Origin of the sequence: Vibrio sp. TRT 2004, assembly GCF_050113735.1 — a bacterium.
Classification (GTDB): Bacteria; Pseudomonadota; Gammaproteobacteria; order Enterobacterales; family Vibrionaceae; genus Vibrio.
The window spans coordinates 57672-109907 of the sequence record NZ_JBNJOH010000009.1 but is presented as its reverse complement, the minus strand read 5'-3'; the positions used below and the strand labels follow the sequence as shown (position 1 = coordinate 109907).

The 52236-nt window shown below is 45.5% G+C and carries 54 protein-coding genes (1 of these 54 cut by a window edge); 26 read left to right on the top strand and 28 right to left on the bottom strand.

Translation table 11 applies throughout. From position 1 onward, the window contains the following. The first annotated feature begins 439 nt into the window (after positions 1-439). Positions 440-1483 carry an IS110 family transposase gene (locus ACQEXR_RS06160; protein WP_427019960.1) on the top strand — a complete coding sequence of 348 codons (1044 nt, stop codon included), beginning with the start codon at positions 440-442 and terminating at the stop codon, positions 1481-1483. 479 nt (positions 1484-1962) lie between these two features. Here the strand turns inward: ACQEXR_RS06160 and ACQEXR_RS06155 are convergent, their stop codons facing one another. The 5 genes from ACQEXR_RS06155 to ACQEXR_RS06135 all read right to left on the bottom strand — a co-directional run bounded on the left by ACQEXR_RS06155 (position 1963) and on the right by ACQEXR_RS06135 (position 4454). Next, positions 1963-2436, bottom strand: coding sequence for an HAD family hydrolase (locus ACQEXR_RS06155; protein WP_427019959.1), 474 nt, complete (start codon positions 2434-2436; stop codon positions 1963-1965). 131 nt (positions 2437-2567) lie between these two features. Continuing rightward, entirely contained in the window at positions 2568-3077 is a 510-nt protein-coding gene (locus tag ACQEXR_RS06150; protein WP_427019958.1) for a ClbS/DfsB family four-helix bundle protein, read from the bottom strand. A 134-nt stretch (positions 3078-3211) separates the two neighbouring features. Next, positions 3212-3565 (bottom strand): hypothetical protein, encoded by a 354-nt coding sequence (locus ACQEXR_RS06145; RefSeq protein WP_427019957.1) that lies wholly within the window; start codon positions 3563-3565, stop codon positions 3212-3214. A 129-nt stretch (positions 3566-3694) separates the two neighbouring features. After that, positions 3695-4099, bottom strand: coding sequence for a hypothetical protein (locus tag ACQEXR_RS06140; RefSeq protein ID WP_114780100.1), 405 nt, complete (start codon positions 4097-4099; stop codon positions 3695-3697). After that, on the bottom strand, positions 4077-4454 hold the full coding sequence (locus tag ACQEXR_RS06135) for a polymorphic toxin type 44 domain-containing protein (protein WP_053037639.1): 378 nt from the start codon (positions 4452-4454) through the stop codon (positions 4077-4079). Before ACQEXR_RS06135 ends, ACQEXR_RS06140 begins: the two co-directional genes overlap by 23 nt. A 250-nt stretch (positions 4455-4704) precedes the next feature. Between ACQEXR_RS06135 and ACQEXR_RS06130 the strand changes: the two genes are divergently transcribed. Further along, the gene (locus ACQEXR_RS06130; RefSeq protein WP_427019956.1) at positions 4705-5529 is read left to right on the top strand and encodes an integron integrase; all 825 of its coding nucleotides are present in this window, start codon (positions 4705-4707) and stop codon (positions 5527-5529) included. Positions 5530-5535: 6 nt separating this feature from the next. Here ACQEXR_RS06130 and rplT read toward each other — a convergent pair whose 3' ends face one another. The 8 genes from rplT to ACQEXR_RS06090 form a co-directional block, all read right to left on the bottom strand. Next, a complete protein-coding gene (gene rplT, locus ACQEXR_RS06125) occupies positions 5536-5889 on the bottom strand; it encodes a 50S ribosomal protein L20 (RefSeq protein ID WP_004401084.1) in 354 nt (117 codons plus the stop codon). 41 nt (positions 5890-5930) lie between these two features. Then, a complete protein-coding gene (gene rpmI / locus ACQEXR_RS06120; RefSeq protein WP_005377932.1) occupies positions 5931-6125 on the bottom strand; it encodes a 50S ribosomal protein L35 in 195 nt (64 codons plus the stop codon). Between the two features lie 104 nt (positions 6126-6229). Next, a complete protein-coding gene (gene infC, locus ACQEXR_RS06115) occupies positions 6230-6781 on the bottom strand; it encodes a translation initiation factor IF-3 (RefSeq protein WP_269375890.1) in 552 nt (183 codons plus the stop codon). A 3-nt stretch (positions 6782-6784) separates the two neighbouring features. Continuing rightward, positions 6785-8713, bottom strand: coding sequence for a threonine--tRNA ligase (thrS, locus tag ACQEXR_RS06110; RefSeq protein WP_426952621.1), 1929 nt, complete (start codon positions 8711-8713; stop codon positions 6785-6787). Positions 8714-8921: 208 nt separating this feature from the next. Next, entirely contained in the window at positions 8922-10424 is a 1503-nt protein-coding gene (locus ACQEXR_RS06105; RefSeq protein ID WP_427019955.1) for an NAD(P)H-hydrate dehydratase, read from the bottom strand. A gap of 75 nt (positions 10425-10499) precedes the next feature. Continuing rightward, complete coding sequence (locus ACQEXR_RS06100) at positions 10500-10937, bottom strand: PAS domain-containing protein (protein WP_138973241.1); 438 nt, start codon at positions 10935-10937, stop codon at positions 10500-10502. Then, positions 10937-11941 carry a response regulator gene (locus ACQEXR_RS06095; protein WP_138973240.1) on the bottom strand — a complete coding sequence of 335 codons (1005 nt, stop codon included), beginning with the start codon at positions 11939-11941 and terminating at the stop codon, positions 10937-10939. Before ACQEXR_RS06095 ends, ACQEXR_RS06100 begins: the two co-directional genes overlap by 1 nt. Positions 11942-12257: 316 nt before the next feature. Continuing rightward, on the bottom strand, positions 12258-12719 hold the full coding sequence (locus ACQEXR_RS06090; RefSeq protein ID WP_138973239.1) for a TetR family transcriptional regulator: 462 nt from the start codon (positions 12717-12719) through the stop codon (positions 12258-12260). 501 nt (positions 12720-13220) lie between these two features. Here ACQEXR_RS06090 and ACQEXR_RS06085 point away from each other — a divergent pair. Next, on the top strand, positions 13221-13514 hold the full coding sequence (locus ACQEXR_RS06085; RefSeq protein WP_138973238.1) for a YfcZ/YiiS family protein: 294 nt from the start codon (positions 13221-13223) through the stop codon (positions 13512-13514). Positions 13515-13636: 122 nt separating this feature from the next. Next, positions 13637-14242 (top strand): hypothetical protein, encoded by a 606-nt coding sequence (locus ACQEXR_RS06080; protein ID WP_427019954.1) that lies wholly within the window; start codon positions 13637-13639, stop codon positions 14240-14242. Between the two features lie 61 nt (positions 14243-14303). Here ACQEXR_RS06080 and ACQEXR_RS06075 read toward each other — a convergent pair whose 3' ends face one another. Beyond that, the gene (locus ACQEXR_RS06075; protein ID WP_427019953.1) at positions 14304-15404 is read right to left on the bottom strand and encodes a 1-acyl-sn-glycerol-3-phosphate acyltransferase; all 1101 of its coding nucleotides are present in this window, start codon (positions 15402-15404) and stop codon (positions 14304-14306) included. Between the two features lie 220 nt (positions 15405-15624). Here ACQEXR_RS06075 and ACQEXR_RS06070 point away from each other — a divergent pair, with 220 nt between their 5' ends. Beyond that, positions 15625-16227, top strand: a complete 603-nt coding sequence (locus ACQEXR_RS06070) for an AraC family transcriptional regulator (protein ID WP_427019952.1) — start codon at positions 15625-15627, stop codon at positions 16225-16227. Between the two features lie 96 nt (positions 16228-16323). After that, complete coding sequence (locus ACQEXR_RS06065) at positions 16324-18192, top strand: methyl-accepting chemotaxis protein (protein WP_426952616.1); 1869 nt, start codon at positions 16324-16326, stop codon at positions 18190-18192. Positions 18193-18241: 49 nt separating this feature from the next. Here the strand turns inward: ACQEXR_RS06065 and ACQEXR_RS06060 are convergent, their stop codons facing one another. Next, complete coding sequence (locus ACQEXR_RS06060) at positions 18242-19594, bottom strand: alpha-amylase family protein (RefSeq protein WP_427019951.1); 1353 nt, start codon at positions 19592-19594, stop codon at positions 18242-18244. A gap of 212 nt (positions 19595-19806) precedes the next feature. Here ACQEXR_RS06060 and ACQEXR_RS06055 point away from each other — a divergent pair, with 212 nt between their 5' ends. Beyond that, positions 19807-20478, top strand: a complete 672-nt coding sequence (locus tag ACQEXR_RS06055; protein ID WP_427019950.1) for a DsbA family oxidoreductase — start codon at positions 19807-19809, stop codon at positions 20476-20478. Between the two features lie 33 nt (positions 20479-20511). On the opposite strand, the gene ACQEXR_RS06050 is transcribed toward ACQEXR_RS06055, so the two are convergent. Continuing rightward, positions 20512-21408, bottom strand: coding sequence for a DUF808 domain-containing protein (locus tag ACQEXR_RS06050; protein ID WP_138973233.1), 897 nt, complete (start codon positions 21406-21408; stop codon positions 20512-20514). Between the two features lie 181 nt (positions 21409-21589). Here ACQEXR_RS06050 and ACQEXR_RS06045 point away from each other — a divergent pair, with 181 nt between their 5' ends. Beyond that, a complete protein-coding gene (locus ACQEXR_RS06045; RefSeq protein WP_426952610.1) occupies positions 21590-22519 on the top strand; it encodes a M14 family metallopeptidase in 930 nt (309 codons plus the stop codon). A 91-nt stretch (positions 22520-22610) separates the two neighbouring features. Here the strand turns inward: ACQEXR_RS06045 and ACQEXR_RS06040 are convergent, their stop codons facing one another. Further along, positions 22611-24398, bottom strand: coding sequence for a M28 family metallopeptidase (locus ACQEXR_RS06040; RefSeq protein WP_427019949.1), 1788 nt, complete (start codon positions 24396-24398; stop codon positions 22611-22613). A gap of 447 nt (positions 24399-24845) precedes the next feature. On the opposite strand from ACQEXR_RS06040, the gene ACQEXR_RS06035 reads away from it, so the two are divergent. The 7 genes from ACQEXR_RS06035 to ACQEXR_RS06005 are packed head-to-tail and all read left to right on the top strand — an operon-like array spanning position 24846 to position 30225. Then, positions 24846-25448 (top strand): DedA family protein, encoded by a 603-nt coding sequence (locus tag ACQEXR_RS06035; RefSeq protein WP_427019948.1) that lies wholly within the window; start codon positions 24846-24848, stop codon positions 25446-25448. Next, the gene (locus ACQEXR_RS06030) at positions 25432-26562 is read left to right on the top strand and encodes a D-alanine--D-alanine ligase (RefSeq protein WP_427019947.1); all 1131 of its coding nucleotides are present in this window, start codon (positions 25432-25434) and stop codon (positions 26560-26562) included. Before ACQEXR_RS06035 ends, ACQEXR_RS06030 begins: the two co-directional genes overlap by 17 nt. Positions 26563-26588: 26 nt before the next feature. After that, positions 26589-27137: a hypothetical protein gene (locus ACQEXR_RS06025; RefSeq protein ID WP_331418210.1), complete on the top strand. Its 549-nt coding sequence runs from the start codon at positions 26589-26591 to the stop codon at positions 27135-27137. A gap of 2 nt (positions 27138-27139) precedes the next feature. Continuing rightward, the gene (locus ACQEXR_RS06020) at positions 27140-27886 is read left to right on the top strand and encodes an NRDE family protein (RefSeq protein WP_427019946.1); all 747 of its coding nucleotides are present in this window, start codon (positions 27140-27142) and stop codon (positions 27884-27886) included. Next, on the top strand, positions 27883-28323 hold the full coding sequence (locus ACQEXR_RS06015; protein WP_138973228.1) for a YHS domain-containing (seleno)protein: 441 nt from the start codon (positions 27883-27885) through the stop codon (positions 28321-28323). The genes ACQEXR_RS06020 and ACQEXR_RS06015 overlap by 4 nt, the downstream gene beginning before the upstream one ends. Before the next feature lie 11 nt (positions 28324-28334). Beyond that, positions 28335-28478 (top strand): hypothetical protein, encoded by a 144-nt coding sequence (locus ACQEXR_RS06010; RefSeq protein ID WP_427019945.1) that lies wholly within the window; start codon positions 28335-28337, stop codon positions 28476-28478. Beyond that, positions 28471-30225: a lysophospholipid acyltransferase family protein gene (locus ACQEXR_RS06005; protein WP_427019944.1), complete on the top strand. Its 1755-nt coding sequence runs from the start codon at positions 28471-28473 to the stop codon at positions 30223-30225. Before ACQEXR_RS06010 ends, ACQEXR_RS06005 begins: the two co-directional genes overlap by 8 nt. Positions 30226-30232: 7 nt before the next feature. Here ACQEXR_RS06005 and ACQEXR_RS06000 read toward each other — a convergent pair whose 3' ends face one another. From ACQEXR_RS06000 to ACQEXR_RS05990, 3 genes are all read right to left on the bottom strand, one after another. Next, a complete protein-coding gene (locus ACQEXR_RS06000) occupies positions 30233-31240 on the bottom strand; it encodes a DUF2955 domain-containing protein (RefSeq protein WP_427019943.1) in 1008 nt (335 codons plus the stop codon). After that, positions 31230-32294: an HlyD family secretion protein gene (locus ACQEXR_RS05995; protein ID WP_426952597.1), complete on the bottom strand. Its 1065-nt coding sequence runs from the start codon at positions 32292-32294 to the stop codon at positions 31230-31232. Before ACQEXR_RS05995 ends, ACQEXR_RS06000 begins: the two co-directional genes overlap by 11 nt. Before the next feature lie 152 nt (positions 32295-32446). Next, positions 32447-33235, bottom strand: a complete 789-nt coding sequence (locus ACQEXR_RS05990; protein WP_331418205.1) for a helix-turn-helix transcriptional regulator — start codon at positions 33233-33235, stop codon at positions 32447-32449. A 98-nt stretch (positions 33236-33333) separates the two neighbouring features. Between ACQEXR_RS05990 and ACQEXR_RS05985 the strand changes: the two genes are divergently transcribed. Together ACQEXR_RS05985 and ACQEXR_RS05980 are read left to right on the top strand one after the other, a co-directional pair. After that, positions 33334-34224, top strand: a complete 891-nt coding sequence (locus ACQEXR_RS05985) for a DMT family transporter (RefSeq protein ID WP_331428052.1) — start codon at positions 33334-33336, stop codon at positions 34222-34224. A 145-nt stretch (positions 34225-34369) separates the two neighbouring features. Beyond that, positions 34370-35281: a diguanylate cyclase gene (locus tag ACQEXR_RS05980; RefSeq protein WP_427019942.1), complete on the top strand. Its 912-nt coding sequence runs from the start codon at positions 34370-34372 to the stop codon at positions 35279-35281. 51 nt (positions 35282-35332) lie between these two features. Here the strand turns inward: ACQEXR_RS05980 and ACQEXR_RS05975 are convergent, their stop codons facing one another. Further along, the gene (locus ACQEXR_RS05975) at positions 35333-37150 is read right to left on the bottom strand and encodes an MOSC N-terminal beta barrel domain-containing protein (protein ID WP_426952592.1); all 1818 of its coding nucleotides are present in this window, start codon (positions 37148-37150) and stop codon (positions 35333-35335) included. Between the two features lie 246 nt (positions 37151-37396). On the opposite strand from ACQEXR_RS05975, the gene ACQEXR_RS05970 reads away from it, so the two are divergent. After that, positions 37397-37555, top strand: a complete 159-nt coding sequence (locus tag ACQEXR_RS05970; RefSeq protein ID WP_331428048.1) for a YqaE/Pmp3 family membrane protein — start codon at positions 37397-37399, stop codon at positions 37553-37555. 172 nt (positions 37556-37727) lie between these two features. Continuing rightward, positions 37728-38756 carry a dihydroorotase gene (gene pyrC / locus ACQEXR_RS05965; protein ID WP_331417456.1) on the top strand — a complete coding sequence of 343 codons (1029 nt, stop codon included), beginning with the start codon at positions 37728-37730 and terminating at the stop codon, positions 38754-38756. Between the two features lie 57 nt (positions 38757-38813). Here pyrC and ACQEXR_RS05960 read toward each other — a convergent pair whose 3' ends face one another. Beyond that, complete coding sequence (locus ACQEXR_RS05960) at positions 38814-40049, bottom strand: iron-containing alcohol dehydrogenase (protein WP_427019941.1); 1236 nt, start codon at positions 40047-40049, stop codon at positions 38814-38816. A gap of 280 nt (positions 40050-40329) precedes the next feature. Further along, positions 40330-40530 carry a restriction endonuclease subunit S gene (locus ACQEXR_RS05955; protein WP_138973218.1) on the bottom strand — a complete coding sequence of 67 codons (201 nt, stop codon included), beginning with the start codon at positions 40528-40530 and terminating at the stop codon, positions 40330-40332. Positions 40531-41033: 503 nt separating this feature from the next. On the opposite strand from ACQEXR_RS05955, the gene ACQEXR_RS05950 reads away from it, so the two are divergent. From ACQEXR_RS05950 to ACQEXR_RS05920, 7 genes are all read left to right on the top strand, one after another. Further along, positions 41034-41990 carry a MoxR family ATPase gene (locus ACQEXR_RS05950; protein WP_331417458.1) on the top strand — a complete coding sequence of 319 codons (957 nt, stop codon included), beginning with the start codon at positions 41034-41036 and terminating at the stop codon, positions 41988-41990. Positions 41991-42001: 11 nt separating this feature from the next. Then, entirely contained in the window at positions 42002-42925 is a 924-nt protein-coding gene (locus ACQEXR_RS05945; RefSeq protein WP_427019940.1) for a DUF58 domain-containing protein, read from the top strand. Continuing rightward, positions 42922-43395, top strand: coding sequence for a DUF4381 domain-containing protein (locus tag ACQEXR_RS05940; protein ID WP_331428044.1), 474 nt, complete (start codon positions 42922-42924; stop codon positions 43393-43395). Before ACQEXR_RS05945 ends, ACQEXR_RS05940 begins: the two co-directional genes overlap by 4 nt. Then, the gene (locus ACQEXR_RS05935; RefSeq protein ID WP_426952584.1) at positions 43388-44356 is read left to right on the top strand and encodes a vWA domain-containing protein; all 969 of its coding nucleotides are present in this window, start codon (positions 43388-43390) and stop codon (positions 44354-44356) included. Before ACQEXR_RS05940 ends, ACQEXR_RS05935 begins: the two co-directional genes overlap by 8 nt. Further along, positions 44349-46190 carry a VWA domain-containing protein gene (locus ACQEXR_RS05930; protein WP_427019939.1) on the top strand — a complete coding sequence of 614 codons (1842 nt, stop codon included), beginning with the start codon at positions 44349-44351 and terminating at the stop codon, positions 46188-46190. Before ACQEXR_RS05935 ends, ACQEXR_RS05930 begins: the two co-directional genes overlap by 8 nt. After that, the gene (locus tag ACQEXR_RS05925; RefSeq protein WP_427019938.1) at positions 46190-47824 is read left to right on the top strand and encodes a BatD family protein; all 1635 of its coding nucleotides are present in this window, start codon (positions 46190-46192) and stop codon (positions 47822-47824) included. Before ACQEXR_RS05930 ends, ACQEXR_RS05925 begins: the two co-directional genes overlap by 1 nt. A gap of 161 nt (positions 47825-47985) precedes the next feature. Then, on the top strand, positions 47986-48462 hold the full coding sequence (locus tag ACQEXR_RS05920; protein WP_138973212.1) for a L,D-transpeptidase family protein: 477 nt from the start codon (positions 47986-47988) through the stop codon (positions 48460-48462). Between the two features lie 7 nt (positions 48463-48469). Here the strand turns inward: ACQEXR_RS05920 and yddG are convergent, their stop codons facing one another. The 5 genes from yddG to ACQEXR_RS05895 form a co-directional block, all read right to left on the bottom strand. After that, a complete protein-coding gene (gene yddG / locus ACQEXR_RS05915; RefSeq protein ID WP_427019937.1) occupies positions 48470-49357 on the bottom strand; it encodes an aromatic amino acid DMT transporter YddG in 888 nt (295 codons plus the stop codon). A gap of 58 nt (positions 49358-49415) precedes the next feature. Further along, positions 49416-49814 (bottom strand): OsmC family protein, encoded by a 399-nt coding sequence (locus tag ACQEXR_RS05910; protein WP_138973210.1) that lies wholly within the window; start codon positions 49812-49814, stop codon positions 49416-49418. Positions 49815-49825: 11 nt separating this feature from the next. Beyond that, the gene (locus ACQEXR_RS05905; protein ID WP_427019936.1) at positions 49826-50824 is read right to left on the bottom strand and encodes a Gfo/Idh/MocA family protein; all 999 of its coding nucleotides are present in this window, start codon (positions 50822-50824) and stop codon (positions 49826-49828) included. A 35-nt stretch (positions 50825-50859) separates the two neighbouring features. Beyond that, positions 50860-51474 (bottom strand): LysE family translocator, encoded by a 615-nt coding sequence (locus ACQEXR_RS05900; RefSeq protein ID WP_427019935.1) that lies wholly within the window; start codon positions 51472-51474, stop codon positions 50860-50862. A 110-nt stretch (positions 51475-51584) separates the two neighbouring features. Then, a protein-coding gene (locus tag ACQEXR_RS05895; protein WP_138973207.1) for a LysR family transcriptional regulator crosses the window boundary here: on the bottom strand, positions 51585-52236 show its 3' portion. The gene runs 269 nt beyond the window's last position; only the last 652 of its 921 coding nucleotides appear in the window; its start codon lies off the right edge, out of view; its stop codon occupies positions 51585-51587.

Genomic DNA, 52236 nt, shown 5'->3' with positions numbered 1-52236 from the left:
AGCTAACTATATAAGCGGTTAGCCCTTACCGAGTCAAAGCAATAGCAATTGATGACAATACGGTCAGACCGAGATGCCTTAACCTGTTTAATTGGGAAGTAGAAAATACTGTCTAACGAATGAGGCTGGCATCATGCGAATATCATCAGGGTAACGGATAGAATCCGACGAAACACCGAATGTAGAGCTGCTGTCAGATCCACTGTTGTCAGCGCTAGCTATTGTTGACAAAAGAGGGAGTCCATGTAGCCTTGTTAAGGGGTGAGCAACGCAATACCGATGCCACCGCATGCCGCCTTAGCCACTAAAACCAACGCATAGTAAAAATGCCAAGCGTGCCGAATCACTCTTAAATTGTTTGATACTCATTGAGCCTCCTCCGCCGACTTAGCCTCTCGACTAAGCTGGAAGGCGACGAAACCAAAACGGAGAAGACTCTATGAGATTCTATAACAAGCAGCATAACTATTACTGTGGCATTGATCTGCATGCTCGCCTACTTTACGTCTGTATTCTCGATTCACTTGGCAATAAAGTTCTGCACAAGAAGATTGATGCTGATCCCGATGCGCTACTTGAGTTAATTACGCCTTATCAAGATAACATCGTCATCGGTGTAGAGTGCATGCATTGCTGGTATTGGGTAAGCGATCTTTGCCTCGATTACGCATTTGACTTTGTACTCGGTCATGCTCTCTACATGAAAGCGATTCACGGTGGTAAAACTAAGAACGATCGTATTGATTCATACAAAATTGCTTCTCTGCTTCGTGGAGGTAACTTCCCTATTGCGTATGTTTACCCCAAAGCAATGCGGGCAACACGAGATTTACTGCGACGAAGAACTAAAATCATGCGTCATGGTGCTGATTTGAAAGCCCATGTCTCCAATACATTTAGCCAGTACAACCTCCAAAACCCCAATGTGCAATTACGCTATCCTTGTGCTCGTGAGCAAGTGCGTAATCAGTTCGGTGAACCCTCAATCAATCGAAGTATCGACATGGATTTAAATGTCATCACTTTTTACACCAAGGAGCTGGCGAGTGTAGAACACTTTATAGAGAAAACCGCCAAGCAACATAGCGCTCAAGATTATCAACTCATTCAAACCGTGCCTGGTATTGGCCGCATTCTCGCCCTCACCATCTTGTATGAAATTGGGAATATCGAACGCTTCCCGTCGGTACAGAACTTCGCTTCTTACTCACGACTAGTCAAATGCAAAGCCGAATCGGCGGGTAAACAAAAAGGAACGAATGGCAACAAGATTGGTAACGCTTATTTAAAATGGGCGTTCTCTGAAGCCGCGGTTCTCTATTTACGTGGCAATGAACCCGCGAAGAAATACATTCAACGCCTGCAAAAACGTATGAGCAAAGCCAAGGCGCTGTCGGCGCTTGCTCATAAATTAGGTCGATGTGTCTACTTCATGTTGAGGAACAAAACGGTATTTGATGAAAAGCGATTTTTACCTGAATAAGTCGCACAATGAAGTGAGCTGAACGTCTAACTGGTGCTGAGTAAGAACACGTTACTGACACAAGTTTAGTGGGATTTAAGCCCGATCAAGTCAGTTGTGTCAGGCAGTCCAAGCCCTCTTGCTTTGATTAGCCACTTCATTGGTGCGCACCCATAATATACCAACGAACAGCAAAGTTGCTTACACCTAGACTGAGCCTGAAGATAACTGGAAAACAACGACCTTGGAAAGCCATTGTTTAGCCTTCTTTTTGAATAGCGCCAGTCAGGGTTAACCGATAAATGTCTAGTGACCCTATGAAAAGCCATAGGCAGCGGAGAGACCGCAATAAGAGATCCTCTATATGTGTTTGTCGTAAGCAATGCTCGATGACCGAAATGACAAAGCGAAGTAGATAACTTTGTTGTTCGAGAAGGGTTGGCTGCTAACGCAGCCAAAGGAACAGTATTGTCTATTGACAGGCAGAAGGCTCATATGTGTTATGTGCAAACTTCCGACAAGTGCTTGATTTCTCTTACTTCGTGACTTAACTGCACAATCTTACCTGTAGGATTAAACCAGATAGCTTGGATACCTGCCGTGATTGCTGGCTCAATATCTTTGTCGTATGAATCGCCAACCATAATCACTGACTTACAATCGACGTTTAAGGTAGAAATAATTCGATGGAAGAAGTCCGGTGTACCTTTACCAATGCCAAGGTTAGCTTTGCAAAAATAGCCTGAGATAAAAGGAGATAAGCCCACTCGTTCAAAAGCCAACTTGATATCACTTTCTGTTGAGTCAGCGGCATTGGTAGCAACATAGATTTGATTTTGTTTCGATAGTGCCTCTAGGGTTTGAAGAGCACCATTTACAGCTTGGATATTTACCCAATCACACATTTTCCCAATTTGATCTGGGAAATCGATCATCAACGTATCCCCCCAATCGAATAAGTACACTTTGCTCATTTTGCCTCCTTGCACATAACGCCCAATTAAGTAGCCCGAAACGCTCTGGCTCACTTTCCGCATTCCTCGGTAACACAAAACTCGACGCAAACCAAAATCGCCGAGCGTTGAGGGTCTGCTTGAATTGTTTGTTATGTGAATTCTCGATTGAAACGCCGAACTTTTGTACGCATATTTTTCATAGGTGATGATGTATTAAACTGAATCATGCGCCCCAAAGTCCATTGTTCATACCACGCAACACCATACAAATCATGGTCACTTAAGCTTGAAATGAGTAAAAGTATCTCGTTAACTGTAGATTCAAGCTCAATGAGTAAATCATCATATTTCCACTCACAGTACTCTTCGTGGAAGCTTTCAGCGAGTGAGCCTAATTGGTTCCATTTATAACCAGTTTCCGGGAAATCAACATGTTGGTTTTGAGATCTTAAGTGATGCCATTTAAGAACGAGTTTTCCCCAACCAATCAAGTAAGCCACTGTATCACTAACGCTAATGACTGTACCTTTGACGTTTCCCTCTACTCCAGGTTTGCGAGCTTTGCTTTCCGGAATTGAACGATAGTCAGCCATGAGTTTCGGAAATATTGAGTTTATAGCCAACTCCAATTCATCCTTACTTCTTGGCACAGAAGACATTTTGACCTCCATTCACATAACGCCCTGTTAAGGTGTGAGCAACGCAATACCGACGCCGCCGCATACCACCTTAATCACTAAAACCAACGCATGGCAAAAGTGCCACGCGTTGCGAATCACTCTTAAACAGATTGTTAGTTTTCCGGTTCAGCAAACTTCAAGATATCCTTGTAATTATTTACAACAATATCGATAGAATTATCGTCGTGATAAACTCGATAAAGCTTCCCATTTTCACCATCATTCACATTGATAAAGTATGGATCACCAGAGCCACACAAACAGCAAGCGACAGCTATGTACCCAGATTTAACGACGTTAATACCCGGATAATAGTGGCTAGTTTCATCATCAATCTCCGAGCGAGCAAAGACCTTAAAATCAGCACCTAACCCAGACAAATCAAAATCATCTGGGATCTCAAATGACTTATTGCTCAAATTGTTCTTGGATATAAAATCTAACCAATAATCAGGAATATATACCACTGCAAACTCCAAAAGAAAACTAACGCCCGGCTAAGGGGCTGACAACGCATAACAACCAAACTCAAACACAACAACTGCAACCACCGCAGCTCAATAGGACTGGAAACGCCGCGCGTTGACAGTCCCTCTTTAGCCGTTTGTTAGGCGATTTTTGGCTGTAAATTCAAAAGCTATCGGTATTAACTTGCCTTGCTCGTTAACCCAAACGTTATTTGTGAATTGGTAAACTTTACCGTCTACGCGCAACGAAAAAACACCCTGCTCTTTTAGCTGGAATGTTACGTCTGGAGTATCAGTAATTAGGAATGCACTAGGCAACTTCTCTGATTCATTCGACTTTACGTAAAAATAGTAACTAAATCCTGTAGTAGCACCACCTGCATTATTTCTATAACCGATCAAAGTCTGCGTATCAGACAACGGTACTTTTATAACCTCTTTATCAAGCTCAACTCTAGGCTCAAGCAAGTAGCCAACTAATATTGTGACTAGAACACCAATCAATACTAGGCTAATAGCCTTTACTTTTTGCATATTCAATACCTAGTGCTATATAACGTTGATCGTTTGGATCATCTCCAAATGGTTGATCGCTCCAACAACTACCCCAGCTATCAGCTGAAGTACCCGCCTTCATTTGAGCACAACCAGCAGCTCTTAACAAAACTTCTTCTGGAATGCCACCTGCATAACCAACTGCCCCATAATGAAAATTACCGAAATTTTCAAACGGGCCATTTTGTTTATAATCCCACGGGCCTTTATTTCTAACCTGTTCATAAAACCAATAGAAATCAGTTGGGCCAACAATGCGGCCAAACTTTTGCTTTATCATTTTCATATTGGCATCAACTGACACACCTTGGGGTGCAGTTGGGTATATTGACATTTTGACCTCCGATTTTCGCCTAACGCTTATTAGCAGGCAAAGTGCACTACTAATCGGTTTATACGTTGCATGCTTAATCGCTCACTATTTCAAAATACTATCACATAATAGTATGAAAGTAATGGATTAATTGGTTGAGCTTGTGTCGGCTACTTCGCAATTAGGCGGCAAAGTGTCGACTAATTATTGAAACAGTGCGAATAGAAGAGGACTGTACATAACATCAGTCGAATCACTGTCGGGGTCTAGGTTGAAAAGTCAGTTTTTGCTTAGCGTAAAAGAGCACATGTATGCTCGCCATTATTCGGCCAAAACCATCGAGGCCTACTTACTGTGGATCACAAAATACATCGTCTTTAACGGCAAGGTTCATCCCTCAAAGTTAAATGAACAGCACGTAGAAGACTTTTTAACCTACCTCGCGGTCGAGAAAAACGTCGCCGCTAAAACACAGGCCTTGGCACTCAATGCTGTCTGTTTCCTCTATCGTGACTATTTTCGAACTCCCCTTTCTGTCGAGATGAAGTTCCAAAAATCTTCGCTAGATCGAAAACTCCCCATTGTTCTCACAAAGCAGGAAGTTCGTCGCTTCTTTAACCAACTAGACCCACGCTATCGACTGCCCATTATGCTGCTCTATGGGTCTGGTTTACGTGTAATGGAGTGCGTCCGCCTGCGGGTCCAAGATATCGATTTCGATTACAAGGCTCTACGCGTCTGGCAAGGGAAAGGAGGCAAAAATCGCATCGTCACTTTGGCCGTTGAAGCCATTCCACTGCTAAGAGAACAGCAAAGCCTCGCATTGCGATATTACAAAAAAGACATTCACTCGGCGGGTTATGCTGGTGTGCACATTAGCCCTTCCCTACAAAGAAAGTTCCCGCAGGCAGAGTTAGATTTTAATTGGCACTTTTTATTCCCTTCTCATCGCTTAACAGCCGATCCTTACTCCGGAGAGCTGCGGAGACATCATATTAATGCAACGTCGATACAGAGAGCCGTAAAGCGCACGGCAATAGAAGCGGGCATAAAAAAGGAGAGCCTAAGCTCCCCTTTTCTTAATCCTAATCACTAACTCTAATTAAAGAGCAGCTTTCGCCTTTTCAACTAGAACTGCAAATGCAGCTTTGTCGAATACCGCGATGTCAGCAAGGATCTTACGGTCGATCTCGATAGATGCTTTCTTAAGACCGTTGATGAAACGGCTGTAAGATAGACCATTTTGACGAGATGCAGCGTTGATACGTGCAATCCATAGTTGACGGAATTGACGTTTCTTGTTGCGACGGTCACGGTAAGCGTATTGACCAGCTTTAGTAACTGCTTGGAAAGCTACGCGGTAAACACGTGAACGCGCACCGTAGTAACCTTTAGCTTGTTTTAGAACTTTCTTATGACGTGCACGAGCTTGTACACCACGTTTTACGCGAGGCATTATGCTTCTCCTAAACTAAACGATTAATAAACTAAAAAGAATTATGCGTATGGTAGCATACGAATTACTGCAGCCACTTCACACTTAGGAAGGATTGCATTTGGACGTAGCTGACGCTTGTTCTTAGTAGTACGCTTAGTCAGGATGTGACGTTTTGTAGCGTGCTTGTACTTAATACCACCAGCAGTTTTCTTAAAACGCTTAGCAGCACCTTTGTTGGTTTTCATCTTAGGCATGATGAATAACTCCGCATTGTTGAGTTGTATAAACAATAGTAATTAGGGCGAACAAACCCCGCCGTTTTAACAACGGCAGGGTTAATTACTTGCAAAGCCGTTAATTACTTCTTCTTAGGGGCAAGAACCATGATCATTTGACGACCTTCGATCTTCTTAGGGAAAGATTCTACTAAAGCGATTTCAGCAGTGTCTTCCTTCAGACGATTTAGAACGTCAACACCGATCTCTTGGTGTGCCATTTCTCGGCCACGGAAGCGAATTGTTACCTTCACTTTGTTGCCTTCTTCAAGGAAACGCGTCAGGTTGCGTAGTTTTACCTGATAGTCTCCAATATCAGTTCCAGGACGGAATTTTACTTCCTTAATCTGAACCTGTTTTTGCTTTTTCTTCTGCTCTTTAGCAGATTTGCTCTTCTCAAAGAGGAATTTACCGTAGTCCATTACACGACATACTGGTGGCTCAGCGTTTGGACTGATTTCTACCAGATCCATGCCTGCTTCTTCAGCTGCTGCTACTGCTTCTTGAATAGAAACGACACCAACTGATTCGCCATCAGCGCCAGTTAAACGAACTTCACGAACGCCACGAATTTCACCGTTTAAACGATGAGCATTTTGTTTGGCCGGTACTTGGCCGCGTCTTCCGCCTTTAATAGTTTATTCCTCCAGATTGAGCTTACGGGTAGAGATCTCGTCTTGGATGTAGGAAATAAAATCATCCACTTTAAACTTACCGAGGTCTTTACCTTTACGAGTACGTACTGCGATTTCACCAGCTTCCATTTCTTGGTCGCCACAAACAAGCATATACGGTACACGCTTCAAAGTATGTTCGCGGATTTTAAAGCCAATCTTCTCATTTCTCAAGTCCGCTTTAGCTCTAATTCCACATTTTTGTAGTTTTTGTGCCACTTCCTGAACATAATCTGACTGTTTGTCAGTGATATTCATGATTACAGCCTGTTCTGGCGATAACCAAGTTGGGAAGAAGCCGTAGTATTCTTCGATCAAAATACCGATGAATCGCTCTAGTGAGCCCAGAATCGCACGGTGAATCATCACTGGCACTTGGCGCTCATTATTTTCATCCACGTAGGTAGCGCCTAGACGACCCGGTAGGTTGAAGTCTAGCTGAACTGTACCACATTGCCATGCGCGGTCTAGACAGTCATGCAGCGTGAATTCAATCTTAGGTCCGTAGAATGCACCCTCGCCTTCTTGAATTTCGTATGGAATATCCATCGCTTCAAGAGATTGCTTCAGCGCTTCTTCAGATTGATCCCAGATCTCATCCGAACCAACACGTTTTTCAGGGCGAGTAGATAGCTTAACTACGATGTTTTCGAAACCAAAAGTTTGGTATGTATCGTAAACCATCTTGATACAGCTAGTCACTTCTTCTTGAATCTGGCTTTCAGTACAGAAGATGTGAGCATCATCCTGAGTGAAACCACGAACACGCATAATGCCGTGTAGCGCGCCTGATGGCTCGTTACGGTGACATGAACCAAACTCAGCCATGCGAAGTGGCAGATCACGGTATGATTTCAGGCCTTGGTTAAAGATCTGAACATGACCCGGGCAGTTCATCGGCTTAAGTGCGTAGTCACGGTTTTCAGAAGAGGTAGTGAACATTGCTTCTGCGTACTTGTCCCAGTGACCAGAACGTTCCCACAGAACACGATCCATGATAAGTGGACCTTTTACTTCTTGGTAACCGTACTCTGTTAGTTTCGAACGAACGAATACTTCTAGGTCACGGAAAATAGACCAACCATTGTGATGCCAGAACACCATACCAGGTGCTTCTTGCTGCATGTGGAATAGGTCTAATTGCTTACCGATTTTACGGTGGTCGCGCTTCGCCGCTTCTTCTAAACGAGTTAGGTGAGCTTTAAGCGCTTTTTTATCGTGGAATGCAGTACCGTAGATACGTTGCAGCATCTTGTTGTCACTGTTACCACGCCAGTAAGCACCAGCTACGTTAAGTAGCGTGAAATGCTGACAAAAACCCATATGTGGAACGTGTGGACCACGACACATATCGACATATTCTTCGTGATGGTATAAGCCTGGACGATCATCACGTGCAACGTTTTCGTCCAAGATTTCCATCTTGTATGTTTCACCGCGAGCTTCAAATGCATCGCGTGCTTCCTGCCAGCTGACCTTTTTCTTGATCACTTGGTACTTAGTCTTTGCCAACTCGTGCATACGCTTTTCAATCTTTTCAAGATCTTCTTGCGTGAGTGAGTGCTCTAAGTCGATATCGTAGTAGAAACCGCTATCGATAGTTGGACCAATCGCCATTTTCGCTTCAGGGAAAAGTTGCTTGATCGCATGACCTAGCAAGTGAGCGCATGAGTGGCGTACGATTTCCAGACCATCAACTTCATCTTTTACTGTGATGATTTCTAGGCTTGCGTCTTGTTCAATAAGATCACAAGCGTCAACACGATTACCATCTACACGTCCAGCAATGGTTGCTTTCGCAAGACCAGGACCGATAGATTGAGCAACATCAAGAGTAGAAACTGGGTTGTCAAATTGACGCTGACTGCCGTCAGGAAGAGTAATAATAGGCATTTAACTGTCCTTTACAGTGGTGTTGCACACCAAGCAACACGTGTATTTAAAACGTATCTTTAACTAGAAAATCAAGGCGTTAAAGACAAGAGGATTTGTCCTTTTATATGCAAATACGGATGCACAACTCAGGAACGAGCAAGCATTGTAACGGATTAGCGTGAAATAACAATCGAAGTCACAGAAATGGCTGAAAAAAGTTCGATTATTAGTCAGAAAGCCAATTATTGAGAACCGTACGAGAGTGGTGCACCACATCACTCGCCAACAAGCCAATTTGGCCTTCTTGATGTGCCAGTTCATCTGCCGCCGCGCTATGGAGCAGCACTCCCACTTTCGCGGCATTAACCAAGCTAAGACCTTGTGCAAGCATCGCAGCGATGATCCCTGTTAGTACATCGCCCATTCCACCTGTTGCCATACCTGCATTACCCGCATAACAGACAAAGATATCCGTCTCGTCGCAAACCAAGGTACCAGCGCCCTTTAGGACGACGACACCGCCAAACTTCGCTTGCAACTCTCGCACTGCCGAGAATCGATCTTGCTCCACTTGCTTGACACCGCATTGCAGTAATCTTGCGGCTTCTCCAGGATGCGGTGTGATAATTCGTAACGGATCCCGATGGCAGTCAAACGCCAACAGGTTGAGTCCATCGGCATCAACGATTTTGGGTTTGTCGACACAGACCGTTGCTCGATAAATTTCTTGCGCCCACTCATCCTTACCTAACCCTGGGCCAATCGCTATGACATCAGCCTCTGATATCGCGTGGTGCAAAGTATCGTGTTGATGGTTCCAAGCTTGAGTCATCACCTCAGGACAACTGACCTGAAGAGCGATGCTGGAATGGGCATGGCATAGTGCTCTAATCAACCCAGCTCCATTACGTGCGGCGGCGCTCGCACATAATCTTATCGCACCAGCAAACCCTTCATTGCCCCCCAAACAAAGCAAGCGCCCATGATGCCCCTTATGGGCTGTGGGTTTGCGACGCGGCAATACGTCACGCATCTCATCGATATCGAGCAGAGAGCTAGACGCTTTTTCACACTGACGAAATTCTCCGTCTACCCCCAATCCTGCGAAGTGGATTTGCCCTGTTACCTCACGCGCCTGTCCCGTCATCAAACCCTGTTTTACACCGATAAACGTTATGGTGTGATTGGCGCGTATCGCTTTGCCGAGCACACGTCCCGTATCGCTACACAGACCTGACGGAAGATCAATTGATAAGGTAGGCAGATCAAGATGATTTACGCGCTCAATCTGATTCTGGAGTGGTAGTCGAACATCGCCCGAAAGCCCCGTCCCCAGCAAACCATCCACCACCACGTCAACATCGAGCCTCTCTAGGTCAAGAGACTCAAGAGAGGTAAACTCTCCGCCGCAGTTCAGCCACTCTTGCTTAGCCTTCAGCGCATCCCCCGCGAGCTTGGACTCGTCCCCGTATAGCGCTACGGTGACGTTCATGCCATCCGCTTGAGCGAGTTTGGCCACAACGAAACCATCTCCACCATTATTGCCACTACCAACGAGTATCAACAAACGTGAGGCTTGAGGATAGAATCGCTTGAGCAAGTCATAAGCCGAACCGCCCGCACGTTGCATCAAGGTGTACATCTCTACGCCGGCGAGTTGCGCAGCACGTTGTTCGCCTCGTTTAACTTGTTGGCCAGTAAAAAGTGAACTAGGGATAGAGAGTTTCATAGTGTGTATCTTGGCTGAAATCGACTCTATAGCTTAGACAACAACGCCAAGGAGTTCCTTGGCGTTGTTGGCAAATTATTGATTTATTGACACCAGAGCTTCTGCGGTCGCGTCTTGAATTGAAAGAAACAAGGATCGGATTTCCCCTGTTGGGGTTCGCATCGGATTAAGCGTGATGTTCTGGTACATAAAATCTGCTTGCTGAGTCACTGGGCGTACGTTGCGGCACTTAAACAAGTAAGGGCGTTGTTGCCAAGTGATAAAGCTTCGACAGCCTAAATCATAGACTGGTTTGGTTTTCAATCTGAACCACTCCTGAGGAATTTCAGGGAAGAGCTCAAACAAGGACTTACCTATCGCATCATGTGCTTGTACACCACTATGATGAGTCATGAAGCCGTTCCAAACCTGAACGTTATGATCTTTGTCGAGAACGACCAGTCCTAAGTCGACATTCTGTACCATGTCGACCATCCAATGGAATTGCTCAAATTCAGCTGGAAGATTTAACATCAGAAGTCCTCCATCAAATAAGCGAGTTTGTTATCTAGCAACGGCAAAGACTCGTCGACAAACATAAACAACAAATCACAACGAATTGAAGTGCCATCAATGTTGTAGCTGACTTCAAATGTCATGGTTTTCTTAAACGATCCTGAAGTGGAAGAAATGACCGAATCGATAGAAATATGCTGCCCCAGCAGGACGGGTGAGCTTTGGAAAAAACGCACTTCTGCTTGTTGGCCAAGGCCATTGAGAAAAGAGCCCACGAGTATGTTTGACACATCCATAAGCAGTTCCAGCTCTTCGAGCTCTTCACTATCAGCGGGAACTTTCATCAATTTCTTGAGATCAGAAACACTCGAATCACTAAGTAAAACTAACGCTTCTCCGGCAATCCCCTCACCACTAAAGCCTTGGCAAACACCAGAAACCTGATCGTTTTCGGCGAGATCTCGCAACGCCATGTGAAGTTCACTCACTTCAAAAATATTGACGTTGGGTAGCGGTAAGTGAACAAACACATCGAAATGTCGCGCAAGCGCATCAGCAGCGCGGCCAATCGCGACGTTAGCGACCTCCATATAGACATCTCGACGACGCAAAATGGGTAGCTCGATGGAAACGGGCGTCACAATCCGAGGTTGAGTAACGGGTTCAACCAACTGTTTAAGAACGCTATTGAGGATATCTTTATCTATGGGCTTTTGGACAAATGCCTTAGCACCAAGAGACATCACTCGTTCTTTAGCTTTAGGTTGAATATCACCAGATACCACCACTACGGAGATATCGATGTTTCGATTCGCAATTTCCTCTAACGTACCAAAACCATCCAACTCAGGCATGGTCAGATCGAGAAACATTAATTTAAATTCTTGCTTTTCCAGCTGTTCCAGAGCGTCTAAGCCGTGCACAGCAAAGGAAATGTCAGCATTTAGCGAAGCAGGCAGTGAGCGAGCCATTTGCTTTCTCGCTAAAGCGGAGTCATCGCATATAAGGACGGGAAAAGTCATGCGTACACCTACTCCTCTATTGGTTGTTGTAACAATCACAGTGTAGCAGACCACCGAGTTACCAAATACAGTGCATTGATGCTTTATTAGCCAAACAGTTACGAAAAAAATTAATTAGCAACATTTTAATGGTAGACCACGTGAAAATTGGCGCTCTACAAATGCACTCACATTGCTAAAAATAGTTTAGCTGACTCAGTTGCTGGGTGACTAAATCTTGCCGCTCGATGAGAAAACGTATCGAGTTAGGAGAGAGAAGAAGAGAAGTGGCGAATTTAAGACCAAAAAGCCTTCCGAAGAAGGCTTTGACGATTGGCTATTTAGCCATACGAATGAGTGATTTACCAATTAACCACTCCAGCTCTTTCGCACTACCCTCACCGAATTGTGTTTCAGCCATCTTGTACAAGCGGTCAATGCCATTGCTTGCAAACTCGTGTGTGCTCTGAGATGTAACAATATGGTGAAAAAGCAAGCGAAGGATGGCACGAAACTCTTCATTATCCAACGCTGCGATCCAACTAGATGAAAAGGCATCCAACCCATTATCGAACTCTACGTGGTCAACAAACATCTTGAAGATTCGACCATCTAGTGCGGCGGTGAAATCGGTCTTCTTCGGAAAATGGTGGCTGATGCCGGTTCTCGAAACACCAGTTTGCTGGCTCAGTGTGGTGTACGACATTTTGTCATAACCGAGACGCAAAAGCTGATCAACAACCGCATCCATGATTTTCTGAATCGTGATTTCGGTATCTTCTTTACTACGCTTTGGCATGTTCAGGCTCTTCTCTCTGTAAATCCGTCTAAACTCATATTGAGTCAATTATTGACGCCAAGTGACTAGCTTTCACTTCAACCCGTCATGTAACAATAGAAACCATGTCTCTTATGAAACACAAAGATCAAACAACGGCTAAACCGCATGAACTACCTAATTGTTGTGCAAGCTAAATATTTATAGAGACACTTTGTGTGTTTCTATAACCCACAAGGCATTATTTTTTTTTAATATAATTGTGAGCTATCGATAATCTTACAAATTGTTAGTTCTGACAACGAAATGAATGGCATTCTGACAAGATAATGACACGTATTTTCGTCATTAGTTGATCTACCTCACGGTCAAACAAGAACTATTATCGAACAAAAGATTAAAAATTACTCAACTGTCAACATATCATGCTGCGCTTACACTGAAACCTGACACAGTGCTTTTTATGGATAAACATCAAATAACTCGCTAATATAGCCACATTATTTGTAGGAGGATGTCTAAATGAGCACCGAACAAGATCAAGTATGCGAGGCATGTGGCTGCGCAGGCGAAATGGGTTTCATCATTAAAGAAGGCGATGATGTTGCTGAAGTAACCATCTATGCAGCAGGTAAAACCCTTTTAGAAGCTGAGCTAAACAAGTACATTCAACTCGCTCAGCAAGTGTGCGCGAATGTAGAGCACGAAGTAACGCCAATTGATGACGAGTCATCAGAGTTAACCGCTCGTTTTAAATTTGAAGTGAGTGCAGAGAAACTGATTTTTGAGTTAAAAACTCGATCGCTAGCACGATAATCAGTGATTTATTCTTTATAAAACGGGCGCTTGTGCCCGTTTTTTTGACTTTGCTTGTCATTGTCATTGACCTGCTCTAGCCTAGAACTCATAGTGACCTAAAAGTAACTCATCTACTGGCTATGATTCGCAACCCACTTTACTTAATCCCATTGCTCTGCTCGCTGTGTTTTGTTGCCTACGCACAACCACTCGACCAGTTCCGTATTCTCAATCATCTCGACAACTACGGTAATCTGGATTTGCGTAATAAACCCTATACCGAGCTTCCCGCAGGACTTGTTGTCCAAGGCAATCTCAACATCGCAAAAACCCAAATTCAACATCTTCCGCAAGGAATGGATATCCAAGGCAGTTTAGATGCCTCCAACAGTGGCTTAAAGAAATTGTCAAAAGGGATTAATATTCGTGGATTTGCTAACCTGATCGGTTCCCAAATTACTCGTTGGCCCAGTGGGGTGAAAGTCGGCGGCTATATTAATTTAACTGATACACCAGTCACCTCTCTTCCTCCACGATTCAGAGTAAAAGGCGATCTCAGTGTCATACGTACGCCACTCGAATCACTTCCAGAGGGCTTAACAGTCGAAGGGAATTTGTATATAGGCGGTTCGAAGATCACTCAGTTTCCCGAAACGATGACGGTAAAAGGGAATATTTTCCTTGGTGGCAATCGCATTACTAAGTGGCCAACAAACTTAACGTTGGGTGGAGCCGTTGCTCCCTAGCCTCAGCCAATAAAAAAGCCCCATGCAGAACATGAGGCTTTAAAAACTCAACGCCTAGCCACTATGGGCGGTTCTTTACTGGGTTGGCATAACTGGCAACCAAATAAGGCTGGGCATCCTTTGGTAGTAAGTTCAACTTTTCGGCAAACGTCTTTTTGACCTGTTCATCCACTTGTTCATTGCCCGCAGCAAGCTCATTGATTGGGAATAGCTTGTAGTTAGCATGAATCTGACGATCAATTTCTTGAGCCAGTGCTTCAGGTGTTTCAAAGTCCTGCTCAATCACATCACCAAATGCGACATGCACGTGTCCTTTATCGCCAACAATACCTTGGATAATGCTTTCAATATCTTCAAACTCGCCTTTCTCGTAACTGCCGACAGAATCTTTAGCATGCAACTCGATGGCTTTCGCAATATCACATGGGTCGTTTTCGTAAGAGATAGAAACTGGAACAATTTTTAGCGTCTTGATGTAGTCAGGAAATGAGAGCTTGAGCTTTCGACCTTCGACATGGAACATTTTTAAGATTGCTGGATCGGTAAAATCGTTACCATCTTTTGCGCGGCCTTCTTTCTGAGCGATCCAGATTGAGTGACCAGTATCCAAAGAGTGTTTGATATACCCAGACAAAGTACCGAGGGCCTTCATCATTTCGCGAGGGCCTTTGGCTGAACGTTTAACAATAAAGCTTTTGTTGAGCTTCATCAGCTCAGTCGCACAAGGCTTTTTCAGCAGGTTGTCACCGATAGCAATACGGACTGTCTTATGGCCATTCTTGAACAGACCATAGTTAACCAGAGCAGGGTCCATCGCGATATCACGATGGTTAGAAACAAACAGGTAAGCCTGCTCTGTGTCTAAATTATCCAGACCACTGTAAGTCACGCCTCGTGTTGTGGACTTAAGGGTTTGATCTAGATACTTCTTAACCTCAAGTTGTATGGTCTCAACCGACTTGAGCTTGGACCATTTCATCTTCAGGTATATCTTAACCACTGGCGACATTAAGGTTTTAAACCAACCAGCGTGGTTTGAAAAGCGGTGCTGTAAAATCGCACTGATGAATTCTTCATTATTAACTAAGCGGTCAATTGCCGCGGGAATTTCATCGTCATTGTAAGGACGAATCTCAATAAAAGGGTCTGTGTTTGTCGTCATTATTCTGTTCGTTAGGTAAAAAGCCGCACTATTCTACGCTGAGAAATGGTTCTTAGCAGCTACAGTTCTCGCAGAATCGGCAAGGTCAGACCAGACTCTTTAGCAGAATCGGCAAGGTCAGACCAGACTCTTTATCGGAAATTGGGCGATACCTTCCACAAAGTTGGCTTTTTTAACAATAAGCGTTAATCTTAGCGCCCCTTTACCGATGAGCGACACCATGCACTACGCAATCTCTTTCCAATCTGAGCTATACGACTTCCTTGTTTCTACATCACGAAAAAAGCTGCTGAAACATCAGCTTATTTGCGTTGAGAAGGGATTGGCATTGGTTAAACTCGGTAAACAAGAATATGCAGTAGAAGCGGGACAATCTTTCTGGTTACCTTTCGACGCCCTGACAGCGATAACTTATACGCCGAAAACCCTCGTTCGTTCTGTACAAGTGTCGTCGCGTGTCACGTCTCAATTACCTAAGCAAGGTGGATATGTTGAGCTCAATGAGTTAATGGCAGCCGTGCTTAATCGACTCGCAACACTCGTCGCCAACCGCGAGGCACAACTCGACTTGCTGGCGGTTTTACGCCAAGAACTCACCTCTTTAAAACCGGTTCTAAAAGAGAGCAAACTCAGCCAGAAAATCAATCACTGGAAAGTGAATCAAACTTCTTCATTAGCCAATGAACTCCAATTAGTCCTAACGGTTAGAGAGGCATGTAAGCAGATGAAGTCTGGTAAAAAACGCGCACAAGTTGTCTCGACGCTATTTGATGGTAACGAATCGTTGTTGACAGGATTAGAGAAAACCATACTCGGCCTTTAACTGATAGAAAAGTTTTAGTTTTTTCTGGCTGAATACTCATTTCATAACTATAGATCTATAAATAAAGAGTTTATCTATAGAGATGAGGATCATGAAATGAAATTTAGCCATAAGATTGTGGCCGCTTCGTCTGTCCTGCTTTTAGCGACTGTTACACTTCTGACTCTTCAGCAATACTATATTGTTCGAAGTGAAGTGAAATCTCAGGTTACTTCTAGCGTCACCGAAATCGTTAACGGTGTCCGAGACACGACCGCATCTGAAATTAATGCTCGTAAAGCGATAGCCTCTTATGCCACAAGTATGCTTGAGCTTGACCTTTCACCTGACGCTATTTCCGAGGTTATCACCCGACCTGTGATAAAAGAGACTTTCCTCCTTGCTGGGTTAGGGTTTGAAAGCGACGGTTCACACATAGGTAATGAAGCATCATGGGACCCTGGTGCAGGTTGGGATCCCCGTGTCAGACCATGGTATATTGACGCAAAAAACTCTGGAAAGCTCATCATTACCGCGCCATACGCAGATTCAGGCACGGGTGAAATACTGGTTTCGATCGCCACCCCAGTGCGAGATAACGGTAAATTTATTGGTGCGATATTTTATGACGTGAGCTTGGCCGCACTCGCTGAACTGGTTAACAAGGTCGATCTGTTTAACGCGGGGTACGTGTTTATCGTCTCTGGTGATGGCACAACCATTGCGCACCCAACGACAGCGTTAAATGGTAAGCCTATGAAAGAGTACTTAGGCGATACACAGATTAAAGACCAACCCCAAGAAACCATTATCGATGGTAAAGAGTACACTCTCGACTTCGCCAAAGTGCCCGGCGAAGATTGGTATATTGGTGTAGTACTTGATGAAGAGATCGCATATCAATCTCTTGCTGACCTGAGAAACAGCTCCATCATCTACACGGTGATTGCCTTGGTTATCAGTATCGTCATCCTTTTGGTTTTGATCAAAACATTGATGCGCCCTCTCGATTCGCTCAGCGATGCCATTCAGGACGTAGCTTCTGGTCAAGGGGATCTGACGCAACGTCTTGATACCAAGACTGACAAAGAGTTCTCTATCCTCGCCAGTGGGTTTAACGATTTTACCAGCCAGCTCCAGCAACTGATTACTCAGTCTAAAGCGATCGGTTCTGAAATTTTGCGAGGTTCAGAAATGACTTCTGTCGGCTTGCAAGAATCGGCTTCAGCACTGCAAGACCAACTTCACGAACTGGAACAGTTGGCCACCGCGATGCATGAAATGGCCACCACGTCAGGCGATGTCGCCAACAATGCTCAAGGGGCTGCGGCTGCGGCAAAAGAAGCCGATGATGCAACCAGTATCGGGACATCTGTTGTCAGCGAAACAACCAGTGCTATCGACAATCTTTCTCAGAAAATTGATGAGGCGGTCGAGGAAGTTAAAGTCCTAGAATCTGCAACAGACAACATTGAAACCATACTCAAAGTCATTAATGACATCGCAGACCAAACAAACTTGCTGGCACTCAACGCAGCGATTGAGGCGGCTCGCGCCGGTGAATCGGGGCGTGGTTTTGCGGTCGTGGCTGATGAAGTTCGCACGCTCGCGCAACGAACTCAGGAATCTACCACGGAAATCCGTAACATGATTGAGCAATTACAGGCAGGGGCAACGTCTGTGTCGAATGCCATGAATATGAGTAAAACAACCGCTAGCACCGCTGTCGAGAGAGCTCAGGAGGCCAACAGAGCACTCGAAAGCATTCGCGATGCCATTCAGCGAATCAGTGACATGAACATTCAGATCGCTTCAGCCGCCGAAGAGCAAAGCTTAGTCGCCGAAGAGATAAACAACAACACAGTGAAGATCAAAGACTTGTCCACTCAGGTTGCAGAAGCCGCAAATAATGCCAACATTGCCATGCAAGCTCAAACCGAAAACATTCGCGAACAAGACAGTATTTTGAACAAATTTACCGTCTAATCTCAACCCAGAAAAAGTAAGGCGCACCGTAACTGGTGCGCCTATTGTATTAATCCGTAATTAACATCCGTGCGCTTTGTGCTGGTACATCTAGATGACAGATGCCAGCCTTAGAAAGGAACGTCTGCTTTGTCAGCAGATCAATCCAAGTTGCGCTGCTGCTTAGTTCAACGGTTTTAGCTCTGACCGATTTATTGAGAATAACCATACCTTCTTCTCCTCGAGCGAAGACCAGTAGATCATCACCAGCCTCAATCATGGTCATCGGTTTAGCGTGCATACGATTGTGGAAATCAATTGCTGCAAGCATCTGCGGATCATTCCACGTATTAAGCCAACGCGGTTGCTGATCTTTGCCATGAATGCCACTGGTATTCAGATCGGTATAAATAAGCGGAACACCACCATCTCGTCCCAACAGATAGCAATAAGCCAACCATTCTTGCGCTTGGGTCATCACCAAATTCGCAAACACATCGTTATTGGGTATGTCATGAGTAATTGCGAACGTGATCGCTCGCGTCTCAGAGAGTGCCTGACCAAAACAGTACGGGTCGACCAGACTCTTCATACTGCCCTTTGGCTGCAATGCGTCATACAAGGTTTGAAACAGTGGAAAATCGTAAGCCCCTAGCCGCGTCTGAGCCAGATATGGCTCGAGGAACAGCTCATACTCTGGCTGAGTAGCGCCACCGCTAGTAATGATTTCGCCGAAGATATGTATGTCCTGACAAATTTCATCAGTCCATACCTGTTTAAGATGTTCTAGCGTCATATGTTTCGCAGCGTCAATGCGAAACCCCTTCACTCCGAGTTTCTTCAAAGCCTTTAAGTAAGACTGCTGCTGCGAGATGACATTGGTACACACACGTAACGTGGGTAAACCTGGGTCGCTAGGGCCACTCGTAATGCGTCCATTTTGTACTTGCCAACGATCTTGCCAATCTTCAATACCAAATGCCTCAACAAAATCATCATGGTTAAACAGTGGCTTAGAGAGATCTCCAAACAAACGTTGATTTTGATAGTACTCTTTGTTGGCTTGGTAGTCGTCTAGGTCGGTAGTCGATGGATACTGTAGATCGTTACGCACTGACGATTCGTTCGCCATATGATTGAAGACCACATCCGCATAGATGCCAATCCCATGCTGTTTGAGGGCATTAAGCATCGACTTAAACTGTTGAGAATTGCCCAATTGATTATCAATAACACGATAGTCTTGAGGCTGATAGCGTTGCCACCACTTTGTCCCCTGCGGTTTTTTTAACGACTTCATTGGCGGGGAGACCAAAACATACTTATAGCCCGCTTGCTGAATTTGGCGAGCTCTTTGTTCAACTAGAGGATAAGGCCAGTCAAACGCATGCAAAATTACATCTGTCGCGTGAGCAGTTAACATCACGATTTCCTTAACAATATACCTAGTAAAAGCTAGGCGTCATCATTGATTTCGCTATCCTATCAAAACAGGACAGGCCACGACTTCAGCCTCAAGCCATTTTTTAACGTAGTAGTAACTGGGCGTAGAGCTGTTCAAATTGCGAAGTAATGCTCAAATCTTATCATTAAGCTCTCTATAATTATTGATAGCAGTAGTAGAAGGACGTTGAGATGAACAAAATTCGAATAGACATCGTTTCAGATGTCGTTTGCCCATGGTGTATTATCGGTTACAAACGACTCGAGCATGCTCTTGTCAGTCTCAGTGAGAGTATTGAAGCTGAGATCCACTGGCATCCGTTCGAATTGAATCCCGCAATGGGCACCGAAGGCCAAAACCTGCGTGAGCACTTACACGAAAAATATGGCATATCTGAAGAAGCCAGTATTGCGGCACGAGAGACCCTTACTCAGCTTGGCCGAGAAGTGGGTTTTAAGTTTAACTTTTATGATGGGATGAAAATCTACAACACCCGTAAAGCACATCAGTTATTGATGTGGTCACAGAGTGAAAATAAACAGTTTGAACTTGAAATGGCATTGTTTGAAGCCTATTTCTCAGGTGCAAAAGATGTCAGCGATCCACAAGTGTTGATTGAATGTGCTCAGTCCGTAGGACTAGATATCGAGCTGGCGGGTAACATCCTCAATGATGAAAGTTGGGCGCAAGCCGTTGCGTCAACAGAGCAGCAGTGGCTTGAAGCAGGGATTAACGCAGTTCCAGCAATTATCATTGATAGAAAGCATCTCATTTCAGGAGCACAAACCAGCGAGCTGCTCACTTCGGCACTAGAGAAAATCACCAAGGGTGAAAGCAATGAGGGTGACGAAATCGGAAAATAGGGCTCGATTGTCGAGCCCTGTAGAAATCGATGACTAACGTTTTAGCTTCGATATCACGTGCCATATCGCCACAACAACAAGACCACAAACCACACCAATCAAGCCGTTAAGCAATGAAGGAAACAGCGCTTTTGCCAATGACAGATTTGGGATGTCCATGATAATGGGTTCAATCCAGTGGTGAATGGCTGGAACGTTATGGACAACGATGCCACCGCCAACCAAAAACATTGCCGCAGTTCCTATCACCGCCAATGCTTTCATTAGCTTTGGTGCAAAAGTGATCAATCCGCGCCCCAATGCGGAACGAAGCCCTCGCCCTTGCGAGCAACGTTCTAGGTAAAAACCCAGATCATCGAGCTTTACAATTCCAGCCACTAGCCCGTAGACACCTATCGTCATAAGCACAGCGATTAAGCTCACAACCAATATTTGAGTTGTCGTTGACTGTCCCTGAACCGTACCCAGTGCAATGACAATAATCTCGGCTGATAAAATAAAGTCGGTACGGATTGCTCCAGCGATCTTGTTACGTTCATACTCTTCGATAGAAAGCGTCGTTTCAATGGTTTTATCTTCACTTTCATTCGGTTGATGGGTGAACTTCTCAATGATCTTTTCTGCGCCCTCGTAGCACAAAAACAAACCACCAATTAGCAGTAAAGGCATAATAAGCCAAGGGATGAAAGCGCTGATTAATAGCGCGGCTGGAACCAGTATCAGCTTGTTGCGAAACGAGCCTTTCGCCACACTCCAGACTACCGGAATTTCTCGCTCAGCCGCTACCCCTGACACTTGCTGGGCATTGAGCGCGAGGTCGTCTCCAAGCACGCCAGCCGTTTTTTTGGCAGCCACTTTAGACATCAAAGCAACGTCATCTAAAACCGTCGCAATGTCATCAAGTAACGTTAATAAACTTGCACCTGCCATTGTTTCTTCTCATATTAAATTAGGTTCAATGTAACTAAATGTAACACCGCAACGCTAAAGCTCAAACTCAATTGACGTCAGCACACAGTCAATCTTTTTATTTCAGCGATAGAACATTTGCCTGTACGGTTACAGCACTCTATCCTAGGTGCAATTTTCCAATAACAATAAAGGCAAGGTAATGCGCAGTACTTACACTTATCCAATCGGAACCCCTGGGCAAAAATGGGGCGAAGCGGAAAAAATCGCATGGCGTCAACAAACCACTATTAAACGCGAATATCAGCAACAAGTCGTCCCTAAGATTCTCGCTCTTAAAAACCAATTTGATGTCGAGCAATATGGTGCGCTCTCTTATGACCCTAAACGCTATCCGCTTTTTTGCATCAAAACTAAGAACTGGGACATATCGAAACCCGTCGTTTTGGTGACTGGTGGTGTACATGGCTACGAGACCAGTGGCGTGCACGGTGCACTCCAATTCGCCGCAGATGAAATGGCCACTTACAGTCAGCACTTCAATATTATCGTCGCCCCTTGTGTCAGCCCGTGGGGTTACGAAACCATCAATCGTTGGAATCCATTGGCTATCGACCCTAACCGTTCATTCTATGCCGATAGCCCAGCGGAAGAATCCGCCAATCTGATGGCGCTAGTCGCCGCTATCCAAGGCAAGATCCTAGTTCATATCGACCTGCATGAAACCACAGACAGCGATGAAGACGAGTTTCGCCCTGCTCTAGCAGCTCGCGATGGTATTGAATACATTGAAGGTATGATTCCCGACGGTTTCTACACGGTCGGCGACACAGAAAACCCTCAATCAGAGTTTCAAGCGGCGGTTATCGAATCCGTTGCGAAAGTCACGCATATCGCGCCCGCTGATGAGAAAGGAGAAATCATTGGTTCTGCTGTCGTTCAGCACGGGGTGATCAACTACCCTATGGTTAAGCTGGGGCTATGTGGCGGCGTGACAAACTGTGTTTATGGCACGACAACAGAAGTCTATCCAGACAGCCCGAAAGTCACCAATGAAGAGTGTAACGATGCACAAGTGGCCGCGATTCTCGGCGGATTGAATTACGTTCTTAGTCAAGGTACTAACGTCTAATCCATGAGTGAATCCTAGCAGAACCATGCTTTCTACTAGGAATAATTAAGCCGCACCTTAGACTCGCGTGCGGCTTTTATTTTCTACTCGCTTATTGACGGTCTTGGTCAAAGTCACCGTGGAAGTGGTCATGATCTGAAACACTATCCGCCGCTTTTAACTTCTCCCCCACACGCAGCTTGTTCTGAGGAACGAACACTGCGTCCATGGTACGCAGCGCTGGAACAACTTCAGGCTGTTGCTGTGGGAATACCGGCTGACTGAATGCATAGAAGGTCGTCACGTACGCCAACGACTGAGTGTTCACGTACAACGCTGTCTGACTGATGTTATTCAAATCATCACAGGCTTGGTGGTAGCATTTGTCGTAAGCCACATCAATCTGACCACCAAATTGATCGACTTCTTCTGCTGATTTCACATTTTCCGCACCTGTAAACAGGCCACCAAATGCCACTCCCCAATCTGCAAACCCTGCGTAATCTGAACGCTTAGAAAGTGCTTGTGGAACAGTAGCGTGTGATTTGCTGCTGAAGAAACGATTGAACGTAGACTCTATATCAGAGGTACCATACGGCGGTTTGAAATCGCCCGTGTAGGCATTGTCTGGGCTATCTTTGGTATCCGATAGGTCTCCGTCCATAACGCCAAAGATATAGTTTGGAGAACCGATCATATCAAAGTTCAAGTAGAGCTTAACCTTGTTCAACTCATAGTAACGCGCATCCACCAGATCGACTTGCTCCGGGGTTAGTGGACTAGCATCATCAAGACCTAGCTCAGCACGAATTTCTCGTTCAGCTTGATCACGAAGAGGGGCGAAAAGATCATTGGTGTAGTATTCCGAACCCACTAAACCGGCTTCTTCTGCGGCCCACCAAGCAAAGCGAACTTTGTTTTTCACTGGGGCATTCAGATTTGCCAGTGTGACGGCATATTCCAATAACCCAGCTGTACCGGAACCATTATCGTTGATGCCGGGACCTTCAGGAACAGAATCAAGGTGAGCGCCTAACATAACCACCTGATTCTCATCACCACCTTTTGTTTCGGCGATGATATTCTGCGTCAGAACAACGTCATCTTGTACGCTGAGTTGAAGGCTAACAGGCACGTCAGTCGTCTTGCTTAAGTCGTACCACTGTTTGCCTAATTCGTAGCGCGCGCCAAAAGCAGGTATCGTCGCTGTACTGTCGTTACCCAAGGTGCCATTCACCACGCTGGTGCGGCCTTCTCCATTGCCTTGGTTAAAGACAATCACGCCTTTTGCACCCGCATTTTGTGCATTGACTACCTTAGTACTAAAACTACACCCACCCCGTTGGATAATGGCAATTTTGTCTGCGACGTCTTTGCCTATAAAGTCCGCTGATTCACAACCATCAGTATCATCATAGTCTGGTGCATCAAATCGAAAATCAGGCGTCACAAAGGCTGCTTGTGCGGCTAAAGTACCGTTTGACTTACCCGAATAGGACATAACAGCAAAATCAGCATCAACGCCTTCTCCTGCCTCTCTGACACCAATCAAGCGAGTACCGTTAACACTTAGCTGTGTTCCAGCCAATTCCTCCCAAGCTCTAAAATCAAACTCTTGGATAGAAACTTGGTAGTTGTGCTCCTTCATCGTATCGACAATATAGTCTAGTGATTCTGCATAGCCCTGTGTTCCAGCCGCTCGTGTAACAGAACTTCCATCACTGGTTTTCGATGCACGACCTTCCAACTCGACTAAGTGTTCTACCACATCGTCTCGGTCGATTTTACTGCTGACGTATTTCGCTGCTTTTTCAGGATCATCCCAATAACACCCTGATAGAAGGGTGGTGCTGATAACCGTCGCGATCATTGTTTTTGTTGTTGTGATGCTTACTTGCATTTGTGACTCCTTATAGTAAACCGCATCACATAGTTACCGAATAACAAAGGTTACAAAAATGTTAACAAGCAATTAATTATCAAAATATGAAGCAGCTTCATATATAAAGTTTTTATTAGATTTATTAGTTACATATGTAATGAATTACAATCACACATTGAGAATCAATATCATCCACCACGTCGGAATAAGGCGCTAAATCAATCAGGATTTACTGAGCATCCCAGATAAATCTTTAGGATAAAGGAGCTCGCTTTAGTCCGATTAGTCTCCAATAGCGTTTAGTAATTATCATCTATTGATGAAATTTTTCTTAACTCCTCCCTTTCTTTAGCTGAGTGGCATTTAGAAATTCTGTGAATGTTATGACCACTTTACCTAGAAATGACTTATCTAAGTTATTTCTAGTTGGCACTGTTTTGCGCTAAGGATTGATGGGGATCAGTTATGACAGATATATCAAAGACCATTGAAGTCTGGTTGCTTCAAGGCAATCTATCTATCTTGGCGCTATTCCTCGGTATCGTCCTACTTTCGTACCTACTAGAAGATCTTGCGATCGTTACGGCGGCAAGCTTGGCAGTCGAGCAAGCACTGCCAACGTCGATTGCCCTACTCGCTGTCTTTGCCGGCATCAGTTCAGGTGATCTTGGGCTGTATATGATCGGCAAAATGGCACAAAGAGTTCGTTTTCTTCGCTATCGTTTGTTCCGTTATCAGCGGACGAGAAGTCTGCGACACATATTGCATCGACGAGCGTTCATGACGCTATTTTTGGTGCGATTCATTCCGGGATTACGAACTGTCGGATTCACATTAAGTGGATTTCTTGGTGTAGCCAAAACCACATTCTTGTTCGCCGTACTCACAGCAACCGCTTTATGGACGGTGCTTATTTTCGGTTCTTTCTTCCAACTTGGTAACGCGCAGTGGTTTCAACAACACCAGTCAGGTTGGGTGCTCATTCCACTGGGAGGCTTGCTGATGGTGCTTGTAAACAAACTTCTAACCAAAACGCTATTAAGGGATACCTATGATAGAGCTCGCTAACCTTGACGTCATTCCACAGGGAATGGTCAACGCGGGAATGCCCGTTTTAGAGCAACCAAAGCGAGTTATCTCGCCTTTTGAATTCCTACCCGCATGGTTTTTCTACACTCCCGTTGTGCTCCAAAGTGCCGTGTTAAGTATGGCACACCGAGATTGGGCACTGCCGCTTATTGCTAACCCTGCGATTAAGTTGAGTGGCATGGTGGGAGAATCCAAACACGATATATTCACCTCGGCAGGCGAGACAGCGAATCAATGGATTTTGCCCTTTATTACCTTGGTCAAATCCTCAAACCACACTGATGACCTACTAAATGAGTCGTTACAGCAACTCGACGCGGCGAACCTGAGCTATCCACTGGTGGCTAAACCTGATCTGGGTTGCCGTGGTGTCGGTGTCAAGCTGATTCATTCCAATCAACAACTGAGAGACTACATCGAAAGCTTTCCTCTCTCCGGACGCTTTCTACTTCAGAAGAAGTCACCGTACAGCGCAGAAGCTGGCGTTTTCTACGTCAGACAGCCCGGTGAAACCAAAGGCAGGATCATCTCGATTACGTTGAAATATTCACCGTATGTGGTTGGAGATGGTCAATCGACCCTACAACAATTGATTGATAAGTGTCCGAGAGCGGGCAAGTTACAGCATCTCTACCTACCACGCCACAGTGAGCACCTCGACCTCGTCATTCCAGCTAACAACCAATTCCAATTGGCGTTTGCGGGTAGCCATTCTCGTGGCGCTATTTTTCGTGATGGTAATCAGTTCATTACGCCGGCACTTGAGCAGCAGCTAGATACGATTCTCACTGAGTTTGAGGGTTTCAATTACGGCCGTCTCGATATCAAGTTCAGAGATATTCACGCATTAATGAATGGGGAATGTTTCGACATCTTAGAGATCAATGGTGCCAGTAGCGAAGCTGCGCATATTTGGGATAGCGATACCCGCCTAAAAGATATTTTTTCGACGCTATTAACTCAATATCGTCTGCTCTATCAAATTGGGGCTAAGCAAAAAAAGCAGGGACACAAAACACCAAGCTTGGGCGCATTACTTCAAGCTTGGCGAGAAGAAAAGCGGCTAACACAGCGCTACCCAATGACGGATTAACTGAATCGCTAGTTTAGGAGCAAACGATGAAAAATCTAACGACAAGCTCAGAGAATGACGCACAGATACACCCTTCCCTCGCGGTAATGGGATGCATCGAAACGTTAAATCAAGGCTATGAATTTCTCGAAACCCTCAGCGACGATGACTATCTTTTTATTGCTCATCCGCATGTAAGCAGTTCTATCGGTGAACACTTTCGCCATTGGCTCGATTTATTCCAGGCGATCAAACTTGAACCGACATCCATTGACTACAATGTTCGTCGACGAGGCCATACGGTTGAGCGCAGCATAGAGATGGCTAAGCAGGAGATTAGTGAGTTAATTGAATGGCTGTTTGGATTGCCATCTAGTGAGCTCAATCAGGCAGTTAACGTTGAAACAGAGGTTATGCTTTCACGAACAAGCGTTGAGGAGGTTTCGTCTACGCTGGTGCGCGAGCTTACCTTTGCAGCTTTGCATGCAACCCATCACTTTGCCATGGCGAAAGTCGTCGCCTCACTGCGCGGTGTGCAATCCGATGATCATTTTGGTGTCGCACCAACCACTGCCACCTATCAGAGGGCACAATAACTATGTGCACACTATCTTGGGTTTACCACGGCAATACGCACTATGAGGTTTGTTTCAACCGCGATGAACAACGAACTCGCCTACCAGCAATCGAACCACAAAGTGTATTGATTGATGACGTTCGCTGCTTAATGCCCATTGACCCTGTCGGTGGTGGCAGTTGGATCTCAACCAATGAGCATGGTTTAACCGTCTGCCTGCTCAATTTTTACCAAGGAAAGGTGCCAAACGGCAATTTGACCAGCCGCGGCTTGGTCATCAAGCAACTTGCAAGTTGCTGTTCTAGTCAGTCGGTTGATCACCGTCTTCTATCCATGAGACTAGGCTCCTTTGCCCCGTTTACTTTGGTCTCTTTTGACACTCATCGTACTGCGAATGAAACGGTGCTTTGGACATGGGATGGAGAAAGATTAACCCGTTCGCACGCGGTTGCTCCGATCGTTTCCGCGGCAGTGAACTTTACCCAAGCACGTGACTACCGCCGAAGATTGTTTGAGCGTTTAGTTACCCGATTACCTATTGAGCAAGTGGGTCGAGAATTTCATCTAACCCACGACACCACCAGCCCTCATCTTTCACCATTAATGGCAAGAAATGATGCCAGAACGGTAAGTTTTACTTCCGTTGTCGTGTCTTCTACCAAGCAAGAAATGCATTACCAATCTATCGACAACCTTCACAACGTGGACTTTAACACCCGTGTTACTTGCCTCAAGCATGACACTGTCGAACAAGGAGTTTTTAAATGAAAAAGTTATTTGGTCTAGTTATTCTTTTACTAAGTTTTGCTTCATTCGCCGCAGATGAGGTATCTACAGGCATCTTTAGCAACAAGGCAGTCAGTGGCTACGACACCGTGGCTTATTTTACTCAAGGTAAGCCCATTAAAGGGGACAGCAAATGGCAAACCCAATATAAAGGTGCAGATTGGTACTTCTCTTCACAAGCCAACCTAGACACTTTTATTGCCGATCCAGAAGCTTACGCTCCTCAATATGGCGGGTACTGCGCTTGGGCGGTATCAGCAAAAAATGACTTCGCACCCTCTGACCCAAATCAGTGGTCAATCATCAATGGTAAGCTCTACCTTAACTACAACGCCGAAGTTAAAGCCTTATGGGATGCCGATCGCGCTGGTCACATCTCAACGGCTGACCAAAACTGGCCAACCCTCATTAAACAGTAAGGCGGATTACTATGACGTTTCCCCCTTTGAGACATATGTCAGCAAACTTTATCGCTTTGGCTGAACTGATTACCACCTTGCTCCTGCTACGCGATCTACAAGACCAAGGTAGCGTTACTCACCGCCTTGTTACCCAAGGAGCTAAGTATGATTGATAGTCCATTCCGATTACCACGTAAAACACCATTTGGCATTGGCGAATCAGTCATCGAATGGGCAATAGGCCTTTCTAAACTTGATTCACTCTATCGGCAAGAAGCGCTGCCAGAGGACAGTTTTGAATTTATGAATGAAGCCTTAGCTCGTATAGGGACTCAATATCAGGTGGATCACGGCCGCCTTGAAAATATTCCCAGTCAAGGCCCGGTATTGATTGTCGCCAACCATCCATTTGGTGGTATTGAAGGCATCATCCTCGCATCTTTGGTTTCAAGAGTGCGCAAAGATGTCAAAGTCCTTGCTAATGAGTTACTTAAACGGATTCCTGAGCTTAATGATTTGTTCATTGGCGTCGATGTATTTGGTGGTGAACAAGCCAAACGAACTAACCGACGAGCAATCCAAGAAGCAAATCAACACCTTTCACAAGGAGGCGTGTTGATACTTTTTCCTGCCGGAGAAGTCTCTTCATGGCAAGCGAATGAGAATAAGATTACCGACAAAACTTGGAGCAAGTCAGTCGCCAAATTTGTCAAACATGCACAAGCGACAACCGTTCCATTGTTCATCCTAGGTATGAATAGCAAGTTGTTTTATCAGGCTGGGCGAATTCACCCACTATTAAGAACTGCCATGCTGGGAAGAGAACTCCTGAATAAATCCGGTAAAACGGTTTCAGTTTCGGTCGGCAATCCTATCCCATACACAGAGATCAAAGACTTCGCTAACGATGAAGAGATTGCCCAGTACTTTCGTTTAAATACCTATCTAATGGGTAGCGTGACCCACAAGCGACCTCTTACTCCCTCAGATGCCCCTCTCGAGCCAATTATCGCGCCTGTGCCGGTAGAACAATTACACCACGAGCTGTTAGCCCTCGAACAGTACAAGCTACTGGAACAAGGAGACTTCGATGTCTATTGTGCTCCAACCTCAACCATTCCGAGAATGATGCAAGAGATTGGACGAGTACGAGAAGAAAGCTTTCGAGATGTGGGAGAAGGGAGCGGTAAAAGTTGTGATCTAGACCATTATGACACCCAATACTATCAATTGTTCGTTTGGAACAGAGTCAAGCGAGATCTTGTTGGCGCCTATCGTTTAGGATTAGTCGATGAGTTGATTCAACAAGGAGGAATTGACGCCCTCTACTCTTCTAGCTTATTTAAATACGATCAAGCATTTATAAGCAGCCTCGGGCAATCAATTGAACTGGGCCGTTCAGTCGTCGCTAAACAATATCAGCGTAATATGCACTCCTTGCTACTCCTGTGGAAAGGGATTGCGGCGTTTGTTTACCGCCACCCTCAGTATACGCATCTATTTGGTCCGGTCAGCATCAGCAATGACTACAGTCCCGTCGCGAGGCAGCTTATTGCATCCGTGATGACCGTTCACTACTACGACAATGACAAAGCTAAATTGGTCGCTCCAACAAGCCCTCTAGAAAAAAGTGGGCAAGAATTCTGGCGTCCTGACATGCTAAGTTCACTGTCTAAGCTCCCTATTCTGTCAAAAGTTCTTAATCGACTAGAACAAGGGATGGGGCTCCCCGTATTGCTAAGACAATATTTGGGCTTGAATGGTAAGTTGGTCTGTTTTAACGTTGACCCAGCCTTTAACTACGCCCTTGATGGACTCATCGTGGTTGATCTAGCGTCTGTCCCGATAAAAACTCTAGGCAAGTACATGGGTAAAGAGCAAGCAATCCAATACTTGAACAAACATTTATCAAGAAAATGAAGCTCCTCTACTGAGGAGCTGAATAAGGTTTTGGTTTGACTTGGGTGAGGTTCAAAATGACGGTTGCGAGGAGGATCGCTACCGAAATAGAGATAAGTCGTATCACTTCAGCACTGATAGGTTGCTCGCCTTGGTAAGTGAGTAGCTGGTTTAGCAACACAATAAAGTTAGTAAACAAGAGTTGATAGATGCTGAGTCGGCACTCACGTCTGATCGCAAAACACGCCAGTTGCAACCCCATAAAACAGGTCACACCAATCAAGGCCCATTGTGGCATTGCTAAGTAGTTTTGCGCTGCCATTATTGGCAATGTGGCTAAAATTCCGGCTAGGGTCGCGACCAAACGATTGTTACGAAAAATACGCTGATCTCGTGATACCGGTATTTTAATCATGCTACCCAAAGTAATTGCGATCAGTAAAGTTTGCGAGCTTGCTGTTCCCACAAGGACATACATCGCTAGAATAAGCGTTGTCGCCTTAAATGCAATTAAGCCTAGATGTGTTTCTGCCCCATCCATGTCTTGTTCATCTGGCAAAATATCTTTCTGATCGCCAGGGAAAAGTAAAAAACTAGCGTAAGTCACGATAATAGCCGTGAGGAACGTTTCTAGCATCAACCAGGGTAGATTTGAGACCGAAATATCAAACTGTAAATTGACGATAAAAGTAATGATCACGAACAGAAGCAAGAATGTCGCAAGCATATCTTTTGGGTCATTGTGACTTCGGTAAAAACTCCAAAATAACATCAACCAGCAAAACAAGCCGAATCCAGTGGGTGAATCAAACAATACCTGCCCTAACACCACCACTCCCAAGCTGACTACCAAAACAACCGCCAATAGTTTCAGTAACATATCAAGTGGTGGCTTGGATGGCATTATGGTGAGAAAAATCACCACAAACATCGGCGCAAGCACTGGCAAAAACTGACCTTGGTAAATCAGGTAATAAAGCAGCAGAGTGGGTGCAAGCACCAATCTTAATACTGGGTTTGCTGAACTACGAAACATAAGTCCAAATACTCAAAATTCGCATCCAGATACCCGCTAAAAATTCTCCAAAACCACTTTGTTCTGTATAAAACGCGACGGTTGCTTGGGAGCCATAACGGATGTTGGTTAACTGTTCAAGATCATCAAATACGACATTGATAGGATAACGTTGAGGTGCGATATTGCCTTGACTCGAATTCAGAAAACCAGTCGCAGGATCGATATTATTTGTACCTCCCGTCCCCCATCCAATACTCTCTACCTTACCGTTTAGGACTCTTCCTGGCAGTGCATCAAGCACTATCTTTACTGTTTGACCTTGCTTGATAAACTCCATCGAGTTTTCACGCACCTGCGCGGAGATCCATACGCTGCGAGGATCTAAAAAAGTTAAAACCGGTGAACCCGCCACCACATTTTGCCCAACAGTGAGCTGCATGTTGGTCACCACGCCGTGTGATGGCGCTAAAACTTGAGCCTTTCTTAGATCTAATTCAGCTTTCTCAAGACCCGCCATCGCGGCAAGGATTTGAGGGTTGTTCTCACCCGTTGGCCCCAGATTTTGCTTTGCTTGAACTAAAGAGGCTTGCGCCGCTTCGAGTCCTGCTTGAGCTCGCTCTTTTGCCTCAATCGCGTTGTCTAGATCTGACTGGCTTAACACACCACGTGCCGCTAGACTTTCAGTTCGAGTCGCTTGCTCACGAGCATTATCTCGTGCTGCGAGTGCATCAACCACTTTTGCTTGAGCCACTTCAACGGCAGCAGTATTCGCTCCAATATTCTGGCCTGCAATCGCCAAATTTGCTTGAGCAGAAGCAAGCGCTATTTGATAATTGCGCGGGTCAATCTTAAACAACTCTTGACCTTGCTCTACGATTTGGTTGTCCTCAACACCGACCTCAACAATATTACCAGAGACCTCTGGTGCAATACGCACCAAGTAAGTATGAACTTTAGAGTCTGTGGTAATAGGCGTTACTCTATCCGCCCACAAACTGTAGAGCCAAATAGCCAATACCACTGAGATGATATAAATACTGAGTTTACGAGACGATTTTTCCGCTGCTGACATACGCTTCTCTAGTCATTAATTTAGAACAAAATATCATCGACAATGAATTCACTCGATGTACTTTCGATAGGATTTATTTTGCAAAATAAATTACTTACAAGCCACCACCAATATTGAAATATAGCGCAGTTTTTTCTTCTCTTTAAATGAGGCTAAAGTAAGCGGCTTTTGTACTGTTCTGGTGTTAGGCCGGCGTATTTCTTGAACATAGCAATAAATGGGCTGGCTTGGTTGTAACCGAGCGTTAAAGCGACCTCTTTAACTGAGTGTCCTTTGCGTAGCAACTCCATTGAGTATAAGTAGCGCACTCTTAGTCTCCACTCGGTAAAGCTCATTCCAAGCTCTGCCTGACAATGCCTAGCGAGCGTCCGTTCCGTGGTGTGCACTCGCTCCGCCCAGAGGGAGAGACTGGTGTTGTCAACGGGGTTTTCTTCCACCGCGGCCAGTATTTTAGCGAGATATTTATTATCGGTTGAAGGTAAGAAGTGGTGTTGAGTATCGCGAGTCGCCAACTGGTCGAGCAACACCTGCACCAAACGTTTGTCAGAGTCAGTTTTCGCGACATTTATATCCCGCTGCCGAAAGTCTTCCACGATGGCAGAGACGATAGGCGTCACTTTTATCAAGCTGGTGCATTCGGGGAAGTTCTTAGTAAACGCCTGAGCAATATTGAGCGAACAGTATGAGAGAGGTTTACGGTTATAGCTGGTGTGCCTTACGCCCGCTGGAACCCAGATTGCCAAATGTGGCGGAGCAAGGAAACGGGTACCTTCCGCCTCCATTTCCAAGATTCCACCACTGATTAACTGCACTTGTCCCCATGGATGGCTGTGCATTCGCGTTTCCGTATTAGACAGAAATGCCTCGAAATTCATAAACACATCTGATGGTGCCTTATCAATTGATAACGAGGGGTGAAGGTGTTTTGCTGATTTTCTCAAACCTGTCTTCCTATGACTCATAATGTCTTTTTAAAGATATATATATTTATATCGACCTGTCAAACTGTTCACGGTCTAATTCATTTCTTGGTGCTGGCATGGTTTACCTACTCCCTCTTTTTACGGTTTTTATTTGGGGCGGAAATGCGATCGTAAATAAGATGGCCGCAAGTACCATTGAACCGAGTGCAATGAGTTTTTATCGCTGGCTAGTGGCGATCGTTCTTCTCACTCCTTTCTGTCTGCCTAACGTCATCAAGCACTGGCAAACTATTCGTCCTTATTTAGCGAAACTGGCTTTTCTGGCGATGCTTGGTATGGTGCTCAATCAGTCTCTATCCTACTACGCGGGTCTAACAACAACTGCGTCTAATATGGCATTGATTACCTCTCTTGTGCCTCTGCTAGCCATATTTCTTAGTGTGCCGCTCTTGGCCAAGCCTATCTCGCCACTCAGTATCGTAGGAGGCGTGTTGGCTTTGGCCGGGCTAATGTTTATGCTCGGTAAAGGCGATATTAGTTTTTTCCTCCATCAAGACATCACGCCGGGTGATGGAATTATGGTTTTGGCGTCAATATGTTATGCCGCATACTGCGTCCTGCTCAAACGTTGGAAAATGCCTCTGTCAAACTGGACGATGGTTTACATGCAGGGCACTCTCGCGTTACTCATGCTTACACCACTCTGGCTTTCCAGTGAACAATTACTCCCTTCTCAGCAAGCTATTCCTTTAATCGCCTATGCGGGCCTCGCGGCTTCTGTCGCCGCGCCTTGGATGTGGGTCAAAGCAATTGACTTAATTGGTGCAGATTCCAGTGCAATGTTTATGAATCTGATGCCCGTGGTTTCCATTACGTTAGCGGCTTCATTGTTAGGCGAAACGGTTCGTGATTACCATGTAATTGGTGGTCTCCTAACCGTGTCTGGGGTACTGCTATCTCAGTTGAAACTGCGAAGTCGCGTTTCAAAAATTGTCCAAAACATTTAGCAAATCTAGGTACTGATACAAAAATAGGTATAAGGTTATTAAAGAGGTTCTGTTAAGCCCAAGGTATAGGGGGCAACTTGCCCTTTGCCTTTAGCTCTTTGAGTTATTGACGATTGACTCAGCCTCACGGCAGTTAGGAGGTCAAATGATCAAGCTAAAGCACATAGACGATATCGATAACCCAGCCAAATTCGCCCTTCATGAAATGGTGCTCAATGAAATTGGGTCTTACGTTTTTATCAAGAATCGCAAGGGAGAGTATCTGTATGCCAATCAACTAACCCTAGATCTTTTTGACACCTCGCTTGAGAATCTAAAAAACAAAACCGATGCGGATTTCTTCCACCCCGATTTGTTAACCGATATATTGCGCAGCGACAACATGGTGTTTGAACATGCTCAAACCGTGATCAATGAAGAACGCGCTCAATCCATTCCCGATGGTAAAGTCAAAATCTATCGCGCCATCAAAAAGCCTATTTTTAGTAGCAAAACGCAAGAAGTCATTGGTCTTATCGGTGTCTCAACAGATATCACGGATCTGGTTAACATGCGCGAACAGTTGATCGAACAAGCCAACACTGACGAGCTCACTAAACTGTGTAATCGACGCAAGCTGTGGGAGTTTTTAGCCGACTCCTATCAAGCAGCCAAGCTGCATCAATTCCCACTGAGTTGCATCATTATCGATATCGACCATTTTAAACAAGTAAACGATGAATATGGACATGATTTCGGTGACAACGTGATGATAGATTTGGCAGATATAATCCGTCATAACCTAAGAAAATCAGACTGCTGTGGTCGAATAGGTGGCGAAGAGTTTCTCATTGTTCTCAATCACACCGCGACCGAAGAGGCCTATCAGATAGCAGAACGGCTTCGTATCCAATTTCTTCAGTCGTCACTCAACAACAAAAACATCCCCTTTTCACTCAGTTGTGGGGTTACACAGCTTAAAGATATGGATAGTGAGTTTCTCGATCTCTACCGCCGAGCCGACAATGCACTGTATAAAGCCAAGCATCAAGGCCGTAATCAAAGTGTCCTAGAATGAAAAAAGCAGCCCTATTCTCGGCTGCTTTTTATCTATGACTTGAACGAACGCTTAGCTTACCACTTCAACATCTGTTTGCGGTACGCTACAACATGCAAGCACTACCCCCATATTTCGCTCATGTTCTTGCAACGCGGGCACGTCGGGTTGATGAACAACTCCTGATTCCACCGTGACCTTACATGCACCACACAGACCAGCACGACAACTATTCGCGATTGACGCTCCCGCATCTTCCGCTTGTTCAAGCAGTGTTTTCTGATTATCCCCTTTGAAAACGTGCCCATTAACACTTAGCATCAGTTCTTTAACTGGCTGCTGAGAAATCTGGCTCACCCCGAACGCTTCTTGGTGATAGTTTTCTTCCGGTAGCCCTTTTTTAATCAGCAAGTTTCTTGCTTTTTGCATAAAGCCATCAGGGCCACAAACGAATACTTGGCGGGACTTTGCATCCTTGATCTGTTTGAGGTGAGCTAGGGTTAAACGTCCCTTTAAGCCGAACCAATCGATAGGTGCCTGAGAAAGAGAGATGAGCACCGTTAAACCAGGATGTTGACGACGTAAATCATCCAACTCCGACTGACATGGAATGTCCTCTACACTGCGGCATTGGTGATAAAACACCACATCATCCAACTGATTATGATCTGCCAAATAGCGCAACATAGATAGCATAGGTGTGACACCACTTCCCGCTGATAGCAGCAATAACGGCTGGTTGGACTTATCACCCAAATGGAAACTGCCATCTGGTCTTTCGCAAGTTAGCGAGTCACCAAGCGCAAAGTTGTCAACCAGCCAGTTAGAGACACGCCCACCATCAATACGCTTAACAGAGATTGCCAGACGCCCAGGTCTTGAAGGGCTAGATGATAAGGTGTAGCGACGCGCGATGGTCTCCGCACCAATTCTCAATGTAATCGGCAGATGTTGCCCTGGCTGATAAACGGGGAACTCTCCATGCTGTGGTTCCAACCAGAAAGTGATAAAATCTCTAGCGATCTCTTCTCGTTCAACGCATGTCATCACTAAAGTTTTCGGACTGTTGTCGGGATAGAACTCTTTATCTTTGTATTCAAGCACTTCAACTTTATCACCCTGATGAATCACACCTTCATTAAGAGCGACGAGGTTCTGGCCGAAAAATACCCCGCCACGCTCATTTGCACGAAACTGTGACAAGGTATTCAGTGGTTCTTTACTTGCTCTAAACTCACCTTTGTCAACATCAACCGTGGTCAGGATACAACGCTCACACGGCTTCACAGCTTCAAACTCGACTTCACCAATACGTATACGTTTCCATCCATCTTCAGCAAAAGGCTCGGTACCTGAAACCACTAAGTTAGTACGAAACTGATCCATAGAGTGAGTTTCAGGACTACGTCGGTTGAGCTCGGATAGCGATGCTTCGCTGATCACCAACAAAGGGTATCCATCTGCAAAACTCACGTTATGGCCGAATTTTTCACGCACACGATTCGACTGTTCACCGCAATAAAGCAGTTCCACACGCTGACCAAGAACATCACTAAACCAATCATCGGCAGCATCTGTGGTGGTGTAAGCGACGAAGTTATCACTCCACACCTGTGCTGGCGCTTGTTGCATTTTAAATTCTGAATAGCGAATTCGTAGGTTTGAATATCCCTTCGCAGTAAAGATAACGCCATCTGGCGAGAGATTCGCTTGGACTCTAACCATCTGTGGGTACTTGCGTGCAGTGACCATCGAACCATCCGCCAAGGCAAGCATAAAGCGGCGATCGAACATCAAACCTTGTTTTTCAACCCAAGAAGTTGAGAGTGACAAACCGCCAACGGATTTGACCGGATAGACATTGATTTGTGAAAGAATAGGTGCTGACATTGCTTATCCTAAGCAGTAATTATTGTTGCGGTATTATACCTAATTCCGTTTGATTTAATTGAGTTTATTTTACAAATAACCAACAAGCACTGAGCGTCTCAAAAATGAAATCCGCGCCTAAAACACGTAAGAATACTCTGAATATTATCGTCTGCTAGGCTAATAGAATAGACATCCTGTCGCGGAACGAGATAATGCCGAACAGGTACAACCGATGTATTCAATTTATTGGAGTTAAGCAGACTTATGAACAAACTAGTGATGATCCTACTGTGTATTTTTCTACCACCTTTGGCCGTCTTTCTCGATAAAGGTTTGAATAAAGACTTCTTCATCAACCTGATTCTGACGTTTTTCTTTTTCATTCCAGGTTCGATTCACGCACTATGGTTAACGGTCCGCTAACCACAACCGTTGAGGCGAGTAATTACCCAACCAATAGCTTCCACCAAAAAAGAAGATGAAATAGAAAGCGCTTTGCTCTATCATCCTGTCGCCTAAGCGTAAGCGTTTGCCTTCAAGGTTTTCGCATCGGTTAGGCTCCAATCAGACAACTTTTACAATGGTGGGAGCAAAAATGACAACACTTACGATCACACGTCCTGACGACTGGCATGTTCATTTACGTGACGGAGAAGTTCTAAAGGATACCGTGCGAGACATTAGCCGCTACAATGGACGCGCGCTAATCATGCCAAATACAATCCCACCTGTTACCGATACCGATATGGCTCTGGCTTACCGTGAACGCATCATGGCAGAGAAGCCAAGTGAACAGTTCGAGCCTTTAATGGCACTTTACCTAACAGATAACACAACACCTGATGAGATTCGTAAAGCTAAAGCTTCTGGTGCGGTAGTTGCAGCTAAGCTTTACCCTGCTGGTGCCACAACTAACTCCGATTCTGGTGTGACGAATGCAAAGAACATCTACCCTGTTTTAGAAGCGATGCAAGAAGTGGGAATGTTACTGCTGGTACACGGCGAAGTCACTCACCACCATGTTGATATCTTTGACCGCGAGAAAGCGTTTTTAGACACTGTACTGGCACCTATCGTCAATGACTTCCCTGATCTAAAGATTGTTCTTGAGCATATCACTACCGCCGACGCTGCGAACTTTGTGAAAAATGCGAATGAAAACGTCGCGGCGACGATTACTGCTCACCACCTACTTTACAACCGCAACCATATGTTGGTAGGAGGCATCAAGCCTCACTTCTACTGCCTGCCGATTCTTAAACGCAACACTCACCAGCAAGCTCTAATTGAAGCAGCGACAAGCGGTAGTAAGAAGTTCTTCCTTGGTACCGACTCTGCACCACATGCAAAAGGCATGAAGGAAGCGGCTTGCGGTTGTGCGGGTTCATACACAGCGCACGCAGCACTAGAGCTTTATGCAGAAGTATTCGAACAAGAAGACAAACTAGAGAATTTAGAAGCGTTTGCTAGTCATAACGGCCCAGATTTCTACGCTGTGCCACGTAATACGGATACCGTCACTCTAACCAAACAAGAGTGGACAGTGGCAGAGTCTATGCCTTTTGGCAAAGATGTTGTCGTGCCAATCCGTGCGGGTGAAACCATCGCGTGGACTGTGAAGTAATAGCAGGTTAGTCTCACTATAGTCACCAGCCCTCATAGCTTAACTTGAGGGCTGTTTTTATTTCGCCGTTGATATCGCTAGCAGCATTTTCTCACACTCTTCTTGCTGCATGTACCTAGGGACCGGATAGTTCCATCTCGCCTCATGTAACGACTGTTTTGCCAGTTCATTGACGTGCTCATGAAGAATATTGTCAAAATGAGTCGGCAGATCCAATTTATGCTGTAGTAACTTTACATACTCAATTAAAGCCTGCGCTTTGTCTCGATCAGGGGTGTATGGATTAGTAAGGTTCAACGCCGACGCAAGTTCGGCAAGACTCGATTCCGCTTCGTTTTTGGAAAACTCTAAAACATGGGGTAAAACCACCGCGTTGGCCAGCCCGTGTGGCGTGCCGTACTTAGCGCCGAGGGTATGAGCAATGGCATGAACATAACCTAAACTGGCTTTGGTAAACGCAAGCCCAGCGTAGTAGGATGCCAATGCCATGTTTTGGCGTGCGGTCGCATTCTGACCAAATCTCACCGCTTTTTCTAAGTTCTCGTCTATAAGAGTGATAGCGGCAAGCGCATAGCGATCTGTTTCAGCAGTAGCGTTGCAGGAAATGTATGCTTCAATGGCGTGAGTCAGCGCATCCATGCCTGTTTGGGCTGTAATAGAGGCAGGTAGCGCCAGCATCAAAGAAGGGTCAAGCGCTGCCGCAATCGGCACCAACTTAGGATCCACAACTGGGGTTTTCTTATGGGTGACTGGATCAGACACAACCGCTGCAACGGTGACCTCAGAACCTGTCCCTGACGTGGTGGGAATCACGAAGGTTGGAGCTGGCGATTTCCAAACTCGCAATAATCCAACCAGACGTCGCACTGGTTTGTTATTGGTCGCACACGCAGCAACAACCTTTGCACAATCTATTGGTGAGCCTCCACCAATCGCGACCACGCCTTGGCACTGCTGCTCACGATAGATCACTAATCCAGCATCAACTTGATCATAGGTAGGGTCAGGGAGGACGTCACTGAAGATGACGCACTTGACGCCAACTCGCTCGAATTCAAAAGCGAGTCGTTTGGCAAAGCCTAGTTTGACGATCCCAGCATCCGCCACGATTAGAACCTTACTAATGCCCATGATGGAAACAGTGTGACAAAGCTGCTTCAAGGCATCCTTACCAATAAATAGTGTTGGTTTCGTAATGGGCAACACTTTAGCGGCGATTCTAAGCCCCAACATATAGAGCCTATGTAGCCAATAGTTAAGTTTCTGTAGCCAATAGTAGAGTTTCTGTTCCATCAGATATCTCTAAGTGATTGAATTGATACTTTTAGCCTAGACTTTACAAAGAGTTCTCTCTAGTAGTCACGTCTATTTTTTTGAATTTTATGACTCAGGCTAAATATGCGATAACAGACGTCCAACCCAGGTGATTTCACCGAACGCGATCAAATCATAAATAGTGAAAAACAGCGCGGAGATCAACGCCAGCTTAATTAAACGATATACAATAAACATCTTTGTTTCCAAACGTTAAAAAGCCGCACTCGGCGGCTTCTAAATCAGTCATCAATACAAATTAATGCACTGGCTTATCATTCTTAGCGTAGAACTTACCAAAGTACTGCTCTAGGACTTCTGGGGTCAATTTACCTTCGGCTTCAAGCTTCTTTAACTCTTGTGCAATCGCTTTCTGCTCATCAATCGACGGTAATGCCACTTCTGGTTCATCACCCATTTCCTGAGCCATCTGTTCTAGCTCTTTTTCGAAATCACTCATGATCTCACTTACCTTTTAAAATACAACAGGGGCTAAGTTTACCCACTTAGCCCCTGTTATGCCAGTCTACATCAGAGTAGTTTAAAGCCAAAGAACCAGCCATCTTGCTGCTGATTTAACTGACGCAGAAAGCCATTCTGCATTCGTTGATATCTTGGTCTGCAAACTTCGGTGTTATCACCAAAGTGCCATGCCTAATTTAGACCCTTCCCATGAGATTAGCATATCGACCGATAGTAAATTTTCTTTATAAATAAATCAATAAGAATGAAATGCAATTTTCCCTGCTGAGAGATTCGCCATTCAACCTAACTTTGCACAAATGAAAACTTGCAACTGAGATTTTAACCCCCATATTTTAACCAACTGAAATACATACATTTGTCGAGATGCTACTATCACAGCCTGCTGATATATCCACCTCTTGACCGAGGAGATGGATTTCACACGGAACTTTTTCAGTTAGCGAGCTACTAAGTGAAAAAATAAGGAGAAGCGAAATCATGAACGCACACGCTCTACAACACCTGCGCGATTATTTGAATAGCCAAATTATTGGCCAGAGCGAACTCGTGAATCAACTACTTGTCGCCTTGCTCGCAGATGGCCATATTCTTGTCGAAGGGCCTCCTGGGCTTGCCAAAACTCGAGCGGTAAAGTCCCTTGCCGACTGCATTGAAGGCGATTTTCATCGTATCCAGTTTACTCCGGATCTATTACCCGCAGATCTCACGGGTACTGATATTTTTAGGCCGGAAACTGGCGAATTCTGCTTCCAAGCCGGACCCATTTTCAACTCATTGATCCTCGCTGATGAAATCAACCGCGCTCCTGCCAAAGTGCAAGCTGCGATGCTCGAAGCGATGGCAGAAAAACAGATAACGGCAGGTCGTAAAACCTACCCATTGCCAGAATTGTTTCTCGTGATGGCAACACAGAACCCGATCGAGCAAGAAGGCACTTATCCTCTACCGGAGGCGCAGCTTGACCGTTTCTTGATTCACCTAGACGTTAGTTATCCTGACGCAGAAAGCGAACTGGCTATCTTGCGCCTGAATCGTGGTGAAGCTAAAGGGAATAACAGGGTTACGCCCCCCTCTTTATCTCAAGCGGATGTTTTTGCTGCGCGTCAGGCTGTACTGGATATCCATATGGCAGAAACCATTGAGCAGTACATCATTCGTTTGGTTATGGCTACAAGAGAGCCTTCCAAATACAATGATACCTTGGCGCAATGGTTAGAAATGGGTGTCAGCCCACGAGCCACCATTGCACTTGATCGCTGTGCACGTGCTTATGCGTGGCTCAATGGCCGAGACTATGTGTCCCCGCAAGATGTTCAAGCCATGGCCTACCCAGTGCTACGTCACCGTTTACTGCTAAGCTATCAGGCTCAAGCAGAAGGCATCGAAGCAAACAAGGTCATTAGCAAGTTGTTGTCTTTAGTTGGCAGTGCTTGAGGCGTTAAGGTATGGACACTAAATTACCTCCCTACAGCGATGGCGTAAATCTCTCACTAGATGAACTGATGTACTACAAGCAACAGTGCATCAAGTGGTTACCACCTGGCAAAAGTTTATGGTCACAGATGCTCGGTCAGCATCAAAGCCGTCAACTAGGACGAGGGATGGATTTTAGTGAAGTTCGACAATACCAATCGGGCGATGATATTCGCACTATCGATTGGCGTGTGACCGCTCGCACTGGCAAACCACACACAAAACTATTCTCAGAGGAACGTGAAAAACCTGTCATCCTCTACATCGATTTATCACATAGTATGATGTTCGGTTCGACACTATTGCTGAAGTCGGTTCAGGCCGCGCATATGGCAAGCCTAATCGCTTGGCTGAGCGTAACTGAGCAAGATCGTATAGGCGCGGTAATCGATACAGGGGAACGTCTTATCGAACTCAAACCTACAGGGAGAAATAAGGGGGCGTTAACGCTTATTCAGTCGTTGATAACACTCCATCAACAACAACTGAAACAAAATAGCAAGATTGACTATGGCTTTGAGCAGGGCTTACGATCGATTGCACGTCTTTGTCCAAAAGGTAGCGAGATTATCATACTGAGTGATTTCTCTCGCTTTACACCAACGTTGGAGCCACAACTCAGTCGCCTAACTCAACACAACCGCATACGCTTAGTTCAAATTGTCGACCCACTCGAACGCGGCGAAACCGCTTTTCGTGGTAGCGAGCAAGTGTCTGATCAACGCAATACATTATGGCTAGACTTTTCATCAACTAAGACCCGCCAAGGTATAGGGCAGGCCTTCGAACAACAGCAGCACTATCTCAAGCAACTAACACAGAAGTTAGGTATCCGTTTTTCTACGCTCTCTAGCGATGCTGCTCTTACTCAACAACTACACGGATTTCAAAAATGAGCAACGAGACTCAACAATCACTTTTACCTCTTAACGCTATGCACCTCCCAGAACCACCAGCGTGGTTGCCTTTAGCCTGGGGATGGTGGGCTAGCATAGCTGGTGTCGCCTTATTGCTCATAGCCAGTTTGTTCTTCATTCGCTGGAACAGAAAACGCTTAGCCCCCAAAAAAACAGCACTACGCCTTTTGTCTCGAGGCCAAAAACCTTCTGAGGCGTTCGAGTTAGTCAGGCAAGCTGCACTATGCTACTACCCTCGAGAAGAGATAGCCCAACTAACGGGCAAGGAGTGGTATGCATTTTTAGACAGCCAAGCGGGTGGTTCTCATTTTGGTGATAACTACGATTTGTGGCAACAGGCTCTCTACACTTCTCAACCAATCGACAATGCACCTGAACTCATTCAGCATTGCAGTGACTGGGTTGAACAGGCACTGCCACCGAAAAAAAGGAGAAGAAAGCGTGACTAATATCAGCTTCGTTTGGTGGTGGGCCTTGTTGCTGGCACCACTGCCGTTGTTGATCTATTTTTTGCTGCCGAGTATTAAAGCTTCGGCCCCGATTCGCCTGCCCTATCTTCCGAAATCATCCAGTGGTCAGGTTCCCAAAAATAGAGTGGCAAAGCTGCTGGCTGCTCTTTTTTGGCTTACGTTCATCATCGCCTTAGCCAGACCGGTTTGGTACGGCGAACCTGTCACCAGCCAGCCTAAGCACCGAGATTTGATGCTGTTGATCGATCTTTCCTACTCTATGAGTCAAAAAGATATGCAGAGTCAAGACGAGTATATCGACCGTCTTACCGCAGTTAAAAAAGTGGTCTCTGATTTTGCTCAACAACGCAAAGGCGATCGGCTGGGATTGGTGCTCTTTGCTGATCATGCTTACCTACAAACGCCATTAACTTTAGACAGAGCTTCAATATCCCAACAAGTGGATTCACTAGTCCTACGCCTGATTGGTGATAAGACCGCCATTGGCGAAGGGATCGGTTTGGCAACCAAAACCTTTATTGATAGCGATGCGCCACAGCGAGTGATGGTACTCCTCAGTGATGGTAGTAACACATCAGGTGTACTCGACCCTATTGAAGCCGCACAGATCGCCAAGAAATATCAAGCAACTATCTACACCATTGGTGTTGGTGCCGGCGAAATGATGGTGAAAGAATTTTTTATGACCCGAAAAGTCAATACCGCCCAAGATCTCGATGAAAAGACTTTGCAGCAAATTGCGCAAATCACGGGGGGGCAATATTTTCGCGCCCGTAACGCCAGCGAGTTGGCAACCATTTACGATACCATCAATAGCCTAGAGCCGATAAGCAACGCATCGCAAACTTGGCGTCCGCAAAAAGAGTGGTTTGGGCTACCACTCTTGATAGCGCTGCTTAGTTTCACACTTTTGCTAGTACTAAGGAGAGATCATGTCTGAGTTTGTCGTTCTCTATCCATGGGCGCTGTTGGCACTTATACCATGGGCGATGGTGATCTTTTGGCTAGTCAAAAGAACTCGTACACAAACACTTATTGCTCCTCACCTTGCCGCAGCAATGGGCGTATCTGCCCCGGCTAAAAAAACCGTAAGACTCTATATCACAGCCCTTTGTGGAATCGTGGTGATTGTTGCTCTTTCTGGGCCTAGCATGTCCAAACAACCCCGTCCTAGTTATACAAACACTAGTGCCCGTGTCCTTGTGATGGACATGTCGATGTCGATGTATGCTACTGACATCAAACCAAACCGTTTAACTCAGGCGCGCTTCAAAGCGACAGACCTTCTGTCTAGTTGGAAAGAAGGCAGTACAGGACTCGTCGCATACGCTGGCGATGCCTATCAGGTCAGTCCCATGACTAGTGACAGTAAAACCATCGCCAATTTACTGCCAAATCTATCCCCTGACCTGATGCCATATCCAGGCGCTGATGCCGCTGCAGGAATAAAGCTCGCGATCGAAATGATGACCAATACTGGCTTGGCCTCCGGTGACATCATACTGATAACAGATGATATCGATGATCTAGAGCAACGAGAAATCTCCAAACAGTTAGCCGGTACGCCATGGCGACTCGTTATTTTGGGGGTCGGCACTCGTTCGGGCGCACCTATCAAGCTTGCTGATGGTTCTCTCATGACCGGTAGCAGCGGACAACCTGTAGTAGCAAAAGCCAACTTCGACAATATGCGAGCGCTAGCTTCTCAGTTGGACGGTTACTTTGTACCCGTTCAGGTGACAAACAGTGACGTAGAGAGTATTGTTCTGGCAACTTCCCGTGTCGATGGCACCAGCACATCGTTAGCCAATCAAACGATTTCAGAACAAATCAATCAAGGCTATTGGCTGCTACCTCTCATTGTTATTCCTGCGCTGCTCGTATTTAGACGTGGTGTGTTTTTCGCCGCTACACTGATACTGTTGCCAGCTTTGTCGCCTAAGCCAGCGCTTGCCAGCCCTTGGCTCAATAACAATCAAAGAGCGATGGAGATGTATAACAAACAAGAGTATGCGGAGGCTGCCGAGCTATTTGAAGATAGTCAATGGAAAGGCATTGCCCAATATCAGGCTGGTGATTTTTCGGCTGCCATTAACTCCTTGCAAGGTGCTCAAGAACTAGAGCAAAGATACAACCTCGCCAATGCCTATGCACAGAATGGTCAACTCGACCAAGCCGCCGAGATGTATGAACAGATCTTAACAGAACAACCTGATCACAAAGATGCCAAACAGAATCTCGACATAGTACGTAAAGCACAGCAACAGCAACAGCAACAGCAACAGCAACAGCAACAGCAACAGCAACAGCAACAGCAACAGCAACAGCAACAGCAAGGTGAGTCGTCTCAGCAAGAGAGTCAACAACAAAATGGCTCTCAATCCGCCTCATCTTCACAAAATCAGCAAGAGAATAAAGGCGATCAACCATCGTCAGACTCTCAGCAAAGTGCTTCCCAGCCGTCAAGCGAACAAGAGCTGTCCGGTCAGCAAAACGATCAGCAAAGCCCATCTGATTCGACTCAACAGAGTTCAGAGCAGACACAACTTGCGCAACAAAATCAAAAAGCAAACGATCAGCAGAAGCCGGAGGATTTGTCCCAAGAGCAAATCGGTGAGGCAACAACACAAGACAATCAACAGGCGATTGAGCCTGAGCTAAGGAAGCTTCAGCAGGTAGAAAGTGCGCGTGACCCAAGCCGACTTCTCCGAGCTCAAATCTTGCTCCAAGCTCAGCAAAAGAAACCGCCTCAAGATACAGGTAAGAAATGGTAATGAAGAGAATCATCAAACGACCTATTGTCGGCTTATTGGTCGCCGTGCTCACACTAATGAGCCCGCTAGCGCTAGCAACCAACATCACTGCCACAGTAAGTACCAACAAAGTAGTGAAAAACCAAGTGTTTCAGTTACGAGTGGTGGTTGACTCAAAAGTCTCATCTGATGCGTTGGATTTGTCTGGACTTGAAAAAGACTTTTATGTCGGCGGACCCAGCTTTGGCAGTTCCATGAACTTCATCAACGGAAAACGTTCCAACAGCAGTGAATGGAACATATCGCTTGCTGCACAACGCCTCGGTATCGCGACCATCCCTAGCTTTACCGTAGACGGCGCCACATCTCAGCCGATCACGATTCAGGTATCCGTTGACAATGATCAACCTCAAGTCCGTGATTTGGTTGAACTGCACAGTAGCCTCGGTAAAACAACACTTTACCCAAAAGAAAGCACTCAGTTGACCACCCGATTAATTGTCAAAGCCGACCCAAGACGACTACAAAATCCCAATATCATTGCGCCAAGATCACAAGGTATTGTTCTAGAGCCGATGGGAGAACCCAATCAGTATCAAGCTGTCGTTGATGGTGTTGAAGTCACGGTCGTCGATCAAAACTATCGAGTAACAGCACAACAATCTGGGCAATTCACGGTCTCGGGCATCGGCTTCACTGGCAGTGTCGTCTTTGGCGACAATCGGACTGGCACGACCAAACTGGTGTCAGCAAACACGCCAGCCGAAGAATTTCAAATCATAGTACAGCCCATTCCGAGTGAGTATCAGGGACAATGGCTACCAGCGGCAGCGCTGACCTTATCCCAACAATGGCGTGATTCCAATGGTCAGAACATCGATCCTTCTCAGCCATTTACGACCTCGGTCGGAGAGTCGCTCACCCGAGAGATTTACCTAGACATAGAAGGTTTATCTAGCGAGCAGTTTCCCGACCTCAAAGTAAACTACCCAGATTCAGTACGAGTCTATCAAGAGAAACCTCAGTTTAGCGATCTCGGGGATGGAAAAACGCGCATGACTTTAAAACAAGTCCTTATTGCTCAGCAACAAGGTCAAATCGAACTGAGTCAGATTGAATTGAATTGGTGGGATAGCAGCAATCATCATCAGGCGAAAGCCAGTTTAGAAGGTTTACAGCTTTTCGTGAATCCTGCTGACCAAGTCAACAACGAGCCCATTTCAGCACCGACAGTGTCGTCGCCACAATCAAAAACCATCACCATTTATCAAGCTGGAATCTGGCCCTATTTGACGGCGCTATTTGCCCTACTCTGGCTGGCTACCTTAGTATTGTGGAACAGAGCACGCCACGCAGACATACCTAACAAAACCGAATCTGTTGCCAGTCCGACAGAAGATAAACTCAAGGCTGCCTTGGCGGTTGACGACAGATTACAGGCTAACTTCCTGCTCAATTGCTGGCTAGAAGAACACCCTCAAATAAACGCCGAGATTCGCCAACAAATTGAGCAGCAACGTTCGATGATGAACCAGAGCAGTTACTCTCAATCCGAACAGTCATGGCAAGCAACTGAACTGCTCAGTTTGCTTAAAAAGGCTCGCAAATCGAAAACGAGTCGCAGCAACAAAACCTCTCAGCTCGCCTCTCTGTAAGCCGCTTAATAAAAACCAGGGCAGCCCATATGTGGCTGCCCTGTTCACTTTAACTCAGTTGATGATGAACTTTCAGTTTAATACCAAGTGATGAAATCACTCCTTATTAGTAAAAAGATCGATTAGACTGATAAAAGTATAGTTAGCAAGGGAATGTGGTTTTGGCTAAGTGGTTGTTCGTTGTTGGTTTAGTGTTTTGCTTGCCTACTTGGGCGAGCGTAGATCTCATTAAAGTCGATAAATCAAAGCGTCGAATGTATTTGATTGAAAACAACGAGGTGATCAAAGAGTTTCGAATTGCGCTTGGTAAGAGACCAAAAGGTCATAAAGTCTATGAAGGTGACCAACGCACACCTGAAGGACGTTATTTTTTAGATTTTGTTCTTGAGGACTCAGATTTTTATCGCTCTATTCATATCAGTTACCCTAACCAACAAGATTTAGCCTACGCAGAAAAGCGTAACTTAAACCCAGGTGGCAACATAAAAATCCACGGTCTCAAAAATGGTGAGACTCGCCCAGTCAACTTTGTGCAAAGCTTTGACTGGACGGATGGATGTATCGCTATCAGTAATCAGGAAATGGATCAGTTGCTTCAATTAGTTGAAGTGGGGACGCCAATAGACATTACTTGGTAGCTGATGGTCATTTTTCGCGAGTCACCCACCAGCACATCAAAGAGCCAATAGTCACCATTACCACCCCTTGAATAAAACTTTGAGTCAACACCAACCCCAAAATAAACGAAGAGATCACCGTCGATAGCACGGGAGTAAAGTAGGACATAGTCGCTAACAGCACCATGTTACCGCCTATAATCGCGTAGTTCCAAAGCGCGTATCCACTGCCCATTGCGATACCCGACACCAATAGAAGCCCACCGGATTCAACAGTCAGAGTCATGCCAGTTTCATCACTGAAGGCGTACTTAATCCACAAAGAAACCGCCGTCATGATAAAAAATAGCGTTATCGCATTCTGACCATTGGAGATTCGTTTCGTCAGATTGCAGTAGATCGCCCAAAGAAATGCACCAATAAAGGCCATGGCATAAGTCGTGGGATTGGTCGCCACATTCGCGGCTATCTGCGCCAGAGACAGCCCCTGATCACCAGTGATGCTCCAAGCAACACCAAAGAAAGCCAACGCAATACTCGGATAAACCAATAGGTTGGTTTTCTTGCCACTGCCCAACACCGCAAGCAACACCGTTAGCGCAGGCCAGAGGTAGTTGATCACGAGCATCTCAATCGCTTGTTGTCGCGAGTTTGCCATTGCCAGAGCCAGCGCCAGACAAATTTCATACGCAACGAACAAGCCACCACCAATCAGAACGTAGCGCAAAGAGTATTGACGCAGTTTAGGTACCCCCATCACCAGCACCAAAAACAGTGACGCTACTGTATAAATTGATGCCGCTCCGCCAACCGGCCCGAGCATTTCAGTGACGGCCCTTGCCAAGCCCATAACACTGCTCCACAGAAGAATAGCGATCATTCCTGCAATGGTGAATTTATGATTAGTATTGTTCATCGCAATTTGCTCAAAAAAAAACCGAGCTGAACGCTCGGCGCTATTAAGTGAAAGGGAGTTAGACGATTGCCCAGCTGTGTGTCATCTCGACACCTTTTCCAAGCATTAAGCACACTGAACAATACTTCTCTAGCGAATCCGCTGCCACTTTCGCCACGACTTCAGGCGATAAGTTGTCACCTGACACCTCAAAGTGGATATTGACCTGAGTAAAAATACGCGGCGCGGTTTCACGACGTTCTGTGGTCAGTTTTGCTGTACATGCTGTCACTGCCTGACCCGCTTCTTTAAGACCATCAACCACGTCAACGGAACTACAACCGCCCGCTGCCATCAACACCATTTCCATTGGGCTTGGTGCCGTAGCTCCGCCGTTACCGTCCATAACGATTGAGTGACCCGACTGAGATTGACCCAGAAATTTAAACTCTTCTACCCACTTTACTTCAGCTTGCATGTATCTCTTCTCTATTGTTTAGGAGAAATGGCGTCATCTGTCGGGAATACTACCCCTGTTTGACGACGAATTTCTTCAAGTAACTTAGCGACAACGAGTGAACGTTGAGTGCATTGTTTATTGGCTGATTGTTGCTTAAATTGGTCTGCAAATTCAAGTGCTTCGTAATACATTGGGTTACTGACCTGATCGACGCTTTCATCAACCCGACACTTATCACTGCGTAGGATTTTCGTCAGCTTGCTAGCAGTGGAAATCATTTCCATCTGCAACATCCCTTCTTCCCCCTGAATCTCACTAGGCAAGTAAGAGTCACTGGTCTTTGAGTGCAGGAGTACGACTTCAAAGCCCTCATAATTAAGAATGACACTCCCACTACCATCGACACCTGAATCAAGCAGTTGCGCTTGTGCCTTAACCATCGTCGGTTCGCCAAATAACTCAATTGCCGAGCTCAGACAGTAAAAACCAATGTCCATGATTGAGCCATTGCCAAACTGAGGATTAAAGGTGTTAGGATTTTCACCAGCTAGATACTTGGGATAACGGGATGAGTACTGACAGTAGCTAATCATTCCTTTGCGTATCTGACCAATCGACGGTAACAACTGCTTTAGCTTTTTAAAGTTAGGCAAATGAGCCGACATAAACGCTTCAAATAGCAGCACATTATTTTGCTCTGCTACCTCAAACATCTTCTTAGCTAGCGCGTAATTGGATGCCATTGGCTTTTCAACAATGACATGTTTTCCTGCTCGCATCATCTGAATAGCCTGTGGGCCATGCAACGAGTTGGGACTGGCGATATAGACCACATCGACTAGCGAAGAAGCACCAAGCTGCTCTAGATCATCGAACAGTTTTGGAGAGCCATATTTTTGTGCAAAACGGCTTGCCTGCTCCATCGAACGCGAATAAACCGCTGTCAGCTGATATTTCTTGGTCATCAACGCTGCTTCGATAAACTGATCCGTGATCCAGTTTGTTCCTATGACCGCTAGCTTTATCATTACAAGATCTCCTTAGTGAAGCGCAATCGTCTGTCCTAAACTGTCATGACAACGCGCAACGCAAGTAAAATTAACACTGCACCAGACAAGCGGTCGATCAACATCGCTTTGGAACGAATTTTATCAATCAGCTTAGGACTGGAGAGTAAAAAGGTAATTAGGGTATACCATAAGCCGTCAACAATCAGCGGCGTCATGACAATCAGACTTTTGGCGGTATACGTATCCCCTACCGCAACAAACTGGCTAAATAATGCAATAAAAAACAGGGCAATTTTAGGGCTTAGCAAAGAGATCAAAAAACCTTCTTTTGCCGATTGCCACACGCTAGTTTGTTCTCCTGATTCAAGTCGAGCAGCCACTCCCCCTTTTGAACGCAGTGCGTTGTAACCCAAATAAGCTAAGTAGGCTGCGCCAGTGTAACTGATTGTTTTAAAAAGCAAGGGAGATTGCTGTAGCACGACGGCTAAGCCAATGAGGGTGATAAAGGCATAGATGCCAATACCAAAGGCATGTGCCCACGCTGTCGCTAAACCGTTGACTCTGCCACCAGCGAGGCTATGTTTGGCAACCATCGCTAAACTCGGCCCCGGAGACATAGCCCCGAGAATACAAATGGTGAAAAGTGAAAGCCAAATCGTGAACGTCATTGATATTATCCTTGTTGGAGTCGAGCGATCTCGACATTGCTAACTGGCTATCCAAATTAAATCATACTGATAATGATCTGAAATCAAATGTTGTCATGGCCATCATGATTTCAAATCATACCTATTGAGTAAGGAGATGTCTGCATTGCATCAAGGAGATTGCTGCGCATCCACTGGTGAGCCTTATCCTGATCATACTTGGGATGCCACATTAACCAATAAAGATGCTCACTGGTGTCAAAAGGCAGAGGACGATAGGTCAAATCTGACTCCCTAGCCAGATGAAAAGCAATGTGTTCAGGCACTATCATCAGGTAATCACTGCTTTTCAGTGCATTCGCGGCAGCAGAGAAAAATGGCACTTTCAAAGCAATCCGCCGTTGATAACCTAGCTCAGCCAGAGCCAAGTCAGCATGACTATCCTTGTCACCCCCTCCTGTCACCTTGAGGTGAGGATAGGCGACCAGCTCTTGGCAAGTGATGCTTTCAAGACGAGCCAGCGGATGCTCTTTGCGCATCACACACATCGATTTATCATGACCAATTTTGATACTGCTTAAATGTTCGGGCTTATGTGACAGCATCGTTGACGCTAAATGAATCCCTGTCTGGTCAAACTGTGCCAAATACTCAGGCTGCCATAAGCGGTAAGCAATATTGACCTTAGGCGCCTGAGCGGTAGTCAAAGACACCACGTCCGGTAAAATATACTGGGCAACATAATCACTGGATGACAACACAAACTCTTGCTGCCATACCTTA

What these genes read in the sequence shown, in the direction of transcription:
- ACQEXR_RS05950 (WP_331417458.1), top strand. Translation starts at nt 41,034, where the DNA reads ATGAACGCACACGCTCTACAACACCTGCGCGATTATTTGAATAGCCAA.
- ACQEXR_RS06160 (WP_427019960.1), top strand. Translation starts at nt 440, where the DNA reads ATGAGATTCTATAACAAGCAGCATAACTATTACTGTGGCATTGATCTG.
- ACQEXR_RS06080 (WP_427019954.1), top strand. Translation starts at nt 13,637, where the DNA reads ATGATTCGCAACCCACTTTACTTAATCCCATTGCTCTGCTCGCTGTGT.
- ACQEXR_RS06070 (WP_427019952.1), top strand. Translation starts at nt 15,625, where the DNA reads ATGCACTACGCAATCTCTTTCCAATCTGAGCTATACGACTTCCTTGTT.
- ACQEXR_RS05985 (WP_331428052.1), top strand. Translation starts at nt 33,334, where the DNA reads ATGGTTTACCTACTCCCTCTTTTTACGGTTTTTATTTGGGGCGGAAAT.
- thrS (WP_426952621.1), bottom strand. Translation starts at nt 8,713, where the DNA reads ATGCCTATTATTACTCTTCCTGACGGCAGTCAGCGTCAATTTGACAAC.
- rpmI (WP_005377932.1), bottom strand. Translation starts at nt 6,125, where the DNA reads ATGCCTAAGATGAAAACCAACAAAGGTGCTGCTAAGCGTTTTAAGAAA.
- ACQEXR_RS05925 (WP_427019938.1), top strand. Translation starts at nt 46,190, where the DNA reads ATGAAGAGAATCATCAAACGACCTATTGTCGGCTTATTGGTCGCCGTG.
- ACQEXR_RS06015 (WP_138973228.1), top strand. Translation starts at nt 27,883, where the DNA reads ATGAAAAAGTTATTTGGTCTAGTTATTCTTTTACTAAGTTTTGCTTCA.
- ACQEXR_RS06100 (WP_138973241.1), bottom strand. Translation starts at nt 10,937, where the DNA reads ATGTTAAATCTTCCAGCTGAATTTGAGCAATTCCATTGGATGGTCGAC.
- rplT (WP_004401084.1), bottom strand. Translation starts at nt 5,889, where the DNA reads ATGCCTCGCGTAAAACGTGGTGTACAAGCTCGTGCACGTCATAAGAAA.
- ACQEXR_RS05980 (WP_427019942.1), top strand. Translation starts at nt 34,370, where the DNA reads ATGATCAAGCTAAAGCACATAGACGATATCGATAACCCAGCCAAATTC.
- ACQEXR_RS06075 (WP_427019953.1), bottom strand. Translation starts at nt 15,404, where the DNA reads ATGACGACAAACACAGACCCTTTTATTGAGATTCGTCCTTACAATGAC.
- ACQEXR_RS06150 (WP_427019958.1), bottom strand. Translation starts at nt 3,077, where the DNA reads ATGTCTTCTGTGCCAAGAAGTAAGGATGAATTGGAGTTGGCTATAAAC.
- ACQEXR_RS05955 (WP_138973218.1), bottom strand. Translation starts at nt 40,530, where the DNA reads ATGAGTGATTTCGAAAAAGAGCTAGAACAGATGGCTCAGGAAATGGGT.
- ACQEXR_RS05970 (WP_331428048.1), top strand. Translation starts at nt 37,397, where the DNA reads ATGAACAAACTAGTGATGATCCTACTGTGTATTTTTCTACCACCTTTG.
- yddG (WP_427019937.1), bottom strand. Translation starts at nt 49,357, where the DNA reads ATGAACAATACTAATCATAAATTCACCATTGCAGGAATGATCGCTATT.
- ACQEXR_RS05975 (WP_426952592.1), bottom strand. Translation starts at nt 37,150, where the DNA reads ATGTCAGCACCTATTCTTTCACAAATCAATGTCTATCCGGTCAAATCC.
- ACQEXR_RS05940 (WP_331428044.1), top strand. Translation starts at nt 42,922, where the DNA reads ATGAGCAACGAGACTCAACAATCACTTTTACCTCTTAACGCTATGCAC.
- ACQEXR_RS06135 (WP_053037639.1), bottom strand. Translation starts at nt 4,454, where the DNA reads ATGTCAATATACCCAACTGCACCCCAAGGTGTGTCAGTTGATGCCAAT.
- ACQEXR_RS06095 (WP_138973240.1), bottom strand. Translation starts at nt 11,941, where the DNA reads ATGACTTTTCCCGTCCTTATATGCGATGACTCCGCTTTAGCGAGAAAG.
- ACQEXR_RS06055 (WP_427019950.1), top strand. Translation starts at nt 19,807, where the DNA reads ATGAACAAAATTCGAATAGACATCGTTTCAGATGTCGTTTGCCCATGG.
- ACQEXR_RS05905 (WP_427019936.1), bottom strand. Translation starts at nt 50,824, where the DNA reads ATGATAAAGCTAGCGGTCATAGGAACAAACTGGATCACGGATCAGTTT.
- ACQEXR_RS06090 (WP_138973239.1), bottom strand. Translation starts at nt 12,719, where the DNA reads ATGCCAAAGCGTAGTAAAGAAGATACCGAAATCACGATTCAGAAAATC.
- ACQEXR_RS05945 (WP_427019940.1), top strand. Translation starts at nt 42,002, where the DNA reads ATGGACACTAAATTACCTCCCTACAGCGATGGCGTAAATCTCTCACTA.
- ACQEXR_RS06045 (WP_426952610.1), top strand. Translation starts at nt 21,590, where the DNA reads ATGCGCAGTACTTACACTTATCCAATCGGAACCCCTGGGCAAAAATGG.
- ACQEXR_RS06050 (WP_138973233.1), bottom strand. Translation starts at nt 21,408, where the DNA reads ATGGCAGGTGCAAGTTTATTAACGTTACTTGATGACATTGCGACGGTT.
- ACQEXR_RS06065 (WP_426952616.1), top strand. Translation starts at nt 16,324, where the DNA reads ATGAAATTTAGCCATAAGATTGTGGCCGCTTCGTCTGTCCTGCTTTTA.
- ACQEXR_RS06005 (WP_427019944.1), top strand. Translation starts at nt 28,471, where the DNA reads ATGATTGATAGTCCATTCCGATTACCACGTAAAACACCATTTGGCATT.
- ACQEXR_RS06060 (WP_427019951.1), bottom strand. Translation starts at nt 19,594, where the DNA reads ATGTTAACTGCTCACGCGACAGATGTAATTTTGCATGCGTTTGACTGG.
- ACQEXR_RS05900 (WP_427019935.1), bottom strand. Translation starts at nt 51,474, where the DNA reads ATGACGTTCACGATTTGGCTTTCACTTTTCACCATTTGTATTCTCGGG.
- ACQEXR_RS06010 (WP_427019945.1), top strand. Translation starts at nt 28,335, where the DNA reads ATGACGTTTCCCCCTTTGAGACATATGTCAGCAAACTTTATCGCTTTG.
- ACQEXR_RS06085 (WP_138973238.1), top strand. Translation starts at nt 13,221, where the DNA reads ATGAGCACCGAACAAGATCAAGTATGCGAGGCATGTGGCTGCGCAGGC.
- ACQEXR_RS06020 (WP_427019946.1), top strand. Translation starts at nt 27,140, where the DNA reads ATGTGCACACTATCTTGGGTTTACCACGGCAATACGCACTATGAGGTT.
- ACQEXR_RS06155 (WP_427019959.1), bottom strand. Translation starts at nt 2,436, where the DNA reads ATGAGCAAAGTGTACTTATTCGATTGGGGGGATACGTTGATGATCGAT.
- ACQEXR_RS05930 (WP_427019939.1), top strand. Translation starts at nt 44,349, where the DNA reads ATGTCTGAGTTTGTCGTTCTCTATCCATGGGCGCTGTTGGCACTTATA.
- pyrC (WP_331417456.1), top strand. Translation starts at nt 37,728, where the DNA reads ATGACAACACTTACGATCACACGTCCTGACGACTGGCATGTTCATTTA.
- ACQEXR_RS06105 (WP_427019955.1), bottom strand. Translation starts at nt 10,424, where the DNA reads ATGAAACTCTCTATCCCTAGTTCACTTTTTACTGGCCAACAAGTTAAA.
- ACQEXR_RS05960 (WP_427019941.1), bottom strand. Translation starts at nt 40,049, where the DNA reads ATGGAACAGAAACTCTACTATTGGCTACAGAAACTTAACTATTGGCTA.
- ACQEXR_RS06035 (WP_427019948.1), top strand. Translation starts at nt 24,846, where the DNA reads ATGACAGATATATCAAAGACCATTGAAGTCTGGTTGCTTCAAGGCAAT.
- ACQEXR_RS06040 (WP_427019949.1), bottom strand. Translation starts at nt 24,398, where the DNA reads ATGCAAGTAAGCATCACAACAACAAAAACAATGATCGCGACGGTTATC.
- ACQEXR_RS06000 (WP_427019943.1), bottom strand. Translation starts at nt 31,240, where the DNA reads ATGTTTCGTAGTTCAGCAAACCCAGTATTAAGATTGGTGCTTGCACCC.
- ACQEXR_RS06030 (WP_427019947.1), top strand. Translation starts at nt 25,432, where the DNA reads ATGATAGAGCTCGCTAACCTTGACGTCATTCCACAGGGAATGGTCAAC.
- ACQEXR_RS05910 (WP_138973210.1), bottom strand. Translation starts at nt 49,814, where the DNA reads ATGCAAGCTGAAGTAAAGTGGGTAGAAGAGTTTAAATTTCTGGGTCAA.
- ACQEXR_RS06140 (WP_114780100.1), bottom strand. Translation starts at nt 4,099, where the DNA reads ATGCAAAAAGTAAAGGCTATTAGCCTAGTATTGATTGGTGTTCTAGTC.
- ACQEXR_RS06025 (WP_331418210.1), top strand. Translation starts at nt 26,589, where the DNA reads ATGAAAAATCTAACGACAAGCTCAGAGAATGACGCACAGATACACCCT.
- ACQEXR_RS05995 (WP_426952597.1), bottom strand. Translation starts at nt 32,294, where the DNA reads ATGTCAGCAGCGGAAAAATCGTCTCGTAAACTCAGTATTTATATCATC.